Source organism: Streptomyces sp. NPDC025618, assembly GCF_055558795.1.
In genome coordinates, this window is the sequence record NZ_JBVHLW010000025.1 from 55,952 (window position 1) to 102,880 (window position 46,929).

At 73.4% G+C, this 46,929-nt stretch carries 37 protein-coding genes (1 of these 37 running past the window's edge); 20 read left to right on the top strand and 17 right to left on the bottom strand.

Going from position 1 to position 46,929, the window contains the following annotated elements; translation table 11 throughout:
• A protein-coding gene (locus tag ACZ4A5_RS21080) for a hypothetical protein (protein ID WP_467586042.1) crosses the window boundary here: on the top strand, positions 1-924 show its 3' portion. Its footprint begins 432 nt before the window's first position; 924 of the gene's 1,356 nt are visible here — the last part of the coding sequence; its start codon lies off the left edge, out of view; its stop codon occupies positions 922-924.
• Between the two features lie 282 nt (positions 925-1,206).
• On the opposite strand, the gene ACZ4A5_RS21085 is transcribed toward ACZ4A5_RS21080, so the two are convergent.
• Positions 1,207-3,990: an HAD-IC family P-type ATPase gene (locus ACZ4A5_RS21085; RefSeq protein ID WP_467586045.1), complete on the bottom strand. Its 2,784-nt coding sequence runs from the start codon at positions 3,988-3,990 to the stop codon at positions 1,207-1,209.
• On the bottom strand, positions 3,917-4,342 hold the full coding sequence (locus tag ACZ4A5_RS21090) for an ArsR/SmtB family transcription factor (protein ID WP_467586048.1): 426 nt from the start codon (positions 4,340-4,342) through the stop codon (positions 3,917-3,919). Before ACZ4A5_RS21090 ends, ACZ4A5_RS21085 begins: the two co-directional genes overlap by 74 nt.
• A 287-nt stretch (positions 4,343-4,629) precedes the next feature.
• On the opposite strand from ACZ4A5_RS21090, the gene ACZ4A5_RS21095 reads away from it, so the two are divergent.
• Positions 4,630-5,502, top strand: a complete 873-nt coding sequence (locus ACZ4A5_RS21095; RefSeq protein WP_467586141.1) for an RNA polymerase sigma factor SigF — start codon at positions 4,630-4,632, stop codon at positions 5,500-5,502.
• Positions 5,503-5,610: 108 nt separating this feature from the next.
• On the opposite strand, the gene ACZ4A5_RS21100 is transcribed toward ACZ4A5_RS21095, so the two are convergent.
• Entirely contained in the window at positions 5,611-5,994 is a 384-nt protein-coding gene (locus ACZ4A5_RS21100; RefSeq protein WP_467586051.1) for an ATP-binding protein, read from the bottom strand.
• Positions 5,995-6,111: 117 nt separating this feature from the next.
• Positions 6,112-6,696, bottom strand: coding sequence for a DUF3592 domain-containing protein (locus tag ACZ4A5_RS21105; RefSeq protein WP_467586054.1), 585 nt, complete (start codon positions 6,694-6,696; stop codon positions 6,112-6,114).
• Positions 6,697-7,001: 305 nt separating this feature from the next.
• Between ACZ4A5_RS21105 and ACZ4A5_RS21110 the strand changes: the two genes are divergently transcribed.
• The 3 genes from ACZ4A5_RS21110 to ACZ4A5_RS21120 are packed head-to-tail and all read left to right on the top strand — an operon-like array spanning position 7,002 to position 9,921.
• Positions 7,002-8,441, top strand: coding sequence for a condensation domain-containing protein (locus ACZ4A5_RS21110; protein WP_467586057.1), 1,440 nt, complete (start codon positions 7,002-7,004; stop codon positions 8,439-8,441).
• Positions 8,438-8,698, top strand: a complete 261-nt coding sequence (locus ACZ4A5_RS21115; RefSeq protein ID WP_467586061.1) for an acyl carrier protein — start codon at positions 8,438-8,440, stop codon at positions 8,696-8,698. Before ACZ4A5_RS21110 ends, ACZ4A5_RS21115 begins: the two co-directional genes overlap by 4 nt.
• Positions 8,695-9,921, top strand: coding sequence for a beta-ketoacyl-[acyl-carrier-protein] synthase family protein (locus tag ACZ4A5_RS21120; protein ID WP_467586064.1), 1,227 nt, complete (start codon positions 8,695-8,697; stop codon positions 9,919-9,921). The genes ACZ4A5_RS21115 and ACZ4A5_RS21120 overlap by 4 nt, the downstream gene beginning before the upstream one ends.
• A gap of 105 nt (positions 9,922-10,026) precedes the next feature.
• Here ACZ4A5_RS21120 and sodN read toward each other — a convergent pair whose 3' ends face one another.
• Positions 10,027-10,422 (bottom strand): superoxide dismutase, Ni, encoded by a 396-nt coding sequence (sodN, locus tag ACZ4A5_RS21125; protein ID WP_398870447.1) that lies wholly within the window; start codon positions 10,420-10,422, stop codon positions 10,027-10,029.
• A 158-nt stretch (positions 10,423-10,580) separates the two neighbouring features.
• Here sodN and sodX point away from each other — a divergent pair, with 158 nt between their 5' ends.
• The gene (gene sodX, locus ACZ4A5_RS21130; RefSeq protein ID WP_398870448.1) at positions 10,581-11,051 is read left to right on the top strand and encodes a nickel-type superoxide dismutase maturation protease; all 471 of its coding nucleotides are present in this window, start codon (positions 10,581-10,583) and stop codon (positions 11,049-11,051) included.
• On the opposite strand, the gene ACZ4A5_RS21135 is transcribed toward sodX, so the two are convergent.
• The 4 genes from ACZ4A5_RS21135 to ACZ4A5_RS21150 form a co-directional block, all read right to left on the bottom strand.
• Positions 10,937-11,584 carry a CGNR zinc finger domain-containing protein gene (locus ACZ4A5_RS21135; RefSeq protein ID WP_467586072.1) on the bottom strand — a complete coding sequence of 216 codons (648 nt, stop codon included), beginning with the start codon at positions 11,582-11,584 and terminating at the stop codon, positions 10,937-10,939. The two genes, sodX and ACZ4A5_RS21135, sit on opposite strands and share 115 nt — an antisense overlap.
• A 166-nt stretch (positions 11,585-11,750) precedes the next feature.
• Positions 11,751-12,512: an amino acid ABC transporter ATP-binding protein gene (locus ACZ4A5_RS21140; protein ID WP_366008295.1), complete on the bottom strand. Its 762-nt coding sequence runs from the start codon at positions 12,510-12,512 to the stop codon at positions 11,751-11,753.
• Entirely contained in the window at positions 12,509-13,459 is a 951-nt protein-coding gene (locus ACZ4A5_RS21145) for an amino acid ABC transporter permease (protein WP_467586075.1), read from the bottom strand. The genes ACZ4A5_RS21140 and ACZ4A5_RS21145 overlap by 4 nt, the downstream gene beginning before the upstream one ends.
• Before the next feature lie 138 nt (positions 13,460-13,597).
• Positions 13,598-14,560, bottom strand: a complete 963-nt coding sequence (locus tag ACZ4A5_RS21150; protein WP_467586078.1) for an ABC transporter substrate-binding protein — start codon at positions 14,558-14,560, stop codon at positions 13,598-13,600.
• Positions 14,561-15,062: 502 nt separating this feature from the next.
• Between ACZ4A5_RS21150 and ACZ4A5_RS21155 the strand changes: the two genes are divergently transcribed.
• From ACZ4A5_RS21155 to ACZ4A5_RS21165, 3 genes are all read left to right on the top strand, one after another.
• Complete coding sequence (locus tag ACZ4A5_RS21155) at positions 15,063-16,274, top strand: NAD(P)-dependent malic enzyme (protein ID WP_467586080.1); 1,212 nt, start codon at positions 15,063-15,065, stop codon at positions 16,272-16,274.
• 382 nt (positions 16,275-16,656) lie between these two features.
• Positions 16,657-17,619, top strand: a complete 963-nt coding sequence (locus tag ACZ4A5_RS21160) for a zinc-binding dehydrogenase (protein ID WP_467586083.1) — start codon at positions 16,657-16,659, stop codon at positions 17,617-17,619.
• Between the two features lie 17 nt (positions 17,620-17,636).
• Positions 17,637-19,004, top strand: a complete 1,368-nt coding sequence (locus ACZ4A5_RS21165) for a glycoside hydrolase family 5 protein (RefSeq protein ID WP_467586086.1) — start codon at positions 17,637-17,639, stop codon at positions 19,002-19,004.
• A gap of 273 nt (positions 19,005-19,277) precedes the next feature.
• Here the strand turns inward: ACZ4A5_RS21165 and ACZ4A5_RS21170 are convergent, their stop codons facing one another.
• Together ACZ4A5_RS21170 and ACZ4A5_RS21175 are read right to left on the bottom strand one after the other, a co-directional pair.
• Positions 19,278-20,198: a PadR family transcriptional regulator gene (locus tag ACZ4A5_RS21170; protein ID WP_467586089.1), complete on the bottom strand. Its 921-nt coding sequence runs from the start codon at positions 20,196-20,198 to the stop codon at positions 19,278-19,280.
• On the bottom strand, positions 20,198-21,055 hold the full coding sequence (locus ACZ4A5_RS21175) for a DUF4097 family beta strand repeat-containing protein (RefSeq protein WP_467586092.1): 858 nt from the start codon (positions 21,053-21,055) through the stop codon (positions 20,198-20,200). Before ACZ4A5_RS21175 ends, ACZ4A5_RS21170 begins: the two co-directional genes overlap by 1 nt.
• 187 nt (positions 21,056-21,242) lie before the next feature.
• On the opposite strand from ACZ4A5_RS21175, the gene ACZ4A5_RS21180 reads away from it, so the two are divergent.
• A complete protein-coding gene (locus ACZ4A5_RS21180) occupies positions 21,243-22,055 on the top strand; it encodes a hypothetical protein (RefSeq protein WP_467586094.1) in 813 nt (270 codons plus the stop codon).
• Positions 22,056-22,084: 29 nt separating this feature from the next.
• Here the strand turns inward: ACZ4A5_RS21180 and ACZ4A5_RS21185 are convergent, their stop codons facing one another.
• Positions 22,085-22,270 (bottom strand): DUF6104 family protein, encoded by a 186-nt coding sequence (locus ACZ4A5_RS21185; protein WP_301892376.1) that lies wholly within the window; start codon positions 22,268-22,270, stop codon positions 22,085-22,087.
• Between the two features lie 171 nt (positions 22,271-22,441).
• Here ACZ4A5_RS21185 and ACZ4A5_RS21190 point away from each other — a divergent pair, with 171 nt between their 5' ends.
• The 7 genes from ACZ4A5_RS21190 to fxsT all read left to right on the top strand — a co-directional run bounded on the left by ACZ4A5_RS21190 (position 22,442) and on the right by fxsT (position 33,970).
• Complete coding sequence (locus ACZ4A5_RS21190) at positions 22,442-22,840, top strand: CU044_2847 family protein (protein ID WP_467586097.1); 399 nt, start codon at positions 22,442-22,444, stop codon at positions 22,838-22,840.
• 32 nt (positions 22,841-22,872) lie between these two features.
• Positions 22,873-24,969 carry a VMAP-C domain-containing protein gene (locus ACZ4A5_RS21195; RefSeq protein ID WP_467586100.1) on the top strand — a complete coding sequence of 699 codons (2,097 nt, stop codon included), beginning with the start codon at positions 22,873-22,875 and terminating at the stop codon, positions 24,967-24,969.
• A 148-nt stretch (positions 24,970-25,117) separates the two neighbouring features.
• Entirely contained in the window at positions 25,118-26,134 is a 1,017-nt protein-coding gene (locus tag ACZ4A5_RS21200; RefSeq protein WP_467586103.1) for an AAA family ATPase, read from the top strand.
• 6 nt (positions 26,135-26,140) lie between these two features.
• The gene (locus ACZ4A5_RS21205; protein WP_467586106.1) at positions 26,141-29,179 is read left to right on the top strand and encodes an SAV_2336 N-terminal domain-related protein; all 3,039 of its coding nucleotides are present in this window, start codon (positions 26,141-26,143) and stop codon (positions 29,177-29,179) included.
• Between the two features lie 102 nt (positions 29,180-29,281).
• The gene (locus ACZ4A5_RS21210) at positions 29,282-29,509 is read left to right on the top strand and encodes a hypothetical protein (RefSeq protein ID WP_398870466.1); all 228 of its coding nucleotides are present in this window, start codon (positions 29,282-29,284) and stop codon (positions 29,507-29,509) included.
• Between the two features lie 45 nt (positions 29,510-29,554).
• Positions 29,555-30,883 carry an aKG-HExxH-type peptide beta-hydroxylase gene (locus tag ACZ4A5_RS21215; protein WP_467586110.1) on the top strand — a complete coding sequence of 443 codons (1,329 nt, stop codon included), beginning with the start codon at positions 29,555-29,557 and terminating at the stop codon, positions 30,881-30,883.
• A gap of 60 nt (positions 30,884-30,943) precedes the next feature.
• Positions 30,944-33,970 (top strand): FxSxx-COOH system tetratricopeptide repeat protein, encoded by a 3,027-nt coding sequence (fxsT, locus tag ACZ4A5_RS21220; RefSeq protein WP_467586113.1) that lies wholly within the window; start codon positions 30,944-30,946, stop codon positions 33,968-33,970.
• A gap of 103 nt (positions 33,971-34,073) precedes the next feature.
• On the opposite strand, the gene ACZ4A5_RS21225 is transcribed toward fxsT, so the two are convergent.
• From ACZ4A5_RS21225 to ACZ4A5_RS21240, 4 genes are all read right to left on the bottom strand, one after another.
• Positions 34,074-37,856, bottom strand: a complete 3,783-nt coding sequence (locus ACZ4A5_RS21225) for a multifunctional oxoglutarate decarboxylase/oxoglutarate dehydrogenase thiamine pyrophosphate-binding subunit/dihydrolipoyllysine-residue succinyltransferase subunit (protein ID WP_467586116.1) — start codon at positions 37,854-37,856, stop codon at positions 34,074-34,076.
• Positions 37,857-38,096: 240 nt separating this feature from the next.
• Positions 38,097-39,272 carry a HAMP domain-containing sensor histidine kinase gene (locus tag ACZ4A5_RS21230; protein ID WP_467586119.1) on the bottom strand — a complete coding sequence of 392 codons (1,176 nt, stop codon included), beginning with the start codon at positions 39,270-39,272 and terminating at the stop codon, positions 38,097-38,099.
• Positions 39,269-40,006, bottom strand: coding sequence for a response regulator transcription factor (locus ACZ4A5_RS21235; protein ID WP_398870471.1), 738 nt, complete (start codon positions 40,004-40,006; stop codon positions 39,269-39,271). The genes ACZ4A5_RS21230 and ACZ4A5_RS21235 overlap by 4 nt, the downstream gene beginning before the upstream one ends.
• 90 nt (positions 40,007-40,096) lie before the next feature.
• Entirely contained in the window at positions 40,097-40,786 is a 690-nt protein-coding gene (locus tag ACZ4A5_RS21240) for a spermidine synthase family protein (protein ID WP_467586123.1), read from the bottom strand.
• 196 nt (positions 40,787-40,982) lie between these two features.
• On the opposite strand from ACZ4A5_RS21240, the gene ACZ4A5_RS21245 reads away from it, so the two are divergent.
• Together ACZ4A5_RS21245 and lon are read left to right on the top strand one after the other, a co-directional pair.
• The gene (locus tag ACZ4A5_RS21245) at positions 40,983-41,759 is read left to right on the top strand and encodes a rhomboid-like protein (protein WP_467586125.1); all 777 of its coding nucleotides are present in this window, start codon (positions 40,983-40,985) and stop codon (positions 41,757-41,759) included.
• A 591-nt stretch (positions 41,760-42,350) separates the two neighbouring features.
• Positions 42,351-44,810: an endopeptidase La gene (lon, locus tag ACZ4A5_RS21250; protein ID WP_467586128.1), complete on the top strand. Its 2,460-nt coding sequence runs from the start codon at positions 42,351-42,353 to the stop codon at positions 44,808-44,810.
• A gap of 68 nt (positions 44,811-44,878) precedes the next feature.
• On the opposite strand, the gene ACZ4A5_RS21255 is transcribed toward lon, so the two are convergent.
• The gene (locus ACZ4A5_RS21255; protein ID WP_467586130.1) at positions 44,879-45,517 is read right to left on the bottom strand and encodes a peptidase inhibitor family I36 protein; all 639 of its coding nucleotides are present in this window, start codon (positions 45,515-45,517) and stop codon (positions 44,879-44,881) included.
• A 192-nt stretch (positions 45,518-45,709) separates the two neighbouring features.
• On the opposite strand from ACZ4A5_RS21255, the gene ACZ4A5_RS21260 reads away from it, so the two are divergent.
• A complete protein-coding gene (locus ACZ4A5_RS21260) occupies positions 45,710-46,576 on the top strand; it encodes a helix-turn-helix domain-containing protein (RefSeq protein ID WP_467586132.1) in 867 nt (288 codons plus the stop codon).
• Positions 46,577-46,929 lie beyond the last annotated feature (353 nt).

Below are 46,929 nucleotides of genomic sequence, written 5' to 3' on the forward strand. Positions count from 1 at the left end.
GGCGGTGACGCCAGGACCCAGCTCAACAGCTTCGTCGACCAGGCCGACCGGCAGGCCAAGGGGCAGGAGCCCGGCTCCTGGGGCGGCTCGGCCTCCAAGGGGGTCGGCGCGACGGGTCTGATCACCGGCGGCGCGGTGATCGTCGCCGGTGGCGCCGGGGCGTACGCCCTCTACCGCCGCAACCGCAAGAAGCGGGAGGAGCGCGAGCGCGCCGAGCTCGACGCGCTGCGGGTCGTGGTCGACGAGGACATCACCGCCTTCGGCGAGGAGCTCGACCGGCTCGACTTCTCCCCGTCCGAGCCCGGCGCGGACGACGCGATGCGCAAGGACTACGAGGAGGCCCTCGACGCCTACGAGGAGGCCAAGTCGAAGATGGCCGCCGCCGCGAAGCCGACGGACGTCACGGCGGTGACCGAGACCCTCGACAAGGGCCGCTTCGCCCTGGCCACCCTCGCCGCCCGCCGCACGAAGTCCCCGCTGCCCGAGCGCCGAGTCCCCTGCTTCTTCGACCCGCGCCACGGGCCCTCCGTCCAGGACGTCGCATGGGCCCCGCCCGGCGGTGCCGTACGCACGGTGCCGGCCTGCGCCGCCGACGCCGCCCGGATCGCGGACGGCCAGGAGCCGCTGTCCCGCGAGGTCCAGACGACGAGCGGACCCCAGCCGTACTGGAACGCGGGGCCGGCGTACGCCCCCTGGGCCGGCGGCTACTTCGGTGGCGGCCTGCTGCCGGGCCTCCTCGTCGGGACGATGCTCGGGAGTGTCCTCAGCGGTCCCGCGTATGCGGCTTCGCCGGACGCGGGGCCTGACGGCGGGGACTACACCGGCTCCGACTTCAACTCCGACGATTTCTCGGGTGGGGGCTGGGGAGATGGCGGCGGCTTCGGCGGCGGCGGTGACGGGGGCTTCGGGGGTGGCGATTGGTGAGGGCGCGCGTCTGATGCGCGGCTCTGCCGGGTGGGTGCGCCCCTGATTCTCTGTGGGCCCGGGGGCGGGCGAGTGCGGGACGTGTCCGCTTCAGGGTTCGCATTCAGCCCGTTGGGGGCACCTCTGGGGGCACCCCTGGACGGAGTCTGGGGGAGGTAGCTGGGGGAGCTTGAGGACAACCCGCGAAGCGGGTTGCTGGGGGGCCTGGGGGCTCGCCCCCCACGCGGCGGAGCCGCACATCAGACGCAGCCGGGAAGGGGCGGGGTGGGGGAACAAGCCCGCCTACACCCGCCGTCGGGCGACCCCCAGCGCCACACCGTAGAGCGCCAGCACCCCCGCCATCAGCCCGTAATACAGCGGCGGCAACGCCGTCATCCCCAGCACAGGCCCCAGCGGCGACAGCGGAAGCAGCAGACCCACCACCGCCAGCGCCGTCGCCGCCAGCCGGATCGGAGTCGGAGCGCCACCCTCCGCCAGGCGGCGGCCCGAGCGGAGCAGCAGCATCACGAGCGCCTGCGTCAGGAGGTTCTCCGTGAACCAGCCCGCGTGGAAGGCCGCCTGCCCCCGCTCGCCGTCGAAGGAGCGCACGGCCAGTGCCAGCACCCCGAAGGTCGTCAGGTCGGCCACCGCGTTCAGCAGGCCGAAGCCGGTCATGAAGCGGAACAGCGCGCGCGGCCGCAGCACCGCCGGGTGCCGGAGCGCGTGCGCTCCGGGCCGGTCGAAGGCCAGGGCCAGCTGGGCCGCGTCGAAGCAGAGGTTCTGCACCAGCACCTGCGCGGGCAGCATCGGCAGGAACGGCAGCAGCAGCCCGGCCGCCAGCATCGCGATGACGTTGCCGAGGTTGGAGGAGAGGGTGATGCGCAGATAGGCGGCGATGTTGCCCGTGCTGCGGCGCCCGGCCAGGATCGCCCGCTCCAGGGCGGTGAGGTCCTTCGAGGCGAGCACCACGTCGGACGCCTCACGCGCCACGTCCACCCCGTCGCGCGGGCAGATCCCCACGTCGGCGGCGTGCAGCGCGGACAGGTCGTTGACCCCGTCGCCCAGGAAACCGACCGTGTGGCCGCCGCCCTCGCGCAGGGCCCGCACGATCCGGGCCTTGTGCTCGGGCGCGCACCGCGCGAAGACCGTCGTACGGGTGGCGAGGCGGGCCAGCTCCAGCGGGCCGAGGCCCTCGATCCGGTCGGCGGTGACGACCTCGCCCGGCTCCAGGCCCAGCTCACGGCAGATCCGGGCGGCGGTGCCCGGGTGGTCGCCGGTGAGCACCTTCACCGTGACGCCGCGCTCCGCGAGCGCGCCGAGCGCCTCGGCGGCGGTGGGCGCGAGCGCGTCACGCAGCCCGACGAAGCCGAGGAAGGTCAGGTCGCGCTCGTCGGCCGGGGTGTACGGCCGCCCGCGCGCGGGCCGTTCCGCGACCGCGACGGCGAGCACCCGCAGCCCGTCGGCGGCCAGCGCGGCGGCCCGCCCGGCGAGCCGCTCCCGCTCCTCGTCGCCGAGCGGGAGCCCGGCGTGGCCCTCGCGGGCGCAGCGCCGGAGCACGTCCTCCGGCGCGCCCTTGACCACCAGCGTGTGCGCCTTCGCCGGCGCGGGACCGCCGGTCAGCGTGCGGACGTTGCCGGGCGTGCCGAGGAGGCCGGGTGCGTAGTGGGCGGGGCCGCGTACGACCGCTGTGGCGAGGGTGCGGCCCGGCCCGCACGGCAGCGCGGCCACCCCCTCCACGCTGTCCGCGCCGAGCACCCCGCCGCCGCGCTCCTCGTCCGCGTCGAGGATCGCCTCGTCCAGCGCGTCGGGCGCGGGCAGTTCCGCCAGCTGGAGCGTCCACAGCGCGTTGACCGCGGCCCAGTGCAGGACGGCCGGGTCCTCCCGGCCCTCGCCGTCGACCGCGCAGGTCACGACGGGCACGTCCTGGGTGAGCGTGCCGGTCTTGTCCACGCACAGCACGTCGACCGCGCCGAGGTCGTGCAGCGCGGGCAGCCGCCGGACGATGACCTCGCCGCCCCGGGCGAGCAGCGCGGCGCCGCGGGCCAGCGCGGTCGTCACCACGACCGGCAGCATCTCGGGGGTGAGCCCCACCGCGACGGCCACCGCGAACGGCAGGGTCTCCAGGCCGCGCCCGCGCAGCAGCGCGCCCGCGATCAGCACCAGCGGGGCGGTGAGCAGCATGAACCGTACGAGCGTCCAGGCGATGCCGTTCACCGACCGGTCGAACGGGCTGGCCGCCGTGGACGGGCGGCGCCCCCGTCCGTACGCCTCACGGCCCCCGTCGGGCAGCGCGCCCGAGAGCATGGTGTCCGCGCCGGTCGCCACCACGACGCCCGTACCCGTGCCGGAGACGACGCTGCTCCCCTGGAAGCAGCTGTGGGTACGGCCGTGCGCGTGTTCGTCGGCCCGCGGTACGTCGAGGCCGTGCTTCACCACGGGCGTCGATTCGCCCGTCAGCGCCGCCTCATGGACCGTCAGCCCCGTGGCCCGCAGCAGCCGCAGGTCCGCCGGGACCAGGTCGCCCGGCGCGAGCAGCACGACGTCGCCCGGGACGAGCTGGTCGACGGGGAGCTCGCGGGTCAGGGCGGGCGCGTCGGCCGTCGGCCGGCGGCGGACCGTCGCGGTGGTCGCGAGCATGTCGCGCAGGGCGGCGGCCGAGCGGTCCGCGCGGTGCTCGCCCGTCGACCGCAGGACGCAGCTGACCGTGACCAGGACCGCGATCACGCAGGCCGTGCCCCAGGCGGACATGACCGCCGAGACCAGCCCGAGGCAGATCAGGACGGCGGTGAAGGGGTCGCGCGGGCTGCGGGCGAAGCGGCGCGGCCAGGAAGCCGGGCGGCGCCCGGCGAAGGTGTTCTCGCCGTGCCGCGCGAGGCGTTCCTCGGCCTCCGCCTCCACGAGCCCGCGCGGGCCGCTCCGCAGCGTGCGCAGGACTTCGAGGGCGGTGCCGTGCTCCCCTCGCGCGTGCTCCCGGGCGTTCTCCTCAGCCGCTGCCCCGCCCGCGGCAGGGTCCTCAGGCGCCCAGACCACGGAGGCGCCCGGAACCGGCACGCGACCCGGCGGCCGCGCCGGGAACGGCCTCCGCACCGGTCCTGCGGTCGACGAGCTGGCCGACCATGAGCCGTACGATCGTGACGACGTTCGGGTCGTCCACGAGATAGACCACGCGCCGACCCTCCCGCCGGGACCGCACCAGGCCCGCGAGCTTCAGCTTCGCCAGGTGCTGGCTGATCGCGGGGAGTGCCCCGCCCACCCGCTCGGCGAGCCCGCTCACATCGCTCTCGCCCTGGGACAGCGCCCACACGAGATGCAGCCGGGCGGAGGAGGCGAGCAGCCCGAACGCCGCGGCCGCCTCCGACAGCACCTCCGCCGAGGGGTCGTCGAAGCCCTCACCGAAGCTCCCTTCGAAGCCTCCGACGCTTCCGGCTCCTGCGGCCACTGTCGCTCTCCCGTCCCTGTCGGGCATCCGGCGCCCGGCACGACCAGTCTAGGCGGGGCCGGGTGGCGGGACGGGCGGACATGCGCCGCCGGTCCGTTCGCCCCGTTTCGGCCGTGCCCTTGTCCGTCCTTGCCCTTCTTTGCCCCTTCTTGCCCCGCCCTTGCCCCGTGCTTCCCCGCGCCCGCACCGGGAGCGGCTTCGCCCTGGGCGAAAAGAGGAGGCATGCCCGCCGGGCCGCCGGGTAGGCGGCGGACGTCAGCAACGGATCTGGGGAGGACGACGTGACCATCACGGCATCCACGGTTACGACAGAGCATTCGGCGGCTGTTGCGCAGCGGTTCGAAGAGTCGGTCGGGGGGCTGCCGTACATCGAGGACGCGACGACGGTGGCGCCGCGGGACGCCCGGGCGCTGTCCAAGCTCTTCTTCGACCGCCTCGCCGAACTCGAGGAAGGCACCCACGAATACCAGTACGCGCGCAACACGCTGATCGAGATCAACCTCTCGCTCGTGCGCTTCGCCGCGTCCCGCTTCCGTAGCCGTGGTGACCAGATGGAGGACATCATCCAGGTCGGCACCATCGGACTGATCAAGGCCATCGACCGCTTCGACCTCTCGCGCGAGGTGGAGTTCACCACCTTCGCCGTGCCGTACATCGTCGGTGAGATCAAGCGGCACTTCCGGGACACCAGCTGGTCGGTGCATGTGCCGCGCCGCCTCCAGGAGCTGCGCGTCGAGCTGGCCAAGGCCACCAGCGAGCTCTCCCAGGAGCTGGACCACGCGCCGACCCCCGCCGAGCTCGCCGAGCACCTCGGCATCACCCGCGAGGAGGTCGTCGAGGGCATCGTCGCCAGCAACGGCTACACCGCCGGGTCCATCGACGTGCCCGTGGACGAGGGCTCCGACCAGGCGGGCACCAGCTACGCCGACCGGCTCGGCGACATCGACCCGGCCCTGGAGGGCGTGGAGAACCTCCACGCCCTCAAGCCGCTGGTCGCCGAGCTGAGCGACCGCGAACGGCAGATCCTGCGCATGCGCTTCGGCGCGGAGATGACGCAGTCGGAGATCGGCGCCGAGCTGGGCATCTCGCAGATGCATGTGTCGCGGCTGCTCTCCCGCATCCTCGGCCGGCTGCGGCTCGGCCTGCTCGGGCTGAGGTAGCCCCGCGACGGCTGAGGTAGCCCCGCGACGACGTGGGCTGAGGTAGCCCCGCGCCCGCGACCGGCCCGCTTCGGATCACCTGCTCCGGATCGGAGGACCGGATCCGGATCAGATGCCGATCGGCAGCGGAGCCGGTCGCAGCCAGGTGGCCCGTACGGTCTTGCCCTCCGGCCGGCGGTCCACCACCTCAAGCCGGGTGGCCAGCCGCTCCACCATGTGCCAGCCCAGCCCGCCGCCCCCGGCCAGGTCCGGGGTGCGCGGCTCGGGCGGGCGGGGGCTGGCGTCGGCGATCTCCACCACGAGCCGCCCCTGCACGGCCCGCACGCACAGCCGCCACCAGCCACCGGTGTGCCGGATCGCGTTGGCCACCAGCTCGGACACCACGAGCACCACGGCGTCGAGATCCGCCCACGGGCAGTTCCTGGCCAGGAACTCCGCCGTCGCGTGGCGGGCCCCGGCGGCATCCCCGTCAGGGAATTCGATCACGACCATCTGTGCGGCTCCTCATCTCTTCGCTGGGCGTCTACCCATGGATCGCCGACTCATGACCGAAAAGTGCGGGTCCGTTGTGCGGGCGTCCGGCCTGCCGAGAAGTCCTGCGGCGGAGCCCTACGGCAGCGCGGTCGGGAAGCCGTCGGGCGGGCCCGTCGGCAGCGGGGGCAGCGGCGGCGGCGTCATGTGCGGGACCCCGTCCGCGCCGCCGTCGACGTGCTCGACCTTCTCCACGACCTTGTCCTTCGCCGGCTTGAACACCGACAGATAGAAGACGCCGAAGCCCACGCACCCCGACACGAACGCCGCGAGGAACGCCAGCAGGACGACCGTGCCCACCAGCGTGCGGGAGTCCCCGGGCGGCAGCGCCGTCGCCCGGTCCGGCCGCCCCGGCGGATAGCGGACGGTCACCGTGTCCCCCTCGACGACCGTGGCGCGCCCGCCCGCCTCCTCGAACCGTGTCACCCGGCCCTCGGGCGTCGTGAACTCGTAGACGTGGTTCAGCGTCGTCGAGGAGGAGACGTGCGTGCCCTGCCGACGCGTCGTCGTGGTCGCGTACAGCCGCAGGCAGCGCCCCCGCACCTCGATGCCACCGCGCCACGCGGCCCGCAGCCGGCGCACGCGCAGCACCGCCCACACCATTCCCACGATGCCGATGGCCGCCATCAGCCCCGGCACGGCCAGGACGAACGCGTCGAACATGAATCCCCCACTGAACGGATGAGTGTTCCCGTATCCAAGCGGGTGGGGGCCCTTCTGTGCGAACGACGTGAAATCCGGCGGACCGCCGCGTCTCATACGGCACTGTGATGAACCCCGCCACCGCTTCGGGGCCGGTTCGCCATTCCGTGTACGCGGGCGGTCCGCGCGCCATGAGCAGGACCACCGCTGGGCACTGAACGCGGAGATATGGCGGATGTCGAGGTCTGGGAGCTTCACGTGGGTGTGGTGAGGGTTGTCGGAACCGGCCCCTGGGATCGGCGTCGCGCCGGGGACGGGGTCCGCGGATGCTGATGACGACGCTCGCCGGGTACCACGTGGCCCCCGGCCGGCTCAGGGAGTGGACGCTGGACCCGGCGCCCTTCCACGAGGCGGCACGGGCGGCCGCGAACGCGACGCCCTTGTCGTACAACCAGGAATTGCATCTGAGGTTCTCCTTGAAGCTCGAGGAGCGTGACCTCGGAACACCGGCCTGGCTGGGCTTCGGGTTCGAGATCTCCGGCCCCTTCGACGCCGAGGTGTTCCGTGAGACGGTGCGCGCCTGGGTCGAACGGCACGAGACGCTGCGCAGCGGTTTCCGGCTGGAGGGCGGGAGGCCCGAGCGGTTCACCGTCGACCCTCGCGCGGTGGCCGTACGGGACGCGCCCCAGGGCGACTTCACGGACGGCGAGGAGATCTGCGGCTATCTCCAGGAGCGGGTCGACGGCGCCGCGGGGGCCTTCCAGCTGCCCAGTTTCGTGGTGGAGACCGTGGAGCGCGCCGATTCCACCACCGTCGTCGTGGGACTGGACCACGCGCACGCCGACGGCTACTCCGTCGCGATGGCCGTCCAGGAACTCCAGGACCTGTACGCCGCGATCACCGCCGGAGAAACGGTCGTGCATGAAGGCATCGGCGGTTACGCGGACTACAGCGCCGTGGAGCGTGCCACCGCCGAGCAGGTCGGCGCCGACCATCCGGCCGTCGCGGACTGGAGCCGCTTCGTCGACAACGCCGGGGGGCGGATGCCGCGCTTCCCCCTTGACCTCGGGGTCGCCGAGGGCGAACGGGTGCCGCACACCATGCTGGACACCTGGCTGGTGGACGCGGCCGAGGCCGAGGCGGTCGAGGAGATCTGCCACGCGGCGGACGGCGGCTTCCTCGCCGGACTGCTCGCGGCCTGCGCCATCGCCACTCACCAGCTCACGGGCGCGCGGGTCTACCGGACCGTGATGCCGATGCACACCCGCTCGCGGCCGGAGTGGGTGCGCTCGATGGGCTGGTACATCGGGCTGGGCCCGGTCGAGATCGGCCTCGGCACGGCGAAGACGTTCCAGGAGGTCGTGCCCGTCGCGCACCGGGCCGCCAGGACGGCGATGCGCCTCACCCGGGTGCCGTTCCTCCGGGTCATGGAACTCCTCGGTCTGGAAGGGGACGTGGAGCGCGCGATGCCGGAGTTCTTCCCGTTCGTCTCCTTCACCGACATGCGGGTGGTCCCCGGTTCGCGGCGGTGGACCGAATGGAACGCCCGGGCGCTGTTCCGGATGACCCGTGGAAACAAGGCCAACATCTGGGTGAACCGCACCCATGACGGTGTGCGATGCGCCGTACGCCACCCCGACACCGAGCTCGCCGGAACCAATGTCGCCTGTTTCGTCGACCGTGTGCGGTACGTGCTCCACAGCGTGGCGAAGACAGGTGACTACGTCTTCGCCGACCCATCGAGTGCCACAGGAGAGACTGCATGATCCCAGTGAGGGAGACCGTGGAAGCGATTCTGGCGAGCAAGTTCCAGGTGCTTCCCGAAGAGATGGCGGCCGACGGGACGCTGGCGTCCATGGACCTGGACTCGCTCGCGGTGATCGAGCTGCTCTACACCCTGGGGAGGGAACTGGACGTCAAGATCGGCGAGGACGAGGTGACTTCGCACCACACCCTCCCGCAGTTGGTGACCCTGCTGGAGGACAAGCGCGCGCAACGGGCGGCCCTGGGGGTGATGCCGTGACCCGTCCCGCGGTCGCCGTGACCGGCCTCGGCATGGTCACCCCGGCCGGGGTCGGGGCGGAGGCCACCTGGGAGGGCGTGCGCGACGGCCGGGCGACGGCGTCGCCCGACCCCGGGCTCACGGGCCTGCCCGTCGACTTCTCCTGCCGCGTCCCCGGCTTCGACCCCGCGGCGTACCTCGGGCGCCGGGCCCTGTGGCGTACGGACCGGTGCTCCCAACTGGCGGTCGCCGCCGCCCGGGAGGGGGTACGCGACGCCGGACTCGACCCCGGCAGCTGGGACGGCACCCGGGTGGCCGTGGTCGTCGGCACCTGCTTCGGCGGTCAGCGGGCGTGCGAGGACGGCCACCGCGACCTGCTCCGGGACGGGTACGAGGGAGTCTCTCCGACGCTCGTGCCGAAGATGATCCCCAACATGCCCGCGGCGGAGGTCTCCATGGACCTGGGGGCCCGCGGGGCGAGCCTGAGCGTGTCCACGGCGTGCGCCTCGGGGGCCGGCGCCATCGCCCTGGGCCGGGATCTGCTGCTGTCGGGCGCCTGCGACGTCGTGGTCGCCGGTGGCGCGGACGCGGCCGTCACCCCCCTGATCGCCGTGGGGTTCCAGCGCATAGGGGCCCTCTCGGGGCGCCGCGACGACCCGGCGGCGGCCGCCCGCCCCTTCGACGCCACGCGCGACGGCTTCGTGCTCGGCGAGGCCGCGGCCGTGCTGGTGCTGGAGCGCGCGGACGCCGCCCGGCGGCGCGGCGCGGTGCCACGCGCGGTCCTGGCCGGCTGCGGCTCCACCAGCGACGCCTACCACGTCACCGCCCCGCACCCCGAACACCGCGGCGCCGAGGCCGCGTTGCGCGCCGCGCTGGCCGACGCGGGCGCCGCCCCCCGGGAGGTGGACCACGTCAACGCGCACGGCACCTCCACCCGCATCAACGACTCCACCGAGGCGGCCCTGCTCACCCGCGTCCTCCCGCACGCCCCCAGCGTCACCTCGGCCAAGGGCGCGCTCGGCCACTGCCTCGGCGCGGGCGGCGCGGTCGAGGCGGCCCTGACCGTGCTGACGCTCCAGCACCGCCTCGTCCCGCCGACGGCCAACCTGGAGACGGCCGACCCGGCCTTCGAGCTGGACCTGGTCCACAAGACCGCGCGCGAGCAGGAGGTCACCCTCGCGGTGAGCAACGCGTTCGGCTTCGGCGGCCACAACGAGGTCCTGGCCTTCCGGCCCTCGTCCTGACCCTTCCCTCGTCCTGACCCTTTCCCGGAAAAACACTCGCGCCCGGCCCGCGGCCTCCCTGACGGGAGCGGCGGGCCGGGCGCGGAGGCGCGTGAGGAGACCGGGTCAGGCCTTCTTGGTCTCCCAGAAGATGCGGTCGATCTCCGCGATGAGCTCCAGCGCCTTCTCGCCCGTCTTCGGGTCGTTGGACGCCTTGGCCGCGCTCAGGGCCTTGAGGGTGTCGTTGACCAGCTGGTGCAGCTGGGGGAACTTCTCGAAGTGCGGCGGCTTGAAGTAGTCGCTCCACAGCACCGAGACGTGGTGCTTGGCCAGCTCGGCGCGCTGCTCCTTGATGATGAGCGCGCGGGTGCGGAAGTCCTGGTCCTGGTTGGCCTGGTACTTCTCCTGGACTGCCTTGACCGACTCGGCCTCGATACGGGCCTGGGCGGGGTCATAAACGCCGCACGGCAGGTCGCAGTGCGCGCTGACCTGCACCTTGGGGGCGAACAGGCGGGAGAGCATAAAACTGTCCTTCCTCGTGATCGTCTTCTCAGGTGCGAGATTACTCGGTGTGGGAAGGCTTTTCTCGGGTGCCCCGGGGGGCTTAGGACAAAAGTCCGGTGTCAGTCTGGAACTGCCGCCGTGACAGGTGGAGGAAAAACGGACCGGGAGGTGCCGAGGTGCAGGAGCAAGTGGACGAGCGCGGGCAGGAGCAGGACCGCGAGCGTCGCGGACTGCTGCGGATCGGGCTGGCCGAGGTCTACAACCCGTCGATGGTGCCGACGCTGAACCCCGGCGACCAGCTCGTCGTGCAGTACGGGGCGGCCGTCCGGCCGGGGGACGTGGTGGTGCTGCGGCATCCGTTCCGGCAGGACCTGCTGATCGTCAAGCGGGCCGTCGAGCGGCGCGAGGGCGGCTGGTGGGTGATGGGGGACAACCCGCTGGTGGAGAACGACAGCCGCGAGTTCGGCACGGTGCCCGAGGAGTTCGTGGTGGCCCGTGCCTGGGTGCGGCTGCGGCGCCCGCCGGGGGCGGGTCAGCGCTCGGTGGGGGCGCTGCTGTCGTGGCTGGCGTCCGCGCTGCGGCCGGTGCGGGCGGTGCCCGTCGCGGCCTCGGCCTCCCGGCTCTCCAGGCGCTTGCGGGCGCGGTAGGCGGCGACGTTGGCGCGGGTCGCGCAGCGGTCGGAGCAGTAGCGGCGCGAGCGGTTGGTCGAGGTGTCGAGGTAGACGTTGCGGCAGGGGGCGGCCTGACAGATGCCCAGCCGGTCGACGCCGAGCTCGGTGAGGTGGACGGCCAGGCCCATGCAGGCGGTCGCGGTGTAGGAGGCGCTGGCGTTGGCCGCGTGGTCGGCGATGTGCATGTGCCACTTGGGGCGGCCGTCCGCGTCGCGATACTCGTGGCCGGAGATCTGCGGGCTGACGGGGAACTCCATCAGCAGGGCGTTGAGCAGGTCCACGGCCCGCACCTCCTCGCCCGCGTCGGCGGCCTCGAAGACCGCGCGCAGCCGGGCCCGTACGGACCGCAGCCGGGTGACGTCGCTGTCGGACGCGCGGCGCGCGGCCTGGGCCCCGGCGCCGAAGAGTTCGCGCACCGCCTCGACGGAGGTGAGGGTGTCGGTGCCGCGCGCGGGCTCCTCGGTGTTGACCAGCCGCACGGCATAGTCCGAGTAATAGGCCAGTTCCACTTTTGGTCCTTATGGGTGGTGCGGGCGGCGGTCCGACGGGCTTTTTCCGGGCGCCCGGCAAACGTAATAGCCGTCTCTCCATCGAGGGTATTACAAAGCTCGGGGCAAAAGCCGAGGCGGTGGTGACGGGCCGCCCGCACCACCGCCTCCAGGACCCCCGCAGCCCCTACAGCACCTTCGACAGGAACGACTTCGTGCGGTCGTGCTGGGGATTGGTGAGCACGTCGCGCGGGTGGCCGGATTCCACCACCACGCCGTCGTCCATGAAGACCAGCGCGTCGCCCACCTCCCGGGCGAAGCCCATCTCGTGGGTGACGACGATCATCGTCATGCCGTCCTCGGCGAGCCCGCGCATGACGTCCAGGACATCACCCACCAGCTCCGGGTCGAGGGCCGAGGTCGGCTCGTCGAAGAGCATCAGCTTCGGCTCCATGGCCAGCGCGCGGGCGATCGCCACCCGCTGCTGCTGGCCGCCGGAGAGCTGGGAGGGGTAGTTCCCGGCCTTGTCGGCCAGGCCCACCCGGTCCAGCAGCTTCACGGCCCGCTCCTTGGCCGCCGCCTTGGACTCGCCCTTCACCTGGATCGGCGCCTCCATCACATTGGCCAGCGCCGTCATGTGCGGGAAGAGGTTGAAGCGCTGGAAGACCATGCCGATGTCCCGGCGGTTGCGGGCCACCTCGCTGTCCTTGAGCTCGTAGAGCTTGTCGCCCTTCTGCCGGTAGCCGACCAGCTCGCCGTCGACGTACAGCCGCCCGGCGTTGATCTTCTCCAGGTGGTTGATGCACCGCAGGAAGGTGGACTTGCCCGAGCCCGACGGGCCGATCAGGCAGAACACCTCACCCTGGGCGACCTCCAGGTCGATCCCCTTGAGGATGTGCGCTGCGCCGAAGGACTTGTGCACGCCCTCGGCCTTCACCATCGCGTTCATGCGCTGACGCCTTCCTTGGAGCGCTGGCCGACCGCCGCCAGATTGGCCCGGACCTTCTGCCAGGGGGTGAGCGGCAGGCTGCGCAGCGAGCCGCGCGCGTAGTACCGCTCCAGATAGAACTGGCCGACGCTGAACACGCTGGTCAGGATCAGGTACCAGGTCGCGGCGAGGAAGAGCATCTCCACCGTGGCACCCGTGGTCTGCCCGATGTCGGAGGTGGAGCGCAGCAGTTCCAGATACTGCGCCGCGCTCGCCGCCAGCGACGAGGTCTTGAGCATGTTGATGAACTCGTTGCCGGTCGGCGGCACGATGACGCGCATCGCCTGCGGCAGCACGACCCGGCGCAGCGTCTTGCCCTGGCTCATGCCGAGCGCGTGCGACGCCTCGGTCTGCCCCTCGTCGACGGACTGGATGCCGGCCCGGACGATCTCCGACATGTACGCGGCCTCGTTGAGCCCGAGGCCGAGCAGCGCGGCCATGAAGGGCGTCATGAAGGAACTCGTGTAGTCGCGGTAGATGAAGCCGAGGTTGATCTCCGGGAAGATCAGCGCGAGGTTGAACCAGAGCAGCAGCTGGACGTAGACCGGGGTGCCGCGGAAGAACCAGATGTAGGCCCAGGAGACCGACGAGGTCACCGGGTTCTTCGACAGCCGCATCACCGCGAGCACGATGCCGAGCACCAGGCCCAGCAGCATGGCGAGCACCGAGATCAGGACGGTCTTGCCGAGGCCGGTGAGGACCGAGGAGTCGAACAAGTAGTCCGGGATCGCGTGGTAGTTCACCTTCGCGCCGGCGAAGGCGTTGACCAGCAGACCCAGCAGCGCGAGCACCACGACGGCGGAGATCCACCGCCCGTAGTGCCGCACCGGAATGGCCTTGATGGTCTCCGGCTCACGACCGGGGGGCGGGGCGTCGGCGGGCCCCGTCTTTTCGGGTGCAGCAGTCACGGTATGGCCTTTCAGCGGTCCGTATCGGGGGAGGAAAGGGGGGCGCCGGGCGGGCCGTCCGCCGCGCGTGCGGCGGGGGAGACCGTCCGCCCAGGGGGAGGGGCGGCGGCGCGGCGGCGACGGCCCGGGGCGGCCGGGTCAGGAACCGCCGTTGATCTTGGCTTCCTTGACCGCGCCGGCCTCGACGCCCCAGGTCTTGAGGACCTTTTCGTACGTACCGTTCTTGATGATCGCGTCAAGGGCGGCCTTGAGGGCGTCCCGCAGCTGGGCGGCCTCCTTGGGCACGGCGATGCCGTAAGGCGCCGCCTGCACCTGGTCGCCGACCGTCTCGAAGTCGTTGCCGCCGCCCGCGGTCTTCACCGCGTAGGCCGCGACGGGGAAGTCGCTGGAGACCGCGTCGACGCCGCCGGCCTTCAGGCGGGTCTGCGCCTCCACGTCGGTGTCGAACGCCTCGATGCTGATGCCACCCTTGCCCGCCTTGTCGCACTTGTCGGACTCGGACTTCGCCAGGTCGTTGGAGACGGTGCCGCGCTGCACGGCGATCTTCTTGCCGCAGAGGTCGTCCCAGGACGAGATCCCCTTGGTGTCGCCCTTCTTGGTGTAGATGGAGACGCCGGCGGTGAAGTAGTCGACGAAATCGACGCCTTCGGTCACCTTCTTGCCCGTCTTCGGGTCCATGCCGTTCTGGCGGTCCTTGGAGTCCGTCATCGCCGACATCGCGATGTTGTAACGCTTGGAGCGCAGACCGGTCAGCAGTGCGTCGAAGGTGCCGTTGTCGAACTCGAACCGCACGCCGAGTTCCTTGCCCAGGGCGTCGGCGATATCCGGGTCGATCCCGACGGTCTTGCCGTCCTTCTTGAACTCCACCGGCGGATAGGCGATGTCGGACCCGACCTTGATGACCTTCGTCGCCTGGATCTCCTCGGGCAGTTTGGCGAAGAGCGGGGCCGTGGAGCCCGCGGCGCCCTGCCCGGACCCGCCGTGCTTGTTCCGCTGGTCGCCACAGCCGGTCAGCAGCAGGGCGCCGACGACCGCGATCGCGCCGGCGGCGGCCAAACGACTCCTGGCGGCAGCCGGGCGGGGGGTGGTGCTTGCGGTCATTGCTGGTTCCTCCTGCTGGTGAGGGGATAGCCGACTGGTCACACTGCTGGTCACACAGGTTTCACACGGGGAGACATACGGGGGCGCAAGCACACACCATCGGGTGTTCGCGACCTCGTGTGATTTGGGCATCTTGCCATCTGGACTGCACCGTTCGGGGGGCCTGCTATGTCAAAATCGGATAACGGGCGATCCCCGTGCGCTACCAGGCCGGTTCGTACTACCGGGCTTCGGCCCGCGGCCGCGGTGCGAGACCCATATCACGCACCTCTTGTCTCACCCCATGGACTTCCGGCACCAGTCGACACGCTTTCGACGTGCTTGTGCGGTGCCGCGACCCGACGGAGTCCGGGAACTCACACGGCGGCCGCGGCGCTCATCAGGTAGAAAGATCAGCCATACCCCCGGACCCGGGGCTCCAGGGCGCATGTGCGGCGCGCCCGGCGGTCCGCTACCTCGGGCGGCTACCCTCGACACTTATTCGACAAAGGGGTCAATAAAAGTGGCAGCGGAGATTGTGAATCCTCGCGGCGCCCACGGTGCGGACGAAGCTCAGGACGAGCTCTTCGATCCGGCCTTCGCGCTGCACCGTGGTGGCAAGATGGCCATCCAGGCGACCGTGCCCGTGCGCGACCGGGACGATCTGTCCCTCGCCTACACGCCAGGCGTGGCCAAGGTCTGCAGCGCCATCGCCGAACAGCCGGAGCTCGTCCACGACTACACCTGGAAGTCCAAGGTCGTCGCGGTCGTCACGGACGGCAGCGCGGTGCTCGGGCTCGGTGACATCGGGCCGGAGGCGTCGTTGCCCGTGATGGAGGGCAAGGCGATCCTCTTCAAGCAGTTCGGCGGCGTCGACGCGGTGCCGATCGCGCTCGACTGCCGGGAGGTCGACGAGATCGTCGAGACCGTCGCCCGGCTCGCGCCCTCCTTCGGCGGCGTCAACCTGGAGGACATCTCCGCGCCGCGCTGCTTCGAGATCGAGCGCAAGCTCCAGGAGCGGGTGGACATCCCGGTCTTCCACGACGACCAGCACGGCACCGCCGTCGTCACCCTCGCCGCGCTGCGCAACGCGGCCACGCTCACCGAGCGTCCGCTCGGCCGCCTGCGCGCCGTCATCTCCGGCGCCGGCGCGGCCGGTGTGGCCATCGCCAAGATCCTCGTGGAGGCGGGCATCGGCGACGTCGCGGTGTGCGACCGCAAGGGCATCGTCTCCACGGACCGCGAGGACCTCAACCCGGTCAAGCGCGAACTCGCCGGCTTCACCAACAAGGCCGGGCTCTCCGGCTCCCTGGAGACGGCGCTCGCGGGCGCGGACGTCTTCATCGGCGTCTCCGGCGGTACGGTCCCGGAGCCGGCCGTCGCCACCATGGCCGAGAACGCGCTGATCTTCGCCATGGCCAACCCGACGCCGGAGATCCACCCGGATGTCGCGCGCAAGTACGCGGCCGTCGTCGCCACGGGCCGCAGCGACTATCCCAACCAGATCAACAACGTCCTCGCCTTCCCCGGGATCTTCGCGGGTGCGCTCCAGGTGCGGGCCTCGCGGATCACCGAGGGCATGAAGCTCGCCGCGGCGGAGGCGCTGGCCGCGGTGGTGGCGGATGAGCTCAGTGCCGAGTGCGTCATTCCTTCGCCGTTCGACGAGCGGGTCGCTCCCGCTGTGACCGCGGCTGTCGCGGCGGCGGCTCGGGCGGAGGGTGTGGCTCGGGGCTGATCTGTGGGGTGGGGCCCGCCGTGTGGCTGCGGCTCGGCTGCGCCTGCGGCGGGCCTTTCCCCACCCCGCCCCTTCCCGGCTGCATCTGATGTGCGGCTCCGCCGCGTGGGGGGCGCGTGCCCCAGGCCCCCGGCCGCGGGTTTCGTTGCCGCCTGCGGCGGGAGCGTCCTTCGGACGCGTCCTCAATCGCCGGACGGGCTGGATGTGTGGACCGTAGCCGGCGCATTCAGCCCGTCCGGCGTTTGAGGACAACGCGCGAAGCGTGTTGCGGGGTCTGGGGGCTCACCCGCACAACCGACCCGCACGCGGCAACGTCCGCTGGGGCGCGCGTCACAGCGTCGCGTGGTTCCACCGGCCCCACCCCCGACGCTAGGTTCGGATCATGTTCGCCGCCTACGCCACCCGCATCGACCGCGACGCCCCCCTCAACGGCCTGCAGTTGGGCGAGCGCCCCGAGCCCGCGGCACCCCCGGGGTGGACCGTGGTCAACGTCAAGGCCGCCTCGCTCAACCATCACGACCTGTGGTCGCTGCGCGGCGTCGGGCTCGGTGAGGAAGCGCTGCCGATGATCCTCGGCTGCGACGCCGCCGGTCTGGACGCGGACGGCAACGAGGTCGTCGTCCACTCCGTCATCGGCCAGACCGGGCACGGCGTGGGCCCGCGCGAGCCGCGCACGATCCTCACCGAGCGCTATCAGGGCACGTTCGCCGAGCGCGTGGCCGTCCCCGCCTGGAACGTCCTGCCGAAGCCGAAGGAGCTCTCCTTCGAGGAGGCCGCCTGCCTGCCGACCGCGTGGCTGACCGCGTACCGCATGCTGTTCACCAACGCGGACGTACGCCCCGGCGACAGCGTCCTCGTCCAGGGCGCGGGCGGTGGCGTGGCCACCGCGGCGATCGCGCTCGGGGCCGCGGCCGGGCTGCGGGTGTTCGCCACCAGCCGTGACGAGGCCAAGCGGCGGCGCGCCGTGGAACTGGGCGCGGAGGGCGCGTTCGAGCCGGGGGCCCGGCTGCCGCACCGCGTCGACGCCGTCATCGAGACGGTGGGCGCCGCCACCTGGTCGCACTCCGTCAAGTCGCTCAAGCCCGGCGGGACGCTCGTCATCTCCGGTGCCACCAGCGGCCAGAGCCCCGCGTCGGCCGAGCTCAACCGCATCTTCTTCCTCGAACTGAAGGTCGTCGGCTCCACCATGGGCAGCAAGGAGGAGCTGGCCGGCCTGCTGAGCTTCTGCGCGGCCACCGGCGTACGGCCGGTGATCGACTCCGTCCTGCCCCTTGACCGGGCGCGGGAGGGCTTCGAGAAGATGGCCGGCGGCGATCTGTTCGGCAAGGTGGTCCTGACCGTCTAGCCCCATGGGGGAGGCCCGTGCGCAGGCTGCGAGCGACGGTGACCGCGCTCGCCGCGGTGCTGGGCCTCCTCGCCCCGGGCAGCGCCGTGGCCCGTGCGGCGGACGCGGACGCGGTCCCGCGGCTGACCGACGAGCGCGGGCGGGTCCTCGACCTGCGCGGCTGGAACGTCGAGGACAAGACCCACCGCGGCGCCGACGCCCTCACCGGCATCACCGAACGGCACTTCCGCGACATGGCCGCCGCCGGGTTCGGCCTGGCGCGGCTGCTGGTCTTCTGGGACGACCTGGAGCCACGGCCCGGGCAGTACAGCGAGCGCTACCTCCGCCGGATCGAACGGATCCTGGACTGGGCGCACCGCTACCGCGTCCGGGTCGTGATCGACGCCCACCAGGACGTCTTCGGGCCCGCCTTCGGCGGCCACCGGGGCATCCCCGAGTGGGCCACGCGCACCGACGGTCTGCCGTACGTCCCGCACCCCGGCGACTGGTTCGGCGAATACTACGAGCCCGCCGTGCAGGCCGCCTTCGAGCACCTCTACGAGGACGCCGACCTGCGCCTCGCCCAGGCCCGGATGTGGCGGCTGCTCGCCGGCCGACTCGGCCGCCACCCCGCCGTGTTCGGCTACGACCTGATCAACGAGCCGATGGGCAAGCCGCGTTCCGGCGAGGACCTGCCGGCCGCGGCCCGCCGCATCGAACGGGACCAGCTGACCCCGATGTACAACCGCCTCGCGGCGGCGGTCCGCCGCGCCGACCGGCGCCACCACCTCTTCGTGGAACCGACCCCCGTGGTCGGTGAGGCCGTCCCCACCGGCCTCGGCCGCGTCCACGACCCGAAGGTCGTCTACGCCCCGCACTTCTACAACACCGCGATGGAGTCCGGCCGGGACTACGACCCGGCCGCCCACTGGATCGAGGCGTACGAGTCCGCCGTGACCCGCTACCCGCGCGAGCAGCACGTCCCCGTCGTGATCGGAGAGTGGGGGCCGCTCGACTCCGCCCTCCCCAACATGCCGCGTTTCTACGACGACGCGCTGGCCTCCCTCTCGCGCTACGCGTCCGGGTGGGCGGCCTATGTGTGGTGCTACGGGGGCGGATACTGCGCCGTCGACGAGGCCGGCCGCTTCCCCGCGAGCAAGGGGCGCCTGGTGCGGCCGTACGCGGAGGCGGTGGCGGGGCGGGTGTCGGGGGAGTCCTACGGGGCGGGTGTGTACCGGCTCGCGTACGAGGGGGTGGGGGCGGGGGTTTCCGTGGTGTCCTTGCCGGCTGCTTCGTGGGGGTGGCGGGTGTCTGTGGTGGGGGCTTCCGCGGATCGGGTGGGGCGGCGGCTTTTCGTTCGGGCGTGGGGTGGGGGGCGGGTGGTGGTGACGGTGCGGGGCGCCTGACGGCGGGTGCGTCGGCCTTCCGGGTGCGGGTTCGTTGCCGCCTGCGGCGGGAGCGCCCTGCGGGCGCGGCCTCAAGCGCCGGACGGGCTGGATATCCAGCCCGTCCGGCGCGTGGGGAAAAAGCGGTGGAGCCGTGTTGTGGGGTCTTGGGGGCAAACCCCCCCCGCGGAGGAATCGCATCGTCGAGGTAGCCGGGAAGGGGCGGGGCTGGGGAAGAAGCCCGCCGCAGGCGGCAACGGATCCGCAGTCGGGGGCCGAGGCGCATACCTCCGCTCAAGCCCGCGGCGGCGCAAGCTCGGACGCGATCCGCCCCGCCGCCTCCGCCAGAACGGCCCGCACGGCGGAGAGTTGATCCACCGTCACCCCGCCATCCCGCGCCGCGTCGCGGATCTCGTCGCGGAAGCGGTCGAGAAGGCGGTCCAGATCGCGCCCCGGATCCTTGGAGAGGGAGTCGGGAGCGGACGCCCATCCCGGAGCGGGGGCAGGGGGAGCGGCGCGGCCCCCGGCCAGGCCGCCCAGTTCCTGGGTGAGGGCGGTGATGCCCTCGACGATGCCCTTGGGCCAGTCGCCGTGGCGGACGTGCTCCTGGACCTCTTCCTGCACGCGCTGGGAAATGCGGCGGACCTCCTCGCGCGCGTGGTCCTGGGCCTGCTTCGCCTGGCGGCGGGCCTGCTGGGCGTCCTGGCGGGCCCGGCGGCTCTCCTCCTTCGCCCGGCGGGCCTGCTCCTTCCACTCCTCCTTCGCGTGCCGGAACTCCTCCTTGGCCTGCCGCCACGCCTCGCTGTCGCCGAAGCCGCTGTGCGTGGCGCGGTTCTGGCGGGCCGCCTCGCGGATCTCGCGCCGGAGGTCGCCCGCGGCGCCGCGGACGTCCTCGCGGATGTCGGCGGCGAGCGCGGAGACGGACTCGCGGATGTCGAGCTCCAGCTCGGCCAGCTCCCCCTGGCGGTCGGCGAGTTCGGCCCGGCCGGCGGGGGTGAGGGAGTAGACCTTGCGGCCGCCCTCGGTGGAGTGGGTGACCAGTCCCTCGGCCTCCAGCTTGGCGAGGCGGGGGTAGACGGTGCCGGCGGAGGGCGCGTACAGCCCCTGGAAGCGCTCCTCCAGCAGCCGGATGATCTCGTAGCCGTGGCGGGGCGACTCGTCGAGCAGTTTGAGCAGATAGAGCCGCAGCCGGCCGTGGGCGAAGACGGGGGGCATCAGAGGACCTTTCCCTGGGTGGTGCTGTCGGCCCACTCGGTGGACTCCGGGCGGCGCAGCAGGGCGAGTGCGCCGGAGACGCTGGTGGCCTTGAGCCTGCCGCGGCCCGCGCCGAGCCGACCGGTGATCTTCTTGGCGCCGAACTGGCCGTCGACGCGCAGCTCCTCGAAGCCGCAGGAGAGCGGCCCGCTGGTGGTGTTGGCGTCCACCTCGGTGTCCGCGGTGCGCGGGAGGCGGATGGCTATCTCGCCGGAGACGGTGCCGAGCGTGAGGTCCGGCCCGGGGGCCGTGGGGGCGAGGTCGACGACGATGTCGCCGCTGACGGAGTCGGCCTTGACCGTGCCGCCCGAGCTCTCGACGAGGGTCAGGTCGCCGGAGACGGACGTGAAGTGCAGGTCGCCGCCCAGCCCTTGGGCCTCCAGCCGCCCGGAGACGGTCTCGGCCCGGACCGGGCCGGTCAGGCCCACGAGGGTGACGTCGCCGCTGACACCGCGGACGGCCGTGCGCCCGGAGATGCTGGAGACGACGGCGCTCGCCCCGACGATGCCGGTCTCGACGTCGGTGCCGGTCGGCACGGTGAGGGTGACGGTGACCGTGCGCTCCCAGCTCTTGCGGGAGAACCACTTGGTGAGGTTCTTCCAGGGGAGGTCGTCGTAGGCCACGGTGAGTGTGCCCGCTTCGAGGGTGACGGTCAGCGGCGGCCCGTCGATCCCGGAGAGCTCCAGCCGGGCGGGCCCGGTGGCGTCGCCGACGACGTTGACCGTGCCGCCGACGATCCGCACGGCAAGGGCCGTGACCGGCTCCTCGAAGGTGATTTTCTGTGGCGTGGACAGTGACCACTTCGACTGGGCCGGCATGCCGGGCCTCCTTGACGGGCTGGATACGGCGATCCTGGGAACATCGGTCGCGACATGGCGCGAGGCGGGCACGGGAGCCCGGCTGAACGCAACCTATCGCGTCTCTCTTCAAACACGATATATCGCGCTCTGGTCACGTCAAGTGCCGGGGACGTCGCGAGGGCGCGGCTTGGCATAGCGTTGTCGCATGTCCGCAACTGATCACAGTCGCGCGGCCGGGGTCCTGCTGCTCTGCCGGGCCGAGCCCGACCGCGTACGTCCCTCCGCGCAGCTCCTGAACGAACCCCTGCTCCTCGTCCCCGCGGGCGACGGGTGGAGCGCGCTGATCCCCGGCGAGGACTCCTGGCGCACCGAGGGCACCGACCCGGCCGCCGCGGCGGCGGGCTGGGCGCACGCGCTGGCCGTGGCCGAGAGCTGGCCCGTCGTCGGGCTGTGGTGGGACGCGACCGGCGCGGGTTTCGTGGTGGCGGCGGGCTTCCGCCGTACGGCCGGCTACACCTGGGCCGCCGACGGCACCCCGATCGGCGAGGAGAGCGCCATGACCGCCCTGCGCGCCAGGGTCGGCCTCGACCCGGTGCTCGACGGTGCCGCGCTCGACGGGCTCACCCGGCACGACCCCGACGCGGACGCCGCCGCGCGGGTGCTCGGGGTGATCGCGGTGCTCTCCCGCACGGGCCTCACGCTGCCCTCCGGCCTCACCCCGGGGACGGGCGCCGCCCGCCTGCGCGCGGCCGCGCTGCCCGTCGCGGAGGCGGTGGACTGGCCCGGCTGGCGCGAGGCCGTACGGGCGGGTCTCGACGCGGCGGAGCTCGGCTTCCTCGGGAGGTGGACGCGAGGGCCCCGGGCCCGGGCGCTGGGCGCCGCGGAGCTGGTGGCCGGGGTGTCGCTGGCCTGCTGGGGCCGCCGCTCCGGGCGGCGCGGCTGGGCGGCGGCGGGCGGGGTGCTGGCCCTGGACGGGGCGCTCACCCTCGCCTACGACTGGTGGCGCGAGCGGGTCTGAGCGCCCGCTCCCGGCCACCGCCGTAGGGCCTACAGGTCGTCGTCGTCCTCGTCGTCCAGCCGGGCCAGCCACGTCGCCAGGCGCTCCACCGGGACCTCGAAGTCCGGGTTGAGGTCGACGAACTCGCGCAGCCGCTCGGCGACCCAGCCGAGGGAGACCTCTTCCTCGCCGCGCCGGTTCTCCAGCTCCTCGATGCCTCGGTCGGTGAAGTACAACGTGCTCTCCGTCAGGGATAGTCGGGGTCGGCAGCAGGAGTGCCCGGCGCCTGCCAGGGGCATAACTGCATTCCTGTCCAGGATATGCGGGGCGTCGGCCGCGGCCTCTCGCGCCCGTCCCGCCCGAGGACTAGCCTGCTGCAACACGACGCGGGGATCGGGGGTGGCGGCGTGGCCGACGGGATCACTGAGGTGCGCCTGGACGACGGCACGGTCGTCTGGGCGCGGATCAGCGAGGCACAGGAGCTGGCGGGGCCCGGAGAGGGCTCCGGAGGATACGTGGACAGCGGCACCGGGGACGCCGTCCGGCGCGTCGCGGGCCTCGCGGGCGGACTGACCGACGTCGTGCGCGGCGTCGTCGGCTCCCTGCGCCCGGCGCTCGCCGCCGTCGCGCCGCAGGAGGTCACGGTCGAGTTCGGCATCGAGCTGTCCGCCAAGGCCGGCCACGTCATCAGCCTCCTCGCCGACGGGGAGGGCAAGGCGTCGATCCGCGTCTCGCTCACCTGGTCGGAGCGCGGGGAGCCACGGCCCGCGACCGCGGAGCCGCCCGCTACCCCCAGCGCTCCTTGAGCGCCCTGGACGGGACCGTACGCCGGTCCGTCGTGCGCATTTCCGCGCCGGGCAGCGGGTATGACCCGAGCGGTGCCCACTTCTGGGGCAGCGGCTTCTTCGTCGCCCCGGGATGGGTGCTGACCTGCGCCCATGTGGTGGGGATGGGGGGTGGTGACGTGCTCGGCGGAGGCAGGGCCATCGCCATCACCGACTGGCGCGAGCGCGCCACCGAGGGCCGCGTCGCCCTGGTGCTGCCGCCGCCCGACGACCCCGGCCGCCCGCCCCGCAGCTGGAAGCTGCCCGACCTGGCCCTGGTCGAGGTCGAGGGCGCCGACGATGCCGAGTGCCTGTGGCTCAGCGACCGTTCGGCCGTCGTGCCCGCCAGGATCAGCCTGCACGGCTGGTCGACGGAGTTCGGCGAGCCCTCCCTGCGTTCCGGCACCGGCACGGCCAGCGGCACCGACGGCCCGGAGGGCAGCGCCATGCTGCTGCGCGGCGAGATACCCGTCGCCGGGTGCTCCGGCGGGCCCGTCGTGGACGTCGCGCGCGGCGCGGTCGTCGGGGTGTGCAAAGGGCGCGGCCAGGACACCGCCGGGCTCGCCGTCCCCGTCACCGCGCTGCGCCGGATAGCCAACGAACGACCCGGCCGGGACCGGCTGCACGCGCTCGTCCGCGCCCACGACCTGCACCACCTGCGGCGCTACCGCACCGTCGGCACCGGCGGCAGCTGGACCGGCTTCCAGCACGCGCTGCGGGCCGCCGGGGCGGGCGGCTTCACGCCCGTCCTGCGCACACATCTCTTCGCCCGGCTCGCCGAGTTGTCGCCGCCCGGCACGCCCGGCGAGGTCATGTCGCTGGTCGACGAGGTCAAGCGCCGGATGCTCCAGGCGCCGTACCAGCCGGGCACCGAGCACGACCCGCGCACCTGGCGGGAGGGCGTCGGCCTGCTCTACGACCTCAGGGACGAGGAGGCGCGCGCCCCCGAGCGGGATCTGGAGCTGGAGGCCGTGCTGCTCTACGCGGCGCGCGTCGCCGCCGCCGTCAGCCGCGCCGGGAACCCCGCCGACGAGGCGCCGCTGCGCGAGCTGAGCGGCTGGCTGACCGGGCGCGAGGAGCCCATCGAGCCCGTCATCCGCGACGAGATCCACCAGATCCTGCACGGCGGCGCCACCGGCCCGGAGGAGCCGCGCCGGGAGCCGGCGCCCGGCACCGTCGAGCTGCGCAAGCCCGAGCGCCGGAAGGTCGAGCCGGACGTGCCCGACGCCCGGGCCCGCGCCGACGTGCTCGTGGAGATAGACCAGCTCCTCTACGACGACCGCTACCCCTGGCGCGTCAAACTGCTCCGCGAGGACGACGTCGTCACCCTGCGCGGCTGCGAACGCGGCGTGCCCCGCGCGAAGCTGGAGGAGACGCTGCGCGAGCCGATCGCCCAGGCCGTGCGCCAGGGCGACGTGGGTGAGCACCTCGCCGCCGTCGAGGTCGTCGTGCCGCGCGAACTCCTCGACGTACCCGTGGACTCCTGGCAGCTCGCCCTGCCCGCCGCGGGCGGCACCTCGGCCCCCTCCTTCATGGACCCGGACACCCTGCCCCTCGGCCAGCGCCGGGTCGTCGTACTGCGCGACCGGCGGCGGCGCGACCACCCCGCGAGCCCCGAGTGGCGGCGCCGCTGGGGCGGCACCGCGCGCGGCCCGCTGTCCGCCGTGCCACTGCGCGGCGACGCCCTGCCGCGGGGCCACGACGGACCGGGCCGGGAGAGCGTCCAGGTCGCCTACGACCGGCTGTCCGGCGCCGAGGACGCCGCCGTGCCCGTCTACTGCGGGCCGGTCGCGGCGGGCCCCGGCGCCGCCGCGATGGACGCCGCGCTGGCCGCCGGGCACGCCGTCGTGATCTGGCGCAGATGCGCCACCGGGCATACGGATTGCGCCGAATTCCATCGCCACGTCTCGGCACTCGTGTGCGAGGCGAAGACGGCGGCGGGGCTCCACCGGCGCATCCGCAGCCTCCGCATCCGCTGCGCCGATCCCGAATACCCCGACCCCGAGGTCCTCTGGGCGCGGTCGATTGCCCTGCTCTTCGACGCGCCGGACCGCCCGCCCCCGCCGGACCTCCCGCTGTACGCCCCCGTACTCCGCCCCGGACCGCCATGATGACGCACCGTCAAGCACGTGACAGGAGACTGTGCGGGGAACCGGCGGCCCGTGGCCGTGACGGTACCTTCGAGCGGGGACCCGGGACCGACGGGGTACCCGGCACAGCAGGCCCCGGGGCGACGACACCAGCTGTGAGGAGACCGGCGTGAACGACTGGCGCATCTACCGGGGAGCGGGCCTGCCGCACGACGGGATACGGCGCCTCCCGCCGCCCCCGCCCTGGCGGGACTTCGCCGCCTCCGGCCCCGACACGGGCGCGGACACCGACCCGAGCGCCGCCCGCAGGCTCGGCGTGCTGCGCCGGCTGGTGGAGAACCACCACCCGCGCCCCGACGAGGTCGAGGCCGTCAACGCCGCCCTCTACCTCCGCCGCCCGCTCCTGGTCACCGGCAACCCCGGCACCGGCAAGTCCACCCTCGCCCACGCCGTCGCCCATGAGCTCGGCCTCGGCCGGGTGCTCCGCTGGCCCATCGTGAGCCGCTCCGCCCTCCGCGACGGCCTCTACCGCTACGACGCGATCGCCCGCCTCCAGGACGTCCAGCTGGAGCGCGCCGGGGCCGCCGACGGCGCGGCGGACGGCGAGCGCCCGTCCATCGGGTCGTACGTGCGCCTCGGGCCGCTCGGCACCGCGCTGCTGCCCGCCGGCCGGCCGCGGGTGCTGCTCGTCGACGAGCTCGACAAGGGCGACCTCGACCTGCCCAACGACCTCCTCAACGCCCTGGAGGAAGGCGAGTTCACGCTGCCGGAGCTGGAGCGCATCGCCGACCGCGAGCCCGAGGTGGAGGTGCTCACCGACGACGGCGGGCGGGCCGTGATCAGCGGCGGCCGGGTGCGCTGCACCACCTTCCCGCTGATCGTGCTGACGTCCAACGGCGAACGCGACTTCCCCGCCGCCCTGTTGCGCCGCTGCATCCAGCTCGACCTCGAACCGCCCGGCGAGGAGCAGCTGACCGCGATGGTCAGAGCCCACCTCGGCGACGAGGCGGTCAGCGACGGCGACGAGCTCATCCAGCGGTTCCTCGACCGGGAGCCCGGCGAGGTCATCGCGGCCGACCAGCTTCTCAACGCCCTCTTCCTCACCCAGCACACCCCCCGTGCCGAACGGGTCACGCGAGACCGGCTCGCCGACATGCTGATGCAGCCACTGGACCGTCCGAGGTGATGAGGTATGACGGCGCCCCCCGACCCGCGGCTGGGGCAACTGGTCGCCCGCCTGCGGGCCTCGGCCTGGGACCTCACGCCCGAGGAGATCGCCGACGCGGTCTGGCTCGCCCAGTGGGTCACCCCGGCCGCCTGCCCCGGCGCCGGTCCAGGGCCTGAGCCCGCCTCCGTGCCGGGCCCCGGCGCATCGCCCGCCGCGGACACCACGGCCCCCGCGGCCGCGCCCGGCACACCGCCCGCGCCGGCGGACGACCGGCCCGTACGGCACGCCGAGCGGTCGGGCCCCGTGTCGCTGTACGCCGGGGAGCCGCGGCGGGCGCGGGCCCGGGACGCCTTCCCCATACGCGTGCCGATGGCCGCGTCCCTGCCCGGCCTGCTCGACCTCCAGCGGGCCCTGCGCCCCCTGCGCGGCTACCGCCCGCTCGCCGAGCCCCCGCGCGGCCCCCTCGACGAGGAGGCCACCGCCGACCGCGCGGCCCGCACCGGCGTCCTCGACCCGCTCTACCGCCGGGGCGAACGCCGCGCCGCCGCCATGCAGTTGCTCATGGACGTCTCCCCGTCCATGGTCGTGTGGGAACGGATGCTGGAGGAGCTGCGGCAGACCTGCGCCCAGCTGGGCGTCTTCAGCGACGTGCAGGTGCGCTATCTGCACCGGGCCGCCGACGGCACCCCGCTGGTCGGCACCTCCGCCGTCCCCGGCCGGGCGCCCGGCAGCGCCCTCCACCCGCGCCCCGCCGACCAGTTCCGCGACCCCACCGGCCGCCGCCTCACGCTCGTGATCAGCGACTGCGTGGGGCCGCTGTGGCAGGAGGGCCGCGCCCAACGCCTCCTGCACCACTGGTCGCTGACCGCGCCGCTCGCCGTCGTGCAGCCGCTGCCGCCCCGCCTGTGGCCGCGCACCGCCCTGCCCGCCGACGCCGGGCTGCTCACCCGCGACCCCGGCCCCGGCGGCAGGCTCGGCTTCGACCCCCGGGGCTACGGGCCCCCGCCACCGCCCGGCGCCCTGCCCGTCCCCGTCCTGCTGCCCACCCGCGAGGCGCTGGGCACCTGGGCCCGCCTCCTCTCCGGACCCGGCCGCACCACCGTCCGCGGGGCGGCGGGCTGGGTGCTGCCCGCCCACCCCGCCCTCCGGCCCCCCGCCCCGGCCACGGGCCCGGCGCCGACCGCCGAGGAACTGCTCCGGGCGTTCCGCGCCTCCGCCTCCCCGGGGGCCCTGCGGCTCGCCGTGCACCTGGCCGCCGTGCCGCTGGCCCTGCCCGTGATGCAGGTGGTGCAGCGCGCCATGCTGCCCGACACCGGGCCCATGGAGCTGGCCGAGGTGCTGCTCAGCGGGCTGCTGTGGCAGCTGCCCGACCCGGACCCGGACCAGGGCCCCGGCCACTGGTACGAATTCGTCGACGGCGTACGGGAGATGCTGCTGCAATCCCTCGACCAGGGCGCGGCCGCGCTCGTCCTCAAGCACTGCTCCGAATACGTCGAGCGGCACTTCGGCAAGAGCGCCCGCAACTTCTCCGCGCTCGCCGTCGCCCGCCTCGCGGGCCCGTCCGCCGAAGCGGACGACGTGGCGCCCCCGGAGACCGACGAGGACGGCGGCGGCACCGAGCCCGAGCTGTTCGCCGAGGTCCCCGCCCGCGTGGTGCGCTGGTACCAGCCGCTGCCCGCGGGCACGGGCGAGCACGGCGGACTCGGCGAGGCGGAACGCCTGCTGCGGCTCTGGCACCTCCAGGCCGATCCCACCCTCCTGCACGACGCCCGCGAGCGCGCCACCCCCGGCGCGCGGCAGCCCGCGGACACCCCCGAGGGCATCCGCGGCCGCCTCGTGCTCGGCGGCATCCTCCGGGCCCTCGCCGGCACCGAAGCCGTACGCCGGGACGCCACCGCCCGCACCGCCACCCTGACGGAGGCCGTCGCCCTGCTCACCGAAGCCCACGACCACGCCGAACCCGGCGGCACCGCCCACACCGACGCCGCGCTCGAACTCGCCTCGGCCCACCACGCCCGCTGGCAGGACGACGGCGACACCGCCCACCTGCTCGCCGCCGAACGCGTCCTGCGCGCCCTCCCCGCCGACGACCCCACCGGCACCCTGCGCCTGGGCCGTATCCTCCTCGCCCTCGCCCAGGCGGCGCCCGACCCCCGGGCGTACGCCTTCGACGCCGCCGCCGAACTCCGCGCCGCCTGCGGCCTCCTGGAGGCCGGCGACGCCCCCGAACCCCAGCTGTGCGCGGCCCTCCTCGACCTCGCTACGGCGCTGCGGCTGGCCGCCGCGCCCACCGGCGACACCCTCGCCGTACTCGACCGCGCCGGCCGCCTCGCCGCCGACGACCCGCTCCGGCTGCGCCGCCTCACCGAACTGGCCCGGGCGCGCACGGCGGCACAGGCGTGGACCGGGGCGGACGACGCCTACACCGGGGCGATCGACCTCACCGGCCCCTACAGCCCCTGCCGTTGCGCGCTCCTCGCCGAATGGGGCGAGTCGCTGCTGCGCCGCGCGCGGCTCGGCCCCGCCTCCGAGACGCTCGCGCGGGCCGAGTCCGTGCTCCGGGAAGCCTTCGCGGTCAGCCCCGGCAAGGACCCCGGACGGCCCCGCGTCCAACTGCTCCTCGGCCGCGCGCTCGTCCTGCGCTTCGAGCGGCAGGGCTTCCCGCCCGACCTCTACGAGAGCGTCCACCTGCTCGAACAGGCCGCCCGCCACGCCCCCGACGCCGGCACCCGCGCCGAATCCTGGCTGGAGCTGGGCACGGCCCGGCTCACGCTCCACGACGCGCGCGGCCCCGTGGCCCTCGACAGCGTGGTCACCGCCTTCACCTCGGCGCTGAGGGAGGCCCGTGACGCCTCCGGCGGGGCGCCCGGTTCGGTGCTCGCCGCGCGCGCCGCCCACCGCCACGGCGAGGTGCTCGAACGCATGGCGCGGCCGCGCGCGGCCCTCGCCGCCTACCGCGAGGCGGCGCGCGAGTGGAGCGAGCTCACGGCCCGGCACGCCGACGTCCCCTGGGCCGAGGTCCAGGCGACACGGGAGTGCGCGACCCGCCTGAGCGAGTCGTGACCGGAACGCCGCCCGAACGGGTTTCCGCCCGACGGCCCCCGGGAAGAACCGTGCAGCCGCGGGGGCCACGGGCCGGTGGAGGGCGGCAGGGAGGAGCACAGAGTGCCGAAGCTCAAGCGCACCGCGACGGCCCACCAGGCGCACACGGCGGAACGGGTGCCGCCGGTGCCCGACCTCACCGGCGTCGACCTGCGGACCCTGCGGCACACCGAAGACCCCGCCCTCGGCGCCGCCGTCGAGGAAGTCCTGCTCGACCCGGGTGAATTCGAGGAGACCTGGTATTCGAGCGGCGACGACGCGACCGGAGGGAAGGCGCCCGACAGGGACTGAAGCGGAGCCGGATCCGGACGACATGGGGGAGCGGGGGAAGCCGGGATGACCGTGCGGCGCGTCGAGGCGAACGGGGCGCCGGCCCCCGCGGCCCTGGCGCGCCTCGCCCGCACCCGCTCCGCGCCCGCCGACCTCGACCTCCTCCTCCGCGGCCTGCACAGCCGCCGCCTGATCCTGCTCAAGTCCCTGCTGACCGGGCTGGACCGGGGCGCGTACGCCGTGCCCGCCGCCGTCCGCGCGCGCTTCGAGGAGCACTGGCGGCTGCTGGAGCGCGCCGAGGCACGGGACCCGGCCGCCGTCCGCGAGACCCTCGACTACCCGGCCGTCGGCACCTGGCTCGCCCGCGCCCTCGCCCCCGCCGCGCCCGGACCGGCCTGCCGCCTCGGCCACTTCGGGGCCGTCGCCGCCGCGGCCGCGCTCCGCGCCGGCACCCCCTGCGCCCTCACCCTCGCCCCCCGGGGCGGCCTGCTCGCCCTGCCCGGCATCGGCGTCCTCGCCACCTCCGCCCCGGCCGTCCGGCTCACCGCCCGCGCGCACACCGCGCACCTGCGGCCCGAGGGGCGGGGCGCGGGCGCCGTCCTGCTGCGCACCGGCGGGCGGATCCACGGCACCGGCCCCGGCTGGCACGGCCTGCGCCGACTGCCCGGCACCACCGCCCTCCTGGACGACCTCGACCCCTACCGCGCCCCGCCCGGGGGCATCGGCCGCGCCGCGCTGCCGCCCGCGCTCCGCTCCGCGACCGCCGGCGAACCCTGGCTCCGGCTGTGGCGGTCCGCGCTCGCCCTGCTGCGCGCCACCGATCCGCCGCGCGCCGCGGAGACCACGGCCCTGCTGCGCTGCCTGGTCCCGCTCGCCCGCGCCGGGCCGCACGGGCAGGGCGGGCGCGGGGTGAGCGCGACCTTCCGGGCGGCCCCCGGCGCGGTGCTCGCCACCCTGCCGGACACCGCCGCCGAACTCGCCGCCGTGCTCGTCCACGAGACGCAGCACAGCAAGCTGGCGGTGCTGCACGACCTGCTGCCGCTGCACCACGCGGGGCCGTACGCCGCCTACCGGGTCGCCTGGCGCACCGATCCGCGCCCGCTCGCGGGCGTGCTCCAGGGCACCTACGCCCACCTGGCGCTGGCCGACTTCTGGGGCCGCGTCGCGGCGCGCGCCGGGCTCCCGGCGGGCACCCGGGCAACCGCGCGGGCCCGGCACGATTCCTACCGCCGACAGGTCGCGGAAGCCCTGCCCCTCCTGCTTGAATCCAATGAACTCACCCCCGCGGGCGTCGAGTTCGCCACAGGAATGCGAGCGCACCACGCGGGCCTGGGGCGGACCGCCGGGCCCGCGACGGCACTCGGCGGAACGTCACCGTTCGGTGACGTACGGTAATCTTGGCGTCGTGCCGGTCCACCCGGCCGCCGCGGCGCGGAGCAGTGAGGGGACGTGCGCATGAGTGACCGAACCGGTGCCGCGCAGAGCCGGCCGGGGCCCGAGGGCGAGCGCTTCGTCGTCGTGTTCGCCGGCTTCCACCGGCCCTGGGCCACCTGGATCCGCCACCGGCTGGAGAGCCACGGACACCGGGTGGCCCTGCAGCGCTGGGACCCCCGCCGGGAGGTCCCCCTCGAAAGCGCCCTGGGCGACCTGCTGCTGGCCTCCGGGCGGCTGCTGCTCGTCCTCAGCGACTGGTTCTTCCAGCTGGGCCCGCGCCGCGACGGCGAGTGGGACGAGGTCCTGCGCGGCGTCGTCGCCGCCCACGCCGAGCGGTTCGCCGCCGTCAGCCTCACCAACCGCGCCCTGCCGCCCGCCACCGCCGTCCTGGAGCCCGCCGACCTCTACGGCATCGGCGCCCAGGAGGCCGAGCGCCGCCTCCTCGCCCGGCTCGGCCTGCCGCCCGGCCCGCCGCGCCGCGGCATCCCCGAGGGCCCCGGCTCCCGCTATCCGGGCGACCCGCCGGCCGTCTGGGGCGAGGTGCCGCGCCGCGACCCCCGGTTCACCGGCCGCGACGACCTCCTCAACCAGCTCCAGGAGCAGCTGACCGACGCCGAGCAGGGCACCGCCGTCTGCGCGCTGCTCGGCATGTCCGGGATCGGCAAGACCCAGCTCGCCGCCGAGTACGCCCACCGCTTCAGCGCCGACTACGACGTCATCTGGTGGGTCAACTCCGACATGCGCGGCACCCAGCGCGAGCGCCTCGGCGAGCTCGCCGCCGAACTGGGCCTGCCCAGCGGCTCCGAGCCCGGCGAGCGCATCCGCGCCGTCCGCGAGGCCCTGCGCCGCGGCGAGCCGTACGGCCGCTGGCTGCTGATCTTCGACGGCTGGGACGACATCGACGGCGCCCACGAGCTGCTCCCCGAGGGCCCCGGGCATGTGCTGATCACCTCCCGCAACCGCAGCTGGACCGCCCAGGGCGCCACCCCGGTCGAGGTCCCCGGCTTCCAGCGGCACGAGTCCACCGGCTATCTGATGCGCCGCGCGCCCCGCATCACCGCCGAGGAGGCCACCGAGGTCGCCACCGAGCTCGGCGACATCCCCCTCGCCCTCGTCCAGGCCGCCGCCTGGCTCGGCGAGTCCGACATGGCCGTCGGCGACTATCTGCGCCTGGTCCGGGAGGGCGAGCTCTCCGGCCTCGCCGAACAGGGCGACTTCGACGGCGTGCCGCGCTCCTCCCTCACCTCCTGGTCGATACTGATCAACCGGCTGCGCGAGACCCAGCCGCACGCGGTGGAACTCCTCACCCTGTGCACCTCCTTCGCCCCCGGCCGGATCCCCATCGGCCTCGTCCGCCACCTCCCGCCCGCCGAGCTGGTGGAGAGCCTCGGCTGGCTCGCCACCGACCTGCCCAGCTGGACCAGGGCGCTGGACACCCTCGTCAACTACTCGGTCCTCACCCGCGACACCCGCGGCACCGTCCCCGGCGAGCCGGGCCCCGAGCAGGAGTCCGTGCACATGCACCGGCTCGTCCACGACATCGTCGCCCGCCTCACCTCACCCCAGGAGCGGCAGGCGCACCAGCGCATCGTCCGCCGGATGCTCGCCGCCGCCGACCCCGGCAACCCCCAGGACACCCGGCTCTGGCCGCGCTACGCCGAGCTCCTCCCGCACCTGGAGCCCTCCGGCGCCCTCGGCAGCCACGACGCGCGCGTCCAGGAGACCGTCCTCAACTGCCTGCACTACTGCCACCGCAGCGGCGAGTTCCGCACCGGCATCGAGCTCGCCGAGCAGGTCCGCGCCCGCTGGAGCGAGCTCTTCCCGCCCGAGCACCCCCGCATGCTCGACCTCACCGTCCGCCAGGGCAACATCCTCCGGGCGTACGGCGTCTTCCGCTCCGCCTATGAGCTCGACCGGGAGCTGCTGGAGCGGCTGCGCGCCTGCGCCCCCACGGGCCCCCGCCCCGGCAGCGGCACCGCCCTGATGACCGCCACCAGCTGCCTCGCCGCCGACCAGCGCTACCTCGGCCAGTACACCGAGGCCCTCCAGCTCCAGCGCGAGGTCCTGCACACCGCCCGGGAACTCCTCGGCCCCGACGACTACTTCACCCTCAACGCCCAGCACAACCTCGGCGTCGGCCTCAGACTGCTGGGCCGCTACGCCGAGGCGTACGACACCGACCTGGAGACCCTGCGCAAGCGGGAGTCCCTGCTGCGCGCCCGGCACGCCGCCACCCTCGTCTCCGGCATCTCCTGCGCCCGCGACCTGCGGCTCATGGGCCGCTACCGCGACGCGCTGGCCCGCCAGGAGCTCGGCATGCGGCTGCACCTCCAAGTGCTCGGCCCCCAGCACCCGCAGACCCTGCGCGCCCACCACAACCTCGTCCTGTGCGAGCGGCGCGCGGGCGGCTTCCAGGACGTGGGCGCCGCCATGGCCAGCCTCCTCGAACAGATGGAGAAGGTCCACGGCCGCGGCCACTACGCCACCCTCGGCCTCGTCGTCGACCACGGCAACCACGCCCGCGAGCACGGCGACCTCGGCCACGCCCGCGACCTCATCACCGAGGGCGAGGCCGGCTTCCGCGCCCTCCTCGGCCCCGCCCACCCCGTCACCACGGGCATGCTCACCAACACCGGCCTCGTCCTCCAGGCCGCCGGGGAGCGGGCCGAGGCGCTCACCATGTTCGAGGCCGCCCACGCCGGGCTGTCCGCGACCCTCGGCCCCGAGCACCCCTGGGTGCTGGGCTGCGCCCTCAACGCCGCCGCCGGGCGCAACTTCAACGGCCGCCTCGACGCCGCGCTGGAGCTCAGCCGCGAGACCCTCCGCCGGGCCCGGCACGCCCTCGGCGAGGACCACCCGCTGACCCTGTCCTGCGAGGTCGCCCTCGCCGCCGACCTGCGGGCCCTGCGCGAGCACGAGGAGGCGTCCAAGGTCGAGCGGGACGCCCTCCAGCGGCTCACCCGCACCCTGGGCGCCCAGCACCCGCACGCCCTCTCCGCCCGCCAGCGCACCCGCCCGTACTGGGACTTCGAGCCCTACCTCGGCTGAGCCGCGCCGCACACACGGGTCAGGGCCCCCGCCGCTTCCGCGGTGGGGGCCCTGACCTTTACTGCTTGTACTGCTTGTACTGCTTCGCGCGAGTGCGCCGGGATCAGATGTCGAAGACCTCGGCGACCAGTGCCTGCTGCTCCGCCTGGTGGCGCTTGGCCGAGCCGACCGCCGGGGAGGAGGAGTGCGGCCGGGAGATCCGGCGCAGCCGCTCCCGGGCCGGGATGTCGGCACCGACGGCCAGGTCCAGGTGGTCGATCAGGTTCAGCGCGATGAACGGCCACGCACCCTGGTTCGCCGGCTCCTCCTGGGCCCAGACGAACTTCTCCGCCGCCGAGTACTTCGCGAACTCGGCCTGGAGCTCCTCGCCGGGCAGCGGGTAGAGCCGCTCGATACGGACGATCGCCGTGTCGTTGGCGCCCCGCTTGGCCCGCTCCGCGACCAGGTCGTAGTAGACCTTGCCCGCGCAGAAGACGACCTTGCGGACGTCCTCGGTGACCACGGTGTCGTCGCCGATCAGCGGACGGAAGGAACCGCTGGTGAACTCCTCCACCTTCGACGCCGCCGCCTTCAGGCGCAGCATCGACTTCGGGGTGAAGACGATGAGCGGCTTGTGGTGCGGGTTGTGGACCTGCCAGCGCAGCAGGTGGAAGTAGTTCGACGGCAGCGTCGGCATGGCGACCGTCATGTTGTTCTGCGCGCAGAGCTGGAGGAAGCGCTCGATCCGGGCCGAGGAGTGGTCCGGGCCCTGGCCCTCGTAGCCGTGCGGCAGCAGCAGCGTGACGCCGGAGGTCTGGCCCCACTTCTGCTCGGAGGAGGAGATGAACTCGTCGGTGATGCTCTGGGCACCGTTGACGAAGTCACCGAACTGGGCCTCCCACAGCACCAGCGCGTCCGGGCGGGCCAGGGAGTAGCCGTACTCGAAGCCCATCGCCGCGTACTCGCTGAGCAGCGAGTCGTAGACGTTGAAGCGGGCCTGGTCCTCGGACAGGTAGAGCAGCGGGGTGTAGTCCTCGCCGGTCTCGCGGTCGACGAGCACCGCGTGGCGCTGGCCGAAGGTGCCGCGGCGGGAGTCCTGGCCGGCGAGCCGGACGGGGACACCCTCCATCAGCAGCGAGCCGAAGGCGAGGGTCTCGCCCATGCCCCAGTCGATCGTGCCGTCCTCGATGCTGGCGGCGCGGCGCTGGAGCTGCGGCACCAGGCGCGGGTGCACCGTGACGTTCTCCGGCACGTTGACCTGCGTCTCGGCGATCCGCTTGACGACCTCCTGGGAGATCGCGGTGTTCACCGGGGCCGGGAACTGCGGCAGCTCGGTCACCGGCTCGTAGGCCGCGGGGGCCGCGTCGGCGTCCCGGACCTCGACGAAGACCTTCTCCAGCTGGCCCTGGTAGTCCTGCAGGGCCTGCTCGGCCTCTTCCAGGGTGATGTCACCACGGCCGATCAGCGACTCGGTGTAGAGCTTGCGCACCGAGCGCTTCTTGTCGATCAGGTCGTACATCAGCGGCTGGGTGAACGAGGGGTTGTCCGACTCGTTGTGGCCCCGGCGGCGGTAGCAGATCAGGTCGATGACGACGTCCTTGTTGAACGCCTGGCGGAACTCGAAGGCGAGCCGCGCGACGCGGACCACGGCCTCCGGGTCGTCACCGTTCACATGGAAGATCGGCGCCTCGATCATCCGGGCGACGTCGGTGCAGTACATCGACGAGCGCGAGGACTCCGGCGGCGCGGTGAAGCCGACCTGGTTGTTGATGACGATGTGCACGGTGCCGCCGGTGCGGTAGCCGCGCAGCTGCGACATGTTCAGCGTCTCGGCCACGACGCCCTGGCCCGCGAAGGCCGCGTCGCCGTGCAGCTGGACGGGGAGGACGGTGAAGTCCGTGCCCGCCTTGCCGATGATGTCCTGCTTGGCCCGCGCGATGCCCTCGACGACCGGGTCGACGGTCTCCAGGTGCGAGGGGTTGGCGGCCAGCGAGACCTTGATCTGCTCGCCGTCCAGGCCCGTGAAGGTGCCCTCCGCGCCCAGGTGGTACTTCACGTCGCCGGAGCCGTGCATCGACTTCGGGTCGAGGTTGCCCTCGAACTCGCGGAAGATCTGCGCGTACGACTTGCCGACGATGTTCGCCAGCACGTTCAGCCGGCCACGGTGGGCCATGCCGATGACGACCTCGTCCAGGCGCGACTCGGCGGCCGCGTCCAGCACCGCGTCCAGCAGCGGGATGACGGACTCGCCGCCCTCCAGGGAGAACCGCTTCTGGCCGACGTACTTCGTCTGGAGGAAGGTCTCGAACGCCTCGGCGGCGTTCAGCCGACGCAGGATGCGCAGCTGCTCCTCGCGCTCCGGCTTGGAGTGCCCGCGCTCGACCCGGTCCTGGATCCACTTGCGCTGCTTGGGGTCCTGGATGTGCATGAACTCGATGCCGGTGGTGCGGCAGTACGAGTCGCGCAGCACGCCGAGGATGTCGCGCAGCTTCATCAGCGACTTGCCCGCGAAGCCGCCGACCGCGAACGCCCGCTCCAGGTCCCACAGGGTGAGGCCGTGCTCGGTGATGTCGAGGTCGGGGTGCTTGCGCTGGCGGTACTCCAGCGGGTCGGTGTCGGCCATGACGTGGCCGCGGACCCGGTAGGAGTGGATCAGCTCGAAGACCCGGGCGGCCTTGGTGACGTCGTCGTCGTGCGAGGCGTCGATGTCCTTGAGCCAGCGGATGGGCTCGTAGGGGATGCGCAGCGCCTCGAAGATGTCGTCGAAGAAGCCGTTCTCGCCCAGCAGCAGCTGGTTCATGATCCGCAGGAACTCGCCGGAGGCGGCGCCCTGGATCACGCGGTGGTCGTAGGTCGACGTCAGGGTCATGACCTTGGAGATGCCCAGCTTGTTCAGGGCGTCCTGCGAGGTGCCCTGGAACTCGGCCGGGTAGTCCATGGCGCCCACGCCGATGATGAGGCCCTGGCCGGGCATCAGGCGCGGCACGGAGTGCACGGTGCCGATGCCGCCGGGGTTCGTCAGCGAGGCGGTGACCCCGGTGAAGTCGTCCATCGTCAGCTTGCCGACGCGGGCGCGGCGGACGATGTCCTCGTACGCCTGCCAGAACTCGAAGAAGTTGAGCGTCTCGGCCTTCTTGATGGCCGCGACCACGAGCTGGCGGTCGCCGTTCGGCTTCACCAGGTCGATCGCCAGGCCGAGGTTGACGTGCTCGGGCTTGACGAGGGTCGGCTTGCCGTCCTTCTCCGCGAAGGAGTAGTTCATCGACGGCATCAGCTTCAGCGCCTGCACCATGGCGAAGCCGATGAGGTGCGTGAAGGAGACCTTGCCACCGCGGGCGCGCTTGAGGTGGTTGTTGATGACGATGCGGTTGTCGAACAGCAGCTTCACCGGGACCGCGCGGACGGACGTGGCCGTCGGCAGCTCCAGCGAGGCGTTCATGTTCTTCGCCACCGCGGCGGCGGGGCCGCGCAGCGGGACGTACTCCGGGCCCTTGGCGGGCTCGGCGGTGGCCTTCGCGGCCACCGGCTTGGCGGGCGCCGCGGCCGCGGGCTTCGCCGCGGCGGGGGCGGCGGCCTTCGGCGCCGCGGGCGCGGCCGCGGGAGCGGCGGCCGGAGCCGCCTGCTGCGCGGCGGGGGCGCTCACGGGAGCCGGCGCGGCCGGAGCCGCGGGCGCGGCGGCCGGGGCACTACCGGTCAGGCCCGGTGGCGGCGCGGCCGCCGTCTGACCCGGCTTGTAGTCGGCGAAGAAGTCCCACCAGGCTCGGTCGACCGAGTTCGGGTCCTGGAGGTACTGCTGGTAGATCTCGTCGACGAGCCACTCATTGGGACCGAAGACGTCGGCAGGGCTCTTGCCCTGCCCGTCCTGGTCGGTCGAGACGCTCGAGGTGTTGGGGGACTGTGGCGACACGGCGGCAACCGCCCTCTTCCGCTTCACAAGGTGATGGACAGCGGAAATAAAGGCTACGCCTGTCTGTACCGATGATGCAGGCCACCCGGGCCAGTCGTCGCGCAAGTCACATTCGTCAGGGGGTTTCGAGGCATGACTTGGCGGGAAACACACGGGGTTCCGCAGGTCCCGGGGGATTCTGGGTTCGCTTGAGCGTGCCCCACACTCCCTCGAATGTGTGCCTCCGCCACCGACCCTACGTCAACCTTGATCTCGGGGGCCGCCCGGAAGGGTGACCTGTATGCGGCACCCCTGAGGGGATTCGGCCACGCCGATGCTTCCCCCGTGCAGGTCCACCGCCCAGCGCGCGATCGCCAGCCCCAGCCCCGTGCCGCCGTCGCTGCCCGGCCCCTGCTGGCCCGAGCCGCCCCGGTTGAAACGCTCGAAGACGCGGTGCCGCTCGGCCTCCGGGATGCCCGGCCCCTCGTCCAGCACCTCCAGATCCAGCGACTGGGCGCCCTCGCCCCGGCGCGCCCGCACCGTCACCCGGCCGTGCGGGGGGCTGTGCTTGACGGCGTTGTCCACCAGATTGGCCACCACCTGGTGCAGCCGCTCCGCGTCGGCGTGCGCCGTGAGCTCCGGCGGCGACACGTCCAGATGCAGATGGACGTCCTTGCGGGCGTGCGGCGAGGAGCCCGAGCCATTGGCCATCCCCGCCTCCTTCAGCACCCCCGCCAGATACGGCCACACCTCGAAGCGCCGGGCGTGCAGCGGCACGACCCCGTTGTCCAGCCGCGACAGGTCCAACAGCTGCTCCACCAGCCGGCCCAGCCGCTCGGTCTGCCGCAGCGCGGTGCGCATGGTCTCCGGGTCGGCGGCCGAGACCCCGTCCACCACGTTCTCCAGCACCGCCCGCAGCCCCGCGATCGGGGTGCGCAGCTCGTGCGAGACGTTCGCGACCAGCTCCTTGCGGTGGGTGTCCACCGCCTCCAGGTCGGCCGCCATCCGGTTGAAGGCCGTGGCCAGGTCCCCGAACTCGTCCCGCCGCCCGGCACCCACCCGCCGGGTGTAGTCGCCCTGCGCCATCGCCCGGGTGACGGCGGTCATCTCGTCCAGCGGCGCGGTGAGCCCGTGCGCCACGAACTGCGTTATCAGCAGCGAGGCGATGATCGAGAAGACGGTGATCACCCGGAGCTCGGTCGCCGAGTGGAGCGCCACGAAGACCAGGAAGGTCGTTATCACCACCGACCCGATCACCAGCGCGCCCAGCGCCGCCTTCACCGAGCGGTAGGGATCCAGGGGCCGCAGCGCCTCCCAGACCCGGCCGCCCAGCCCCCCGGGCGACGGATGCCGGTCCTGCGGGCCCTCCGCCCGGCTCCGGACGGCACCCCCCGCGCCGGCGGCCCGCTCCGGCCCGCCGCCCGTCCCGCCGCTCATGCCGCCGGGGTCTCCAGCGCGTAGCCGACCCCGTGGACCGTACGGATCCGCTCCGCGCCGATCTTCCGGCGGAGCGCCTTGATGTGACTGTCCACGGTCCGCGTCCCGGAGGCGTCCGCCCAGTCCCACACCTCCGCGAGCAGCTGCTCGCGGGAGAGGACGGCGCGCGGGGTGTTCGCCAGGCAGACCAGCAGGTCGAACTCGGTCGGAGTGAGGTGCACGTCGGTGCCGCGCACCCGGACTCTGCGCTGCGCGTGGTCGATCTCCAGCTCGCCCAGCCGCAGGATGCCGGTGCGCGGCGTGTGCGCGGCGAGCGCCGCCCGCTCCACCCGCCGCAGCAGCACGTGCACCCGCGCCGCCAGCTCCCGCATCGAGAACGGCTTGGTCATGTAGTCGTCCGCGCCCACGCCCAGGCCGACCAGCATGTCGGTCTCGTCGTCGCGCGCGGTGAGCATCAGCACGGGCACCGGCCGCTGCGCCTGCACCCGGCGGCACACCTCCAGGCCGTCGAAGCCCGGCAGCATCACGTCCAGGACCAGCAGATCCGGCTGCCACGCCTCGGCGGCGTCCACGGCCGCCGGGCCGTCGCCGGCGGTCCGCACCTGGAAGCCCTCGGCCCGCAGCCGGGCCGCGATGGCGTCGACGATCGTCCGGTCGTCCTCGACGACGAGCACCCGGCGCTGCGCCCCGGGGGAGGCCGCGGCACCGTTCGGGCCGATGTGTGTCTGCTCCATGCGCCCCGCCCCTAGCGTCTTCCGTGGCCTGCATCTCCACACAGTCCTGCGGCTGTGGCAAGCAGAGTACGGGCAGGCGGCTGGGGACGGCTACGCGGCACGAAGCGCGAGGTGGACTACGTCCGGTACGCCCCGGGCAACGGCGATCTCTTCGGTTCTTACCCCTTCGAACCCGGCATTCCGGAGCGCGTCCTCGAACGCCTCCGACGGCCGCGCCGACCACACGGCGAGCACCCCGCCGGGCGCCAGCCGGTCGCGGCAGGCCAGCAGTCCGGCGGGGGAGTAGAGCCCGCCGTTGTCCTCGGTCACGGTCCAGCCGGGGCCGTTGTCGATGTCCAGGCACAGGGTGTCGTAGGTGACGGCGGCGGTCCGTACGTACCGCACGAGGTCCGTGTGCACGATCTCCGTACGGGCGTCCGCCAGCGCCCGAGCCGAGAACGCGGCCAGCGGGCCGCTCCGGTGCCAGTCGATCACCGCCGACTCGCGCTCCACCACGGAGATCCGCCCCCAGCGCGGCTCCTCGGCCGCCCGCGCCAGCGAGAAGCCGACGCCCAGGCCGCCGATCAGCACCGCCGGATCCCGCCGCCCGGCGGGCAGGGCGGCCAGGGCCGCGTCGACCAGGAGGCGCTCGGAGCGCCCGTCGGAGGTGTCCATCAGGAAGCAGCCGTTGGCGATGATCTCGTAGACCTCGCCTCTCCTGCGCAGCACGACCTCGCCGTGCGGCCCCTCGCGGCGGTCCACGGTGACGGGTGACGCGTGACGGACATCCTGATCGGTCATGGCAGAGCCTTCCGTAGGTCGGGGGCCCGGCGGACGCAGCGGACGGATCTTCGGTTGAGGGTCGTGACCGGAGTCACGGCCAGAGGTTGATTTGCCGGGCCACTGGGGACCTTAATGTTCACAGTGAGGGCGGAGAGTGAGGCCCGGGGCAGGGCCGCCCGTGATCCATCGCGCAGCAGGAAAGGGGCCTGGCCGAGTGACTGTGGTTGACCCCGCGATGTCGCCTGGCGGCGGCCACGCGTCCGGGCCGGAGACCGAGCCGGCCGCCGCGCCGGCCGCCACCGGGCCCGTATGCCTCCCGTCGCCACGCGGCCCGGTCGCTCCCGCGGCCATCAGGTCCTGGTTCCGCCGGCCGGGCTGGCCGCGGCGGGTCCTGCCGACCCCCACCGGCACGCCGTTCACCTTCGTCTACGGCCTTGTGCTGCTCGGCACCGCGCTCTTCGCCGAACTCGGCGACGAGGCGACCGTCAACCAGCTCCTGCGCGACTCCAGCACCGACGCCGCCCACCTCGCCGACCAGCCCCTCGTGGTCCTCGTCGCCAGTGCCCTGTGGGTGGCGGGCGGCCTCTATTCGCTCTACGGCCTGTTCTTCGCCGTCGTCCTCAGCTCGCTCGAACGCCGCATAGGCCCCGCCCGCACGGCGGGCGTCTTCCTCCTCGGCCACGTCCTGGCCACCCTCGCCACGGAGCTCCCGGTCGCCGGGGCGGTCGCGGCGGGCCGCCTGCCGGAGGCGTCGCTGCACCGGCTCGACTACGGCATCAGCTTCGGCGTGATGGCCTCCGTGGGCGCCCTGTCCGTCCTCCTCCGCCGGCCGGTGGGGTGGGCGCTGCTCGGCTTCGCGGTCCTCCTCTGCGCGCAGGACTTGATCGAATTCGCGGATCCGCTGGCCAGTTGGGGCCATCCGATAGCGCTGCTGACGGGGATGGCTTGCGGGCCTTTCATCCGGGACCGGGGTGGGGTGGCGGGGGGTTGAGGGGGGCTTTGGCCCAGCTTCCCGCCTAGCCGCGCTGGGGCGCGGGCCCCAGGCCCCGACTGCGGGTGCGTTGCCGCCTGCGGCGGGAGCGGCCTGCGGCCGCGTCCTCAAACTCCCCCAGCTACCTCCCCCAGACTCCGTCCGGGGGTGCCCCCAGAGGTGCCCCCAACGGGCTGATTGGGAACCCTGAGGCGGACACGTCCCGCACGTGCTCTCCGGTGGGAGGGGGTGGGGCTGGAGGGTGGGGTTCTGGAACGCGGTGCGTCGTTACGGCACTCAATGCGGGAGACCCGCACCGCACCGCGTTCCAGGTCCCCAGCCCGGAAGACCCGCCCCCGGCACCCACCACCACCCAAGCCCGGCCGGCGTTTGAGGCCGCCCGCCGCAGGCGCACACAAGCCGCACCAGACAACGGCGAACCCCACAACCCAGCCCGGCCGGCGCTTGAGGCCACCCGGACCGCAAGCACCAACGACCCGCACCCGGCAAGCCCACCCGCATTTCGATCGCTCAGAGCGAACACAGGGAACATTCGCCACCCCCTCACGCATTGAGTCGGCATAGCTCAACTTGCCTGCCGAAGGGGAGATCATGGCTTTCACGTCCACACCGCTCACCCTGCCCGTGCTGCCCCTCGACGACGAGGTCGTACTGCCCGGCATGGTCGTGCCTCTCGACCTCTCCGACAGCGAGGTGCGAGCCGCCATCGAGGCCGCGCAGGCCGCAGCCGCAGCCGCTGCCGGGGACGGGACCGGGAAGGGGGCCAAGGCTGGGGCCAAGGCCGGGGAGGGTGACGGGGCCGGCAAGCCGCTCGTGCTGCTCGTGCCACGCGTAGACGGTTCGTACGTCGGCACCGGCACCCTCGGCCGCGTGGAGCAGGTCGGCCGGCTCTCCGACGGGGACCCCGGGGCGCTCATCCGAGGGCTGGGGCGCGTCCGGATCGGGGCGGGTACGACCGGGCCCGGGGCCGCGCTGTGGGTCGAGGGCACCCGGATCGAGGAGGCCGCCCCCGACCCGCTGCCCGGCGCGGTCGCCGAGCTGATGAAGGAGTACAAGGCGCTCGCCACCAGCTGGCTCCGCAAGCGCGGTGCCTGGCAGGTCGTGGACCGCGTCCAGCAGCTCGACGACGTGGCCCAGCTCGCCGACAATTCCGGTTACCTCCCGTTCCTCACCGTCGCCCAGCGCGTCGAGCTGCTGGAGACCGCCGACCCGGTGGCCCGGCTGCGGTCCGCCGTCACCTGGCTGAGCGAGCACCTCGCCGAGCAGGACGTCGCCGAGTCGATCGCCAAGGACGTGCAGGAGGGGGTCGACAAGCAGCAGCGCGAGTTCCTGCTCCGCCGCCAGCTGGAGGCCGTTCGCAAGGAGCTCGCCGACCTCAACGGCGACCCGGAGAGCGAGCCGGACGACTACCGCGCCCGCGTCGAGGCCGCCGACCTGCCGGAGAAGGTCCGCGAGGCCGCGCTCAAGGAGGTCGAGAAGCTGGAGCGCGCCTCCGACCAGAGCCCCGAGGGCGGCTGGATCCGCACCTGGCTCGACACCGTCCTGGAGCTGCCCTGGAACGAGCGCACCGAGGACGCGTACGACATCCCCGGAGCCAAGGCCGTGCTCGACGCGGACCACGCCGGCCTCGCGGACGTCAAGGAACGGATCACCGAATACCTGGCGGTGCGCAAGCGGCGCGCCGACCGGGGGCTGGGCGTGATCGGCGGGCGGCGCGGGGGCGCGGTGCTCGCGCTCGTCGGTCCGCCCGGCGTCGGGAAGACCTCGCTGGGGGAGAGCGTGGCCCGCGCCATGGGCCGCAAGTTCGTCCGGGTCGCCCTCGGCGGCGTGCGCGACGAGGCGGAGATCCGCGGTCACCGGCGCACGTACGTCGGCGCGCTCCCCGGCCGTATCGTCCGCGCCGTCAAGGAGGCGGGCTCGATGAACCCGGTCGTCCTCCTGGACGAGATCGACAAGGTCGGCTCCGACTTCCGCGGCGACCCGGCGGCGGCCCTCCTCGAAGTCCTGGACCCGGCGCAGAACCACACCTTCCGCGACCACTACCTCGAGGTCGAGCTCGACCTCTCGGACGTCGTCTTCCTGGCCACGGCCAACGTCCTCGACTCCATCCCCGAGGCCCTCCTCGACCGCATGGAGCTCGTCCGCCTCGACGGCTACACCGAGGACGAGAAGGTCGTCATCGCCCGCGACCACCTGCTGCCCCGGCAGCTGGAGCGCGCCGGCCTGGCGGCCGAGGAGGTGCGGCTGGAGGACGAGGCGCTGCGCAAGCTGGCCGGCGAGTACACCCGCGAGGCGGGCGTGCGCACCCTGGAGCGCGCCCTCGCCCGGCTGCTGCGCAAGGTGGCCGCCCAGCACGAACTGGGCGAGCGCGAGCTGCCCGTGACCCTGGGCGCCGACGATCTGCGCACCCTGATCGGCCGCCCGCACCACACGCCGGAATCCGCGCAGGACCCGGCCGAGCGGCGTACGGCCGTACCGGGAGTGGCGACCGGCCTCGCGGTCACGGGGGCGGGCGGCGACGTCCTCTTCGTGGAGGCGTCGCTGGCCGACCCCGAGACGGGCGGCGCGGGCCTGACCCTGACCGGCCAGCTGGGCGACGTGATGAAGGAGTCCGCGCAGATCGCGCTGTCCTTCCTCCGCTCCCACGGCGCCGAACTGGAGCTCCCCGTGGGCGACTTCAAGGAGCGCGGCGTCCACCTCCACGTCCCCGCGGGCGCGGTCCCCAAGGACGGCCCGAGCGCGGGCGTGACGATGACGACGGCGCTCGCCTCCCTGCTCTCCGGCCGCCAGGTGCGCCCCGACGTGGCGATGACCGGCGAGGTCTCGCTGACCGGCCGTGTGCTGCCCGTCGGCGGCGTGAAGCAGAAGCTGCTCGCGGCGCACCGGGCCGGGGTGACCACGGTCGTCATCCCCAAGCGGAACGAGCCCGACCTGGACGACGTGCCGGAGGAGATCCTCTCCGCGCTCGACGTCCACCCGGTCGCGGACGTCCGCCAGGTCCTGGAACTCGCCCTCCAGCCGGCGTCCTCGCAGGTGGTGATGGCGGCATAGCCCGAGCGGCACCGGTGCGGCCCCTGCCGTCGTGACAGGGGCCGCACCGGTTTCCCCGCGCCGTCCGGTCAGCAGACCTTCACGTACCAGACCGGGTGCCAGTCGGCGTGGGCGTCGTACGACCCGCCGTTCACCTGAGCCGGTGGCGTCGAGTAGACGAGTTTGTGGCTCTTGTTGTACATCCGGGCCACGGTGCCGCTCGACTGGTTGTTCCACCACGAGCCGCCGCTGTTCCAGCCGTCCGGGATCTCCCAGTAGACGTTGCACTTGGAGTGCTGCCAGACGGTGCCCTCGTAATTGGCCTTCGGCCAGCCGCAGAAGTTGAGGTAGTCGCAGTCGGCCGCGTTCTTCGGGTGCGTGGTGGTGCGCAGGTCACGGGCGTACTTCTCGCCCGGCACGGCGACCAGCAGGAAGCCGCCCGGCACATCGACCCTGTTGGCGGAGACCTGCTTGCCGCCCGTCTGGGAGACATAGCGGTCCACGTCCTTCTGGAGCGCGGCGGACTGCGCGGCCGTCAGCCCCGCGTGCTCGGCCTGCGCCGCGTAGCGGCCGGAAGCGGCCGCGGTGGCGTGCGTCGCCCCGAGCCCCGCGACGAGCGCCAGCGCCATGCACGCGGGGACGGCGAGCAGGCGTCTCGACCCGCTTGCCCCGCTTGCCCCGCTCGCCCCTCTCGACCCGGAGATCCCGCCGGTGCGATGTGTGGTCACGGTGATTCCCTCCCCATCGCCGCCCTGCCGGGGCGGCGGAGCCGGTGACATCAGGGCATGTTCATGCCCGCGTGCGAGTCTGGCGGCCGGGCGGCGGCCTGGATTGTAGGAATGCGACCTGCCCGGCCGGCCGCCCCGGATCGTCCGGAAACCCGCCTTGGCCCCCACCCGTACGGACGTACGGTGAAGCGGATGTCAGAAACCGGCACCGCTTCCCGGCAGTTGGTCCGCAGCACCCCGGCGGCGGAGCTGCGCGGAGCCGTGCTGGGCTACCGCGGCTTCCGCTTCGCGGCCGGCGGCCCGCGCCGCCGGCTGGTGGTGCCCGACGGCGTGGTGAAGGTGATGCTCGGCTTCGGCGGCCCGCTCGACATGGTCGACGCGGTGGAACCGCGCACGGTGACCACGGCCGCCTCCCTCGTCAACGGCCTGCGCACCACCGCGGCCATCGGCCTGCACCGCGGGCTGCTGCACGGCGTCACCGTCCTGCTCTCCCCTCCGGCGGCCTACCGCCTCTTCGGCGTCCCCGCGGCCGAGTGGGCCCACCTCACGCTCGACCCCGGCGACCTCCTCGGCGCCCGCCTCGGCCGGCTCACGGAACGGCTCGCCGAGTGCCCCGACTGGCCTTCCCGCTTCGCCCTCCTCGACCGGGCCCTGACCACCCGGCTGCGCACGGGCCCGCGCTGCGATCCCGAAGTCGCCTGGGCCTGGCGCGAATTGCGCCGTACGGACGGCCGGCTGCCCATCGCCGACGTCGCCGCGGGTACGGGCTGGAGCCGCCGGCACCTGGAACGCCGCTTCCGCCAACAGCTCGGCCCGACGCCGAAGGGGGCGGCGCAGGTGCTGCGGCTCCAGGCGGCGCTCCGCCTGAAGCGGGCCGGGATGTCCTGGACTTCCGCGGCCACGGGGGCGGGGTTTCATGACCAGGCGCATTTCTCCCATACGTTCCGGGTGATGATCGGGTGTACGCCTGGTCGTTTCCAGGACGGGAGGGTGGTGGGGACGGCGGACGATCCGCTGGATTTCCTGCCGGGGCAGGTGACGAGCATTTTGCTGGCGTGATCTTTGATCTGCCGGGCGGTGTCGCCTGCGGCGCGCTTTTCCCTCCCCCCGCCCCTTCCCGGCTGCGTCAGATGTGCGGCTCCGCCGCGTGGGGGGCTGCGCCCCAGACCCCGCAACGCGCTTCGCGCGTTGTCCTCAATCGCCGGACGGGCTGAAAAGAAAAGACGGGCGTGCCCCGAAACCTGCTGTTGCTCTCCGGTGGGAGGGGGTGGGGCTGGAGGGTGGGGTTCTGGAACGCGGTGCGTCGTTACGGCACTCACTGATGGTTTCAGAATGAGTTCGGTGTAGGGGCTTGGCGGTTGGGTGTTGTTTCGGCAGGCTCTGTTGGGTGTCTGCTGATCTCGTGCCTGATG

What these genes read in the sequence shown, in the direction of transcription:
- ACZ4A5_RS21180 (WP_467586094.1), top strand. Translation starts at nt 21,243, where the DNA reads ATGTCCGCAACTGATCACAGTCGCGCGGCCGGGGTCCTGCTGCTCTGC.
- ACZ4A5_RS21150 (WP_467586078.1), bottom strand. Translation starts at nt 14,560, where the DNA reads ATGACCGCAAGCACCACCCCCCGCCCGGCTGCCGCCAGGAGTCGTTTG.
- ACZ4A5_RS21170 (WP_467586089.1), bottom strand. Translation starts at nt 20,198, where the DNA reads ATGCCCCCCGTCTTCGCCCACGGCCGGCTGCGGCTCTATCTGCTCAAA.
- ACZ4A5_RS21205 (WP_467586106.1), top strand. Translation starts at nt 26,141, where the DNA reads ATGACGGCGCCCCCCGACCCGCGGCTGGGGCAACTGGTCGCCCGCCTG.
- ACZ4A5_RS21140 (WP_366008295.1), bottom strand. Translation starts at nt 12,512, where the DNA reads ATGAACGCGATGGTGAAGGCCGAGGGCGTGCACAAGTCCTTCGGCGCA.
- ACZ4A5_RS21105 (WP_467586054.1), bottom strand. Translation starts at nt 6,696, where the DNA reads ATGTTCGACGCGTTCGTCCTGGCCGTGCCGGGGCTGATGGCGGCCATC.
- ACZ4A5_RS21235 (WP_398870471.1), bottom strand. Translation starts at nt 40,006, where the DNA reads ATGGAGCAGACACACATCGGCCCGAACGGTGCCGCGGCCTCCCCCGGG.
- sodN (WP_398870447.1), bottom strand. Translation starts at nt 10,422, where the DNA reads ATGCTCTCCCGCCTGTTCGCCCCCAAGGTGCAGGTCAGCGCGCACTGC.
- ACZ4A5_RS21215 (WP_467586110.1), top strand. Translation starts at nt 29,555, where the DNA reads ATGACCGTGCGGCGCGTCGAGGCGAACGGGGCGCCGGCCCCCGCGGCC.
- ACZ4A5_RS21100 (WP_467586051.1), bottom strand. Translation starts at nt 5,994, where the DNA reads ATGGTCGTGATCGAATTCCCTGACGGGGATGCCGCCGGGGCCCGCCAC.
- ACZ4A5_RS21110 (WP_467586057.1), top strand. Translation starts at nt 7,002, where the DNA reads ATGCTGATGACGACGCTCGCCGGGTACCACGTGGCCCCCGGCCGGCTC.
- ACZ4A5_RS21175 (WP_467586092.1), bottom strand. Translation starts at nt 21,055, where the DNA reads ATGCCGGCCCAGTCGAAGTGGTCACTGTCCACGCCACAGAAAATCACC.
- ACZ4A5_RS21160 (WP_467586083.1), top strand. Translation starts at nt 16,657, where the DNA reads ATGTTCGCCGCCTACGCCACCCGCATCGACCGCGACGCCCCCCTCAAC.
- ACZ4A5_RS21230 (WP_467586119.1), bottom strand. Translation starts at nt 39,272, where the DNA reads ATGAGCGGCGGGACGGGCGGCGGGCCGGAGCGGGCCGCCGGCGCGGGG.
- ACZ4A5_RS21115 (WP_467586061.1), top strand. Translation starts at nt 8,438, where the DNA reads ATGATCCCAGTGAGGGAGACCGTGGAAGCGATTCTGGCGAGCAAGTTC.
- fxsT (WP_467586113.1), top strand. Translation starts at nt 30,944, where the DNA reads ATGAGTGACCGAACCGGTGCCGCGCAGAGCCGGCCGGGGCCCGAGGGC.
- ACZ4A5_RS21240 (WP_467586123.1), bottom strand. Translation starts at nt 40,786, where the DNA reads ATGACCGATCAGGATGTCCGTCACGCGTCACCCGTCACCGTGGACCGC.
- ACZ4A5_RS21260 (WP_467586132.1), top strand. Translation starts at nt 45,710, where the DNA reads ATGTCAGAAACCGGCACCGCTTCCCGGCAGTTGGTCCGCAGCACCCCG.
- lon (WP_467586128.1), top strand. Translation starts at nt 42,351, where the DNA reads ATGGCTTTCACGTCCACACCGCTCACCCTGCCCGTGCTGCCCCTCGAC.